The organism is Streptomyces sp. SudanB5_2050, assembly GCF_964272335.1.
Classification (GTDB): domain Bacteria; phylum Actinomycetota; class Actinomycetes; order Streptomycetales; family Streptomycetaceae; genus Streptomyces; species Streptomyces rochei.
This window is the reverse complement of record NZ_OZ186760.1, coordinates 5,610,875-5,668,545: the sequence shown is the minus strand read 5'-3', so window position 1 is coordinate 5,668,545 and position 57,671 is coordinate 5,610,875. Positions and strand designations below refer to the sequence as shown.

General features: G+C 72.5%; 44 protein-coding genes (2 of these 44 running past the window's edge). 12 read left to right on the top strand and 32 right to left on the bottom strand.

Going from position 1 to position 57,671, the window contains the following annotated elements; all coding sequences use genetic code 11:
- The 5 genes from ACFZP7_RS25365 to rimP all read right to left on the bottom strand — a co-directional run.
- Nucleotides 1-203, bottom strand: partial view of a DUF503 domain-containing protein gene (locus ACFZP7_RS25365; RefSeq protein ID WP_019330973.1) — the 5' portion only. Its footprint begins 91 nt before the window's first position; the window shows 203 of its 294 coding nt (coding positions 1-203); the start codon lies at nucleotides 201-203; the stop codon falls past the left edge of the window.
- Nucleotides 204-355: 152 nt separating this feature from the next.
- Nucleotides 356-3,418, bottom strand: coding sequence for a translation initiation factor IF-2 (infB, locus tag ACFZP7_RS25360; protein WP_078912196.1), 3,063 nt, complete (start codon nucleotides 3,416-3,418; stop codon nucleotides 356-358).
- Between the two features lie 174 nt (nucleotides 3,419-3,592).
- Nucleotides 3,593-3,874, bottom strand: coding sequence for a YlxR family protein (locus tag ACFZP7_RS25355; RefSeq protein WP_078495261.1), 282 nt, complete (start codon nucleotides 3,872-3,874; stop codon nucleotides 3,593-3,595).
- A 135-nt stretch (nucleotides 3,875-4,009) separates the two neighbouring features.
- Entirely contained in the window at nucleotides 4,010-5,020 is a 1,011-nt protein-coding gene (nusA, locus tag ACFZP7_RS25350; RefSeq protein WP_031022186.1) for a transcription termination factor NusA, read from the bottom strand.
- A gap of 2 nt (nucleotides 5,021-5,022) precedes the next feature.
- Entirely contained in the window at nucleotides 5,023-5,616 is a 594-nt protein-coding gene (gene rimP, locus ACFZP7_RS25345; protein WP_019330970.1) for a ribosome maturation factor RimP, read from the bottom strand.
- Between the two features lie 349 nt (nucleotides 5,617-5,965).
- Here rimP and ACFZP7_RS25340 point away from each other — a divergent pair, with 349 nt between their 5' ends.
- The 3 genes from ACFZP7_RS25340 to ACFZP7_RS25330 are packed head-to-tail and all read left to right on the top strand — an operon-like array spanning nucleotide 5,966 to nucleotide 7,905.
- Nucleotides 5,966-6,514, top strand: coding sequence for a hypothetical protein (locus ACFZP7_RS25340; protein WP_019330969.1), 549 nt, complete (start codon nucleotides 5,966-5,968; stop codon nucleotides 6,512-6,514).
- Complete coding sequence (locus ACFZP7_RS25335) at nucleotides 6,511-6,963, top strand: DUF4439 domain-containing protein (protein ID WP_385635889.1); 453 nt, start codon at nucleotides 6,511-6,513, stop codon at nucleotides 6,961-6,963. The genes ACFZP7_RS25340 and ACFZP7_RS25335 overlap by 4 nt, the downstream gene beginning before the upstream one ends.
- A 39-nt stretch (nucleotides 6,964-7,002) precedes the next feature.
- Nucleotides 7,003-7,905, top strand: a complete 903-nt coding sequence (locus ACFZP7_RS25330) for an aminoglycoside phosphotransferase family protein (protein WP_062130450.1) — start codon at nucleotides 7,003-7,005, stop codon at nucleotides 7,903-7,905.
- A 579-nt stretch (nucleotides 7,906-8,484) separates the two neighbouring features.
- On the opposite strand, the gene ACFZP7_RS25325 is transcribed toward ACFZP7_RS25330, so the two are convergent.
- From ACFZP7_RS25325 to ACFZP7_RS25295, 7 genes are all read right to left on the bottom strand, one after another.
- Nucleotides 8,485-10,188, bottom strand: coding sequence for a proline--tRNA ligase (locus ACFZP7_RS25325; protein WP_385635886.1), 1,704 nt, complete (start codon nucleotides 10,186-10,188; stop codon nucleotides 8,485-8,487).
- Nucleotides 10,189-10,261: 73 nt separating this feature from the next.
- Entirely contained in the window at nucleotides 10,262-10,792 is a 531-nt protein-coding gene (locus ACFZP7_RS25320; RefSeq protein WP_019331203.1) for a GNAT family N-acetyltransferase, read from the bottom strand.
- 55 nt (nucleotides 10,793-10,847) lie between these two features.
- On the bottom strand, nucleotides 10,848-11,696 hold the full coding sequence (locus tag ACFZP7_RS25315; RefSeq protein WP_031022196.1) for a GNAT family N-acetyltransferase: 849 nt from the start codon (nucleotides 11,694-11,696) through the stop codon (nucleotides 10,848-10,850).
- Between the two features lie 100 nt (nucleotides 11,697-11,796).
- Nucleotides 11,797-12,954, bottom strand: coding sequence for a flavodoxin-dependent (E)-4-hydroxy-3-methylbut-2-enyl-diphosphate synthase (gene ispG / locus ACFZP7_RS25310; protein WP_046249503.1), 1,158 nt, complete (start codon nucleotides 12,952-12,954; stop codon nucleotides 11,797-11,799).
- A gap of 224 nt (nucleotides 12,955-13,178) precedes the next feature.
- Nucleotides 13,179-14,471, bottom strand: coding sequence for an RIP metalloprotease (locus ACFZP7_RS25305; protein WP_078855297.1), 1,293 nt, complete (start codon nucleotides 14,469-14,471; stop codon nucleotides 13,179-13,181).
- An 8-nt stretch (nucleotides 14,472-14,479) separates the two neighbouring features.
- Nucleotides 14,480-15,736 (bottom strand): 1-deoxy-D-xylulose-5-phosphate reductoisomerase, encoded by a 1,257-nt coding sequence (gene dxr, locus ACFZP7_RS25300; protein ID WP_031019281.1) that lies wholly within the window; start codon nucleotides 15,734-15,736, stop codon nucleotides 14,480-14,482.
- A 142-nt stretch (nucleotides 15,737-15,878) separates the two neighbouring features.
- Nucleotides 15,879-17,843: an acyl-CoA dehydrogenase family protein gene (locus ACFZP7_RS25295; RefSeq protein WP_385638520.1), complete on the bottom strand. Its 1,965-nt coding sequence runs from the start codon at nucleotides 17,841-17,843 to the stop codon at nucleotides 15,879-15,881.
- A gap of 335 nt (nucleotides 17,844-18,178) precedes the next feature.
- Between ACFZP7_RS25295 and ACFZP7_RS25290 the strand changes: the two genes are divergently transcribed.
- Together ACFZP7_RS25290 and ACFZP7_RS25285 are read left to right on the top strand one after the other, a co-directional pair.
- Nucleotides 18,179-19,192, top strand: a complete 1,014-nt coding sequence (locus ACFZP7_RS25290; RefSeq protein ID WP_046249502.1) for a LacI family DNA-binding transcriptional regulator — start codon at nucleotides 18,179-18,181, stop codon at nucleotides 19,190-19,192.
- Nucleotides 19,193-19,288: 96 nt separating this feature from the next.
- Nucleotides 19,289-21,331, top strand: a complete 2,043-nt coding sequence (locus ACFZP7_RS25285) for a TIM-barrel domain-containing protein (RefSeq protein WP_385635883.1) — start codon at nucleotides 19,289-19,291, stop codon at nucleotides 21,329-21,331.
- A gap of 63 nt (nucleotides 21,332-21,394) precedes the next feature.
- Here ACFZP7_RS25285 and ACFZP7_RS25280 read toward each other — a convergent pair whose 3' ends face one another.
- The 6 genes from ACFZP7_RS25280 to ACFZP7_RS25255 all read right to left on the bottom strand — a co-directional run bounded on the left by ACFZP7_RS25280 (nucleotide 21,395) and on the right by ACFZP7_RS25255 (nucleotide 30,371).
- A complete protein-coding gene (locus ACFZP7_RS25280; RefSeq protein ID WP_385635881.1) occupies nucleotides 21,395-22,114 on the bottom strand; it encodes a GH12 family glycosyl hydrolase domain-containing protein in 720 nt (239 codons plus the stop codon).
- Nucleotides 22,115-22,150: 36 nt separating this feature from the next.
- Nucleotides 22,151-24,595: a glycosyl hydrolase family 95 catalytic domain-containing protein gene (locus tag ACFZP7_RS25275; protein WP_385635878.1), complete on the bottom strand. Its 2,445-nt coding sequence runs from the start codon at nucleotides 24,593-24,595 to the stop codon at nucleotides 22,151-22,153.
- Nucleotides 24,592-26,568: a beta-galactosidase gene (locus ACFZP7_RS25270; RefSeq protein WP_385635875.1), complete on the bottom strand. Its 1,977-nt coding sequence runs from the start codon at nucleotides 26,566-26,568 to the stop codon at nucleotides 24,592-24,594. The genes ACFZP7_RS25275 and ACFZP7_RS25270 overlap by 4 nt, the downstream gene beginning before the upstream one ends.
- Before the next feature lie 85 nt (nucleotides 26,569-26,653).
- Entirely contained in the window at nucleotides 26,654-27,625 is a 972-nt protein-coding gene (locus ACFZP7_RS25265) for a carbohydrate ABC transporter permease (RefSeq protein WP_385635872.1), read from the bottom strand.
- Nucleotides 27,622-28,656, bottom strand: coding sequence for an ABC transporter permease (locus ACFZP7_RS25260; RefSeq protein ID WP_385635870.1), 1,035 nt, complete (start codon nucleotides 28,654-28,656; stop codon nucleotides 27,622-27,624). The genes ACFZP7_RS25265 and ACFZP7_RS25260 overlap by 4 nt, the downstream gene beginning before the upstream one ends.
- 26 nt (nucleotides 28,657-28,682) lie before the next feature.
- Nucleotides 28,683-30,371 (bottom strand): extracellular solute-binding protein, encoded by a 1,689-nt coding sequence (locus ACFZP7_RS25255; RefSeq protein ID WP_385635867.1) that lies wholly within the window; start codon nucleotides 30,369-30,371, stop codon nucleotides 28,683-28,685.
- Nucleotides 30,372-30,760: 389 nt separating this feature from the next.
- Here ACFZP7_RS25255 and ACFZP7_RS25250 point away from each other — a divergent pair, with 389 nt between their 5' ends.
- Nucleotides 30,761-33,604 (top strand): glycoside hydrolase family 3 C-terminal domain-containing protein, encoded by a 2,844-nt coding sequence (locus ACFZP7_RS25250; protein WP_385635865.1) that lies wholly within the window; start codon nucleotides 30,761-30,763, stop codon nucleotides 33,602-33,604.
- 102 nt (nucleotides 33,605-33,706) lie between these two features.
- Here ACFZP7_RS25250 and ACFZP7_RS25245 read toward each other — a convergent pair whose 3' ends face one another.
- Nucleotides 33,707-34,564, bottom strand: a complete 858-nt coding sequence (locus ACFZP7_RS25245) for a class I SAM-dependent methyltransferase (RefSeq protein ID WP_385635862.1) — start codon at nucleotides 34,562-34,564, stop codon at nucleotides 33,707-33,709.
- A 136-nt stretch (nucleotides 34,565-34,700) separates the two neighbouring features.
- Between ACFZP7_RS25245 and ACFZP7_RS25240 the strand changes: the two genes are divergently transcribed.
- A complete protein-coding gene (locus tag ACFZP7_RS25240; RefSeq protein ID WP_031019259.1) occupies nucleotides 34,701-35,285 on the top strand; it encodes a TetR/AcrR family transcriptional regulator in 585 nt (194 codons plus the stop codon).
- Nucleotides 35,286-35,367: 82 nt separating this feature from the next.
- On the opposite strand, the gene ACFZP7_RS25235 is transcribed toward ACFZP7_RS25240, so the two are convergent.
- The 3 genes from ACFZP7_RS25235 to ACFZP7_RS25225 all read right to left on the bottom strand — a co-directional run bounded on the left by ACFZP7_RS25235 (nucleotide 35,368) and on the right by ACFZP7_RS25225 (nucleotide 40,986).
- Nucleotides 35,368-36,813, bottom strand: a complete 1,446-nt coding sequence (locus ACFZP7_RS25235) for an aldehyde dehydrogenase family protein (protein WP_031019257.1) — start codon at nucleotides 36,811-36,813, stop codon at nucleotides 35,368-35,370.
- 197 nt (nucleotides 36,814-37,010) lie between these two features.
- Nucleotides 37,011-38,696, bottom strand: coding sequence for a PucR family transcriptional regulator (locus ACFZP7_RS25230; RefSeq protein ID WP_385635860.1), 1,686 nt, complete (start codon nucleotides 38,694-38,696; stop codon nucleotides 37,011-37,013).
- Nucleotides 38,697-38,847: 151 nt separating this feature from the next.
- Complete coding sequence (locus tag ACFZP7_RS25225) at nucleotides 38,848-40,986, bottom strand: ATP-binding protein (RefSeq protein WP_385635857.1); 2,139 nt, start codon at nucleotides 40,984-40,986, stop codon at nucleotides 38,848-38,850.
- A 266-nt stretch (nucleotides 40,987-41,252) separates the two neighbouring features.
- On the opposite strand from ACFZP7_RS25225, the gene gabT reads away from it, so the two are divergent.
- Nucleotides 41,253-42,587, top strand: a complete 1,335-nt coding sequence (gene gabT, locus ACFZP7_RS25220; protein WP_109202832.1) for a 4-aminobutyrate--2-oxoglutarate transaminase — start codon at nucleotides 41,253-41,255, stop codon at nucleotides 42,585-42,587.
- A gap of 444 nt (nucleotides 42,588-43,031) precedes the next feature.
- Here gabT and ACFZP7_RS25215 read toward each other — a convergent pair whose 3' ends face one another.
- Entirely contained in the window at nucleotides 43,032-43,658 is a 627-nt protein-coding gene (locus ACFZP7_RS25215) for a hypothetical protein (RefSeq protein ID WP_385635854.1), read from the bottom strand.
- A 232-nt stretch (nucleotides 43,659-43,890) separates the two neighbouring features.
- Between ACFZP7_RS25215 and ACFZP7_RS25210 the strand changes: the two genes are divergently transcribed.
- Nucleotides 43,891-44,577, top strand: coding sequence for a phosphatase PAP2 family protein (locus tag ACFZP7_RS25210; protein ID WP_385635851.1), 687 nt, complete (start codon nucleotides 43,891-43,893; stop codon nucleotides 44,575-44,577).
- Here the strand turns inward: ACFZP7_RS25210 and ACFZP7_RS25205 are convergent.
- The 8 genes from ACFZP7_RS25205 to ACFZP7_RS25170 form a co-directional block, all read right to left on the bottom strand.
- Nucleotides 44,516-46,327, bottom strand: a complete 1,812-nt coding sequence (locus tag ACFZP7_RS25205) for a chitinase (protein ID WP_385635848.1) — start codon at nucleotides 46,325-46,327, stop codon at nucleotides 44,516-44,518. The genes ACFZP7_RS25210 and ACFZP7_RS25205 overlap by 62 nt on opposite strands.
- A gap of 87 nt (nucleotides 46,328-46,414) precedes the next feature.
- On the bottom strand, nucleotides 46,415-46,873 hold the full coding sequence (locus tag ACFZP7_RS25200) for a hypothetical protein (RefSeq protein ID WP_019328908.1): 459 nt from the start codon (nucleotides 46,871-46,873) through the stop codon (nucleotides 46,415-46,417).
- Nucleotides 46,874-46,997: 124 nt separating this feature from the next.
- Nucleotides 46,998-48,425 carry an FAD-binding oxidoreductase gene (locus ACFZP7_RS25195; RefSeq protein WP_086876965.1) on the bottom strand — a complete coding sequence of 476 codons (1,428 nt, stop codon included), beginning with the start codon at nucleotides 48,423-48,425 and terminating at the stop codon, nucleotides 46,998-47,000.
- A 47-nt stretch (nucleotides 48,426-48,472) separates the two neighbouring features.
- Entirely contained in the window at nucleotides 48,473-49,273 is an 801-nt protein-coding gene (locus ACFZP7_RS25190) for an ABC transporter permease (RefSeq protein ID WP_210901957.1), read from the bottom strand.
- Nucleotides 49,274-50,203, bottom strand: a complete 930-nt coding sequence (locus ACFZP7_RS25185; RefSeq protein WP_019328905.1) for an ABC transporter permease — start codon at nucleotides 50,201-50,203, stop codon at nucleotides 49,274-49,276.
- Complete coding sequence (locus ACFZP7_RS25180) at nucleotides 50,203-51,390, bottom strand: ABC transporter ATP-binding protein (RefSeq protein WP_030971662.1); 1,188 nt, start codon at nucleotides 51,388-51,390, stop codon at nucleotides 50,203-50,205. Before ACFZP7_RS25180 ends, ACFZP7_RS25185 begins: the two co-directional genes overlap by 1 nt.
- 5 nt (nucleotides 51,391-51,395) lie before the next feature.
- Complete coding sequence (locus ACFZP7_RS25175) at nucleotides 51,396-52,643, bottom strand: spermidine/putrescine ABC transporter substrate-binding protein (protein ID WP_019328903.1); 1,248 nt, start codon at nucleotides 52,641-52,643, stop codon at nucleotides 51,396-51,398.
- A gap of 56 nt (nucleotides 52,644-52,699) precedes the next feature.
- Entirely contained in the window at nucleotides 52,700-54,235 is a 1,536-nt protein-coding gene (locus tag ACFZP7_RS25170) for a gamma-aminobutyraldehyde dehydrogenase (protein ID WP_125769714.1), read from the bottom strand.
- A gap of 202 nt (nucleotides 54,236-54,437) precedes the next feature.
- On the opposite strand from ACFZP7_RS25170, the gene ACFZP7_RS25165 reads away from it, so the two are divergent.
- Nucleotides 54,438-55,049: an NADAR family protein gene (locus ACFZP7_RS25165; RefSeq protein ID WP_185927673.1), complete on the top strand. Its 612-nt coding sequence runs from the start codon at nucleotides 54,438-54,440 to the stop codon at nucleotides 55,047-55,049.
- 86 nt (nucleotides 55,050-55,135) lie between these two features.
- On the opposite strand, the gene ACFZP7_RS25160 is transcribed toward ACFZP7_RS25165, so the two are convergent.
- Nucleotides 55,136-55,831 (bottom strand): DUF4190 domain-containing protein, encoded by a 696-nt coding sequence (locus ACFZP7_RS25160; protein WP_385635843.1) that lies wholly within the window; start codon nucleotides 55,829-55,831, stop codon nucleotides 55,136-55,138.
- Nucleotides 55,832-55,988: 157 nt separating this feature from the next.
- Here ACFZP7_RS25160 and ACFZP7_RS25155 point away from each other — a divergent pair, with 157 nt between their 5' ends.
- The gene (locus ACFZP7_RS25155; RefSeq protein WP_371848141.1) at nucleotides 55,989-57,050 is read left to right on the top strand and encodes an adenosine deaminase; all 1,062 of its coding nucleotides are present in this window, start codon (nucleotides 55,989-55,991) and stop codon (nucleotides 57,048-57,050) included.
- A gap of 13 nt (nucleotides 57,051-57,063) precedes the next feature.
- Nucleotides 57,064-57,671 carry the 5' portion of a glycerophosphodiester phosphodiesterase gene (locus ACFZP7_RS25150; protein WP_046249486.1) on the top strand. The gene runs 139 nt beyond the window's last position, so only the first 608 of its 747 coding nucleotides appear in the window; its start codon is at nucleotides 57,064-57,066; the stop codon falls past the right edge of the window.

Sequence of the window (57,671 nt, the reverse complement as noted above, 5' to 3'; positions counted from 1 at the left end):
TCACTGAGGTGCCCCGCGTCGCCGGACACCATGGCCAGGCCGATGACGGCCCGGCGGTGGAGGTTCATGTGATCCACCTCCGCCGCGCTCACCGCGTACTTCCGCTGGAGTTCGGCGACGATCGGGCGGACGACGGAGCGCTTCTCCTTCAGCGAATGTACGTCGCCGAGGAGGAGGTCGAAGGACAGCGTCCCCACATACATGTGCAACCGGTTCACCCGCCGGTCCGGGATCGATGGCCCCGCCATCCACGGGCGGGGACATCAGAACCGTACAACGAACGGCCGGGGCCGATCGACGGATATTGCTCTCCGCCGACCGGCCCCGGACCGCACCGTCTTCGAAGTCGAGGGTGTTACACCCGCGGCTTCTCGCGCATCTCGTACGTCGCGATGACGTCGTCGACCTTGATGTCGTTGAAGTTTCCGAGGTTGATACCGCCCTCGAAGCCTTCGCGGATCTCGGTGACGTCGTCCTTGAAGCGACGCAGACCCTCGATGTTGAGGTTCTCCGCGATGACCTTGCCATCGCGCAGGAGGCGCGCCTTGGTGTTGCGCTTGACCTCGCCGGAGCGGATGAGAACACCCGCGATGTTGCCCAGCTTGGACGAGCGGAAGACCTCGCGGATCTCCGCCGTGCCCAGCTCGACCTCTTCGTACTCCGGCTTGAGCATGCCCTTGAGGGCCGCCTCGATCTCCTCGATCGCCTGGTAGATGACCGAGTAGTACCGGACGTCCACACCCTCGCGCTCGGCCATCTGCTGTGCCCGCCCGGCGGCGCGCACGTTGAAGCCGATCACGATGGCGTCGGAGCCCATCGCCAGGTCGATGTCGGACTCCGTGACCGCACCGACACCGCGGTGCAGGACGCGGATGTCGACCTCTTCGCCGACGTCCAGCTGGAGCAGCGAGGACTCGAGGGCCTCGACCGAACCGGAGGCGTCACCCTTGATGATCAGGTTCAGCTGCTGGACCTCGCCGGCCTTGAGCACCTTGTCCAGGTCCTCCAGCGACACGCGGCGCGTGCGCTTGGCGAACGCGGCGTTGCGCTCACGGGCGGCGCGCTTCTCCGCGATCTGGCGGGCCGTACGGTCCTCCTCGACCACGATGAAGTTGTCACCGGCGCCCGGGACGTTGGTCAGGCCGAGGACCTGGACCGGCGTCGAGGGACCGGCCTCGGCGACGTTGTTGCCGTTGTCGTCGAGCATGGCGCGGACGCGGCCGTAGGCGTCGCCCACCACCATCGTGTCGCCGACCCGCAGGGTGCCTCGCTGGACGAGGACCGTCGCCACGGCACCGCGGCCGCGGTCGAGACGGGACTCGATCGAGATGCCCTGCGCGTCCTGGTGCGGGTTGGCACGCAGGTCGAGCGAGGCGTCCGCGGTGAGGACCACGGCCTCCAGCAGGGAGTCGATGTGCAGACCCTGCTTGGCGGAGATGTCGACGAACATGGTGTCGCCGCCGTACTCCTCGGCCACCAGGCCGTACTCGGTCAGCTGACCGCGCACCTTGGTCGGGTCGGCACCCTCGACGTCGATCTTGTTGACCGCGACGACGATCGGGACCTCGGCCGCCTTGGCGTGGTTGAGCGCCTCGACCGTCTGCGGCATGACGCCGTCGTTGGCCGCGACGACCAGGATCGCGATGTCGGTCGACCGGGCACCACGGGCACGCATGGCGGTGAACGCCTCGTGACCCGGGGTGTCGATGAAGGTGATCTTGCGCTCTTCGTCGTTGACCTCGGTCGCGACCTGGTAGGCACCGATGTGCTGGGTGATGCCGCCGGCCTCGCCCGCGATGACGTTCGTCTTGCGGATGGCGTCGAGCAGTCGGGTCTTACCGTGGTCGACGTGACCCATGACGGTCACGACCGGCGGACGGACGACCAGGTCCTCCTCGGAGCCCTCGTCCTCGCCGAACTCCAGGTCGAAGGACTCGAGCAGCTCGCGGTCCTCCTCCTCCGGGCTGACGATCTGAACCGTGTAGTTCATCTCGTCGGCGAGGAGCTGGAGCGTCTCGTCGGAGACGGACTGGGTCGCGGTGACCATCTCGCCGAGGTTCATCATGACCGCGACGAGCGACGCCGGGTTGGCGTTGATCTTCTCCGCGAAGTCGGTGAGCGAGGCACCGCGCGACAGGCGAATGGTCTCGCCGTTGCCGCGAGGCAGCATCACGCCGCCGACCGACGGGGCCTGCATGGCCTCGTACTCCTGGCGCCTCTGCCGCTTCGACTTGCGGCCACGACGCGCGGGACCGCCGGGACGGCCGAAGGCGCCCTGCGTGCCACCACGGCCGCCGGGACCGCCGGGACGGCCACCGAAGCCGGGACGGCCACCGCCGCCGCCGAAGCCGCCGCCACCACCGGGACGACCGGCGAAACCGCCGCCGCCACCGGGACGACCGCCGCCACCGCCGCCGGGACGACCGGCGAAGCCGCCGCCGCCCGGACGACCGGCACCGCCGGGACGACCGGCACCGCCGGGACCGCGACCGCCGCCACCGGGGCCGGGACGCGGGCCGGCAGCGGGACGCTGCGGCATCATGCCCGGGTTCGGGCGCGGACCGCCGGGACGGGGACCGCCCTGGCCGCCCTGCGGACGCGGCATCGAGCCCGGGGTCGGGCGGTTGCCGCCCGGAGCCTGGGGACGAGGGCCGCCGCCCTGGCCGGGAGCCTGCGGACGGGGACCGGCGCCGGGGGCACCGGGGCCACCGGGGCGCGGGCCGCCCTGCGGACGGGGCGCCTGCGGGCGCGCCATGCCGGCGTTGCCGCCGGAGGTGAAGGGGTTGTTGCCCGGACGCGGGCCGCCGGGGCGGCCGCCGGGACGCTGACCCGGGGCACCGGGACGCTGGCCACCGGGACGGCCCTGGCCGCCCTGCTGGCCGCGGTCCTGACCCGGACCGGCCGGACGGGCGCCACCGGGCTTGGGGGCGCCGGGACGCGCGCCACCGGGCTTCGGGCCGGCCGGAGCCGGGGACGAAGCGGCCGGGGCCGACGGCGGAGCGGTGAACTCCGGGGCGGCCGGGGCCGGACGCGGCGCGGGCTTCGGGCCCGGCGTCGGACGCGGACCCTGGGAGGGCGCCGGCGCGGGGGCCGACGGAGCCGCGGGCTGCTGGGCGGCCGGGGGCTTGGGGGCGGCCGGAGCCGCCGGACCCGGACGGGGCGCAGCCGGGCGGGCCGCCTGCGCCGGGGACGGCGCCGACGGCCTGGGGGCAGCCTTCTTCGGGGCCGCGGGACGACCGGCGGACCGGCCGTTTCCGCCACCCTGCTGGAAGGCGTCTGTCAGCTTGCGTACTACGGGCGCTTCGATCGTCGAAGACGCCGAACGGACGAATTCACCGAGTTCCTGGAGCTTGGCCATGACGACCTTGCTCTCGACACCGAACTCCTTGGCGAGTTCGTAGACCCGGACCTTAGCCACTTCGCTCCTCTGAGGTCCGGGTTGCGTCCGGACCGTCGCTAGTTCATGGGCGTACTCATCGCGTACTCATCGAGTGCTCATCGCAATCTCGACCTGCTTTCGACTCGCGAGGTACCAGGCCGCACGGGGTTCCGTGCGGCACGTCTTCCTTAGCACGTCGCCGACATGCTGCTGTCAGCAACCTTGTGCCTGCTCGACGTAGTGGCGCAACGCCTTTACGTCGAGCGGTCCCGGGACGCGGAGCGCCCGTGGGAACGCCTTGCGGCGCACTGCCTGGTCGACACAGACCGGTGCGGGGTGCACGTACGCACCCCGGCCGGGCAGCGTACCGCGTGGATCGGGGGCGCATTCGCCCTCGACCGCCACGGTGCGCAGCAGCTCGCTCTTGACCGCTCGCTCCCGGCACCCCACGCAGGTGCGCTCGGGGCGTGCTCGGGTACGTGTCCGGCCAGACACTCCTAAGTCTACCTCCCCGGACCGACCTCACCCCTTTGGGGCAAGAATCGAACACACGCCGCACGCCAGACTGTCGTGATCTCAGCGCCGCGCGGCTTGGATCTATTCCCCCACTACCCGCCGGAAGGCCCGGTTCTACTCCCGGTTCCCGCCGGAGGGCTGGTCGGAGGGCTGCTCGGTGTCCGGACGGATGTCGATCCGCCAGCCGGTCAGCCGGGCCGCGAGGCGGGCGTTCTGGCCCTCCTTGCCGATGGCCAGCGACAGCTGGTAGTCCGGCACGATCACCCGGGCGGAGCGGGCCGCCAGGTCCACGATCTCCACCTTGGAGACGCGGGCCGGGGAGAGCGCGTTCGCCACCATCTCGGCCGGGTCGTCCGACCAGTCGACGATGTCGATCTTCTCACCGTTCAGCTCGCCCATGACGTTGCGCACCCGGCCGCCCATGGGACCGATGCAGGCGCCCTTGGCGTTCAGACCCGAGCGGGTGGAGCGCACCGCGATCTTGGTGCGGTGGCCGGCCTCACGGGCGATCGCGGAGATCTCGACCGACCCGTCGGCGATCTCCGGGACCTCCAGGGCGAAGAGCTTCTTCACCAGATTGGGGTGGGTGCGGGAGAGCGTCACGGAGGGGCCGCGCACGCCCTTGGCCACCCGGACGACGTACGACCGCAGGCGGGTGCCGTGCGGGTAGGACTCGCCGGGGACCTGCTCCTGCACCGGCAGGATGGCCTCCAGCTTGCCGATGTCGACCAGTACGTTCTTCGGGTCGCGGCCCTGCTGGACCACGCCGGTGACGATGTCGCCCTCACGGCCGGCGTACTCGCCGAGCGTCGCGTCGTCCTCGGCGTCGCGCAGCCGCTGCAGGATGACCTGCTTGGCGGTGGTGGCCGCGATGCGGCCGAAGTCGGACGGGGTGTCGTCGAACTCGCGGGGCGCCTGGCCCTCCTCGAGGTCGTCGGGGTCCTCCTTCGCCCACACGGTCACGTGCCCGGTCTCCCGGTTGAGCTCCACGCGCGCGTGCCGGCGGCTTCCCTCGGTGCGGTGGTAGGCGATGAGGAGGGCCGACTCGATCGCCTCGACCAGCAGGTCGAAGGAGATCTCCTTCTCCCGGACCAAACCCCGCAGGGCGCTCATGTCGATGTCCACGGCTACGCCTCCTCCTCTTCCGTCGTGTTCACGCTGTTGTTCTCGGTGTCGTGCTCAGGGTCATGCTGGGTGTCGTGCTCGGTGCTCTCGGAAGGCTTGGGGGCCTTGGCGCCGCCGTCGTCCTTGCGGTTGAACTCGACCTGGACGCGGGCCTTGTCGATCTCGCCGAAGGCGATCCTGCGGGTGGTGGCCTTGCGGCCCTTGACCCCGGGGACCTCCAGGTCGAGGCCGTCGTCGTCGACGCCGAGGATGCGGGCGACCAGTTCGCCGCCCTCGTGGAGCTGGAACCGCACCAGGCGGTCCGTGGCGCGCACGAAGTGGCGGTGCTCGGTGAGGGAGCGCTCGGCGCCCGGGGTGCCGACCTCCAGGGTGTACTCCGCGTCGCCCATCGCGTCGGTCTCGTCGAGCTTCGCCGAGAGCGCGCGGCTCACATCGGCGATCCGGTCCAGGTCGGCGCCGGTGTCGGAGTCGACGACCACCCGCAGCACACGCTTGCGGCCGACCGAGTCCACCGCGATCTCCTCGAGGTCCAGTCCCTGGGAGGCGACGAGCGGCTCAAGCAGCTCTCGCAGCCTCTCGCTCTGGGTGGTGCTCATCCGGGTGACTCCTCGGCCGCGTGTGCTGTTGTGGGATGGGTCGCGTGTCTGGTCAAAGGGTATCCGGTCCCGGGGGGTGTTGCCGTCCACCCCCGGCTCGGCGGCGCACGACGGGGGCGGTGGGGCGGGCGGGATCGGCGGTGCCGAAGGGGGGTGCCGAAAGGTGGTGTCCGGGCTGGGCCCGGGTACCGTGATCACGGGCGGGCCGCAGCGTGGGCAGCGGTGTGCGCCGTCCGTCGTTCCGTCGTCGTCTGTCGTCGTTCCGTTGTTCCGTCGTTCCGTCGTTCCGTCGTCGTTTCGCCTCCGCTGTGCCCTCCGCTTCCGTACGAGCCCGTCGAGGACGTCTGCCGTGTCGCTTCCCGCATCGCCGCGCCTGCCCTCGGGGCCGCGCAGAAGGAGCCTGCTCGCGTCGGCCGCCGGGGCCGCGCTGCTCGTCGGCTGTTCCGGCGGGTCCGACTCCGGTGACCCGGACGGCGGTCCGTCCGCCACCGAGCGGGCCCGCGCGCGTGCGGCCCGGGACAGCGAGGTGCTGGCCGGGCGGTACACGGCGGTGATCGCGGCGCACCCGGGGCTGGCGGAGCGGCTGCGGCCGCTGCGGGAGGACGTCCTGCGGCACGCGGAGGCGTTCGGAGCCGTACGGGCCCCCTCGCCCGAGGCGTCGCCCTCGGTGTCCGCGCGGGCCGCGGGGCCGCAGGACGGCTCCGAAACGGTTCCCCCGTCCGGCGTTCCCGCCCGGGAGAAGGACGCGTTGGCGCTCCTCGCCGACGCCGAGCGGGAACTGGCGGGCCGGCGGACCGGGGTCCTGGCGGAGGTGCCGGGCGAGCTGGCACGGCTGCTGGCCTCGGTGGCGGCGGCCGGGGCGGCGCACGTGTATCTGCTGACGGAGGGTGACGGGTGAGCGAGGCGGAGGACCGGGAGCTGGACGCCCTCCAGGCGGCGTTGGCGGCGGAGCACGCGGCCGTGTACGGCTACGGGGTCGTCGGCGGGCGGGTCGGCGAGGAACGGCGCACCGAGGCGCGTGCGGCGCACGACGCGCATCGGGCGCGGCGGGACGCGCTGGCGCGCGACGTGCGCGATCTGGGGGCGCGGCCGGTGGCGTCGGCGGCCGGGTACGCGTTGCCCTTCGAGGTGCCGGACGCGGCGTCCGCGGTACGGCTGGCGGCCGAGCTGGAGGAGCGGGTGGCCGGTGTCTACTCGGACCTGGTGCGGGCGGTCGGCGGCGATCGGCGGACGGCGGCGGCCGGGGCGTTGCGCGAGGCGGCGGTCCGTGCGGCGCGCTGGCGGGGCGGGAGCGTAGCCTTCCCTGGGCTCGCCGAGCGGGCCGGGTCGGCGACTCCGACCGCGTGACACGTACGGCTGCCCGTACGGGAAGGGAACGGCTCGCGCATGGCTTTCGAACCGCCGCGGCGTCTGGTCAGGGCGCTCGGTGAGACGGCACCGGACGGTGACGACTGGTTGGAGAGGCTGCCCGAGGCGGCCGAGCGGGCCGTGCGGGCGCGTGATCTGACCGTGGAGCGGGTGCAGGTGCCCGGCGGGCGCAGCAGCCTGGTCGTCCTGGTGCGCAGGGCCGACGGGACGCCGGCGGTGTTGAAGCTGGCCCCGCGTCGGGCGCGTCCGGAGAGTGAGCGGGCGGCGCTGGCGCACTGGGGTGGCCGGGGAGCCGTGCAGTTGGCCGAGGACGCGGACACCACGGAGGGGGTGCTGCTGCTGGAGCGGCTGCATCCGGACGTGTCGGTGCGGTCGCTGCCGGAGTCGAAGGCGCTGCTGGAGGCCGCGGGAGCGCTGCGCCGGCTGTGGGTTCAGCCGCCCGCGGATCATCCCTTCGAGACCGTGGCGCAGCGGACCGGGCGGCAGGCCGAGGCCATGCGGGCGGGCGCGGTGGCCGACCCGGAGGTGGCGCCGTTGGTCGACGCGGCGCTCGGGGTGCGCGGGGAGTTGCTGGCCGGGGCTCCTGAGGAGCGGCTGCTGCACGGTACGTTCCGGCAGAGCAAGGTGCTCGCCGGGGAACGGATGCCGTGGCTGGCCGTGGGGCCCGATCCGGTGGTCGGCGAGAGCGCCTTCGATCTGGCGCGGCTGGTGCGGGACCGGGTGGAGGACCTCGTGGCCCAGCCCTCGGGGGCGTCGACCACTCGGCGCCGGATCAAACGGCTCGCGGAGTCGCTCGAGGTGGACCAGGAGCGGCTGCGGGGGTGGACGCTGTTCCGGGCTGTGGAGTCGGGGGTGCGGGCCCGCCGGGTGGGGCGTGAGCAGGACGCGGAGCTGTTGCTGGAGTTCGCGGGCTGGCTGTGACGGTGCCTGCGGCGGTGGTGCGGGTGCCTCCGGCGGCGGTGCGGGTGCCTCCGGCGGCGGTGCGGGTACCTCCGGCGGCGGTGCGGGTGGGTGCCTGCGGCGGCCTGTGCGGGTGTGTGGGTGGGATGCCTGCGGCGCCTGTGCGGGTTCGGTGGGGGTGCGCGTAGCGCGTGCGGTTGTCTGTGGGTCGGGGCCGCGCCGGGGGGTGTCCGTCCTCGGAACGGCGCGAAATCGGTCGGCCACAGATCTGGACGGCGCGGACGCGCCAACCGCTGCGGGCGGACACCCCCCGACACGTCCCCTTCCCGCCGTACGCGGCTACCCGTACGCGCGGGGCGCGCACGGCGCGCGGTGGCCGCCGCCCTGCCGCGCCACCCCGCCGCAGCAGCCGCAGCAGCCGCAGCTGCGGGCAGTCATCCACCCAGCTGCGGGCAGTCGTGCCGCTGGGGCGGCACGGGTGGGCGCAGCGGCACCCCGTAGCGCCGGGCCGCGCATACCCACCCCCGGCCCACACCCACGCCGGGTGACCGTGAACACCGGGTCGCTGTACCCGCCCCCACGGTCACGCCGTCCGCGGCGTCAGTTGGTGAGGCGGGCGAGGGCCTCCTCGACCGTCACTTCCTCGCGCTCGCCGGTGCGGCGGTCCTTGAGCTCGACCACGCCCTCGGCGGAGCGGCGGCCGGCGACAAGGATCTGCGGGACGCCGATGAGTTCGGCGTCGGTGAACTTGACGCCCGGGGAGACACCCGCGCGGTCGTCCACCAGGACGCGGACACCCGCCGCGGCCAGCTTGTCGGAGACCTCCAGGGCCAGCTCGGTCTGCAGGGCCTTGCCGGCGGCGACGACGTGGACGTCGGCCGGGGCGACCTCCTTGGACCAGACGAGGCCCTTCTCGTCGGCGTGCTGCTCCGCGAGGGCCGCCACCGCGCGGGAGACGCCGATGCCGTAGGAGCCCATGGTGACGCGGGCCGGCTTGCCGTTCTGGCCGAGCACGTCGAGCTTGAGGGCGTCGGTGTACTTGCGACCGAGCTGGAAGATGTGGCCGATCTCGATGGCGCGGTCGAGCTTGAGGCCGGTGCCGCACTTCGGGCAGGGGTCGCCCTCCCGGACGACGACCACGTCCACGTACGCGTCGACCTCGAAGTCGCGGCCCGCGACGACGTTCTTCGCGTGCGTGTGCTCCTTGTTGGCGCCCGTGATCCACGCGGTGCCGGGCGCGACGCGGGGGTCGGCGATGTACTTGACCTTCTCGCCCAGTCCCTGCGGGCCGACGTAGCCGCGGACCAGGTCGGGGCGGCCGACGAAGTCCTCGGCGGTGACCAGCTCGACGGCGGCCGGGGCGAAGTGCGCCTCGACCTTGTCCATGTCGACCTCGCGGTCGCCGGGGACGCCCACCGCGACGATCTCGCCGTCCACCTTGACGAGGAGGTTCTTGAGGGTGGCGGAGGCCGGGACGCCGAGGGAGGCGGCCAGCGTCTCGATGGTGGGGGTGTCGGGGGTGGGGATGTCCTCGGCGGCGGGGACGCCGGTCGCGTCCACGGGCGTCAGCGCGTAGGTGATCGCCTCGGTGTTGGCGGCGAAGTCGCAGTTCGGGCAGTCGGCGAAGGTGTCCTCGCCCGCCTCGGCGGGGGCCAGGAACTCCTCGGACTTGGAGCCGCCCATCGCGCCGGCGGTCGCGGCGCAGATGCGGTAGTCGAGGCCAAGGCGCTCGAAGATGCGCTGGTAGGCGGCGCGGTGCAGGGCGTAGGACTCGGCCAGGCCCTCGTCGGCGACGTCGAAGGAGTAGGAGTCCTTCATCAGGAACTCGCGGCCGCGCAGGATGCCGGCCCGGGGGCGGGCCTCGTCGCGGTACTTGTTCTGGATCTGGTAGAGGATGACCGGCAGGTCCTTGTAGGAGGACGCCTGGTCCTTGACGAGGAGGGTGAAGATCTCCTCGTGGGTGGGGCCGAGGAGGTAGTCGCCGCCCTTGCGGTCCTGGAGGCGGAAGAGTTCGGGGCCGTACTCCTCCCAGCGGCCGGTGGCCTCGTACGGTTCGCGCGGCAGCAGGGCGGGGAGCTGGACCTCCTGGGCGCCGATGGCGTCCATCTCCTCGCGGACGATGCGCTCGATGTTGCCGAGGACCTTCTTGCCGAGCGGCAGCCAGCTCCACAGGCCGGCGGCGGTGCGGCGCACGTACCCGGCGCGGACCAGCAGCTTGTGGCTGAGGACCTCGGCGTCCGCCGGGTCGTCGCGCAGCGTCTTCGCCATCAACTTCGACATGCGCTGGACCTGTGCGTTGGCCATGGTTCTCGTGTCTCCTGCTGCGTAAGGGTGGTGCTAGGAGGTTAGCCGGGTGGTCCGGCGCGGTGGAAATCGGTTAGCGCCTGCGCAGCGGCAGCGGGGCGCCCATCACGGCGTACGGCTTGGGGGCGCTCGGGAAGAGGACCTGGCGGGCGAGGTCCTGGTAGCCGAGGGAGCGGTAGAGGCCGCGGGCGGGGCTGTCCCGGTCGATGGCGGAGAGGATCGACCGGGGTTCGGTGGCCGCGTCGGTGATCGTGGTGATCAGGGAGCGGCCCAGGCCGCGGTTCTGGTGGGCGGGGTGGACGTGGAGTTCGGTGATGACGAAGGAGTCGTCGAGCCAGGCGTCGTTGTCCCGGGCGCGGAGGTAGGGCTCGACGACGGTGGACCACCAGTGGGCGCGGTCGTTGGGCATGCCGTAGACGAAGCCGACGAGGTCGCCGCCGACGGTGGCGCCGAGGGCGCGGGCACCGCGGTAGGTCATGTGGCGCTGGACGATCTGGCGGCGGACGGCCACCTCGTCGGGGCCGAGGCCGAACGCGGCGGCCTGGACGGCCAGGGCCTCGTCGACGTGGGCGGAGAGGTCCAGAGGGCCGATCACGACGTCCATGTGCGGGAGCCTACAGGGGGCTTCCGGTGGTGTGCCGGGAGCTGCCCGGGCGGCTTCAGAACAGCACGCTCATGAACGCGCCGACCTCCTGGAAGCCCACGCGCCGGTAGGTCCGCCGGGCCGCCGTGTTGAAGTCGTTGACGTAGAGGCTCACCACCGGGGCGACGTCCGCGAGGGCGTAGCGGAGGACCGCCGCCATGCCGGGGGCCGCGAGGCCCCTGCCCCGGTACTCGGGGGCCACCCATACGCCCTGGATCTGACAGGCGCGGTCGGTGGCGGCGCCGATCTCGGCCTTGAAGACGACCTTGCCGTCGGCGTCGAAGCGGGCGAAGGAGCGGCCGGAGCCGACCAGTTCGGCGACCCGGGCCTGGTAGAGCAGGCCGCCGTCGCCGGCCAGCGGGGAGATGCCGACCTCCTCCGTGAACATCGCCACGCAGGCCGGCATGATCCGCTCCATCTCGTCCTTGCGGACGCGGCGGACGTACGGGTCGGGGGCGATGTCGTCGGGGAGGTGGTCGGTGACCATGAGGGGCTGGCGGGCACGGACCTCACGGGCGGGGCCCCAGCCCGGTTCGAGCAGGCGCCAGAGCTGGGCGGTGGTGTCGGCGGGGCCCACGATGGAGGAGCAGCGGCGGCCGGCCCGGCGGGCGCGGTCGGCGAAGGCGCGCACGGCGCGCGGGGTGGCGCAGATGGGGACGAGGTTGGCGCCCGCGTAGCACAGGGACGTCAGCATGCCGTGCTCGTACCAGCCCCACATCTCGCCGCCGAGGCGCCAGGGGTCGAGGCCGGCGACCTGCACGCGGGCGGTCACGAAGGCGTTCGTTACCGGCTCGCGGTCGAGGACGGCGAGCGCGGCGTCCAGGTCGCTCGGTTCGAGCACGCGGGAGGTGGTCTGCGTCAACACGTGCGGGGGCCTCACCCTGAGATCTGCTGGTCTCCGCACTGTACCTGCCGCGAAAATGCCGCGCCGCCTCCCGGGGCGACGCGGCAGGAGCGGGGGTGGGTCAGCCGGCGACCGAGACCGAGGGCTCGCCGGAGGTCACACCGTCGGCCTCCATCTGCTCGGCGATCTTCATCGCCTCCTCGATGAGGGTCTCCACGATCTTGGACTCGGGGACGGTCTTGATGACCTCGCCCTTGACGAAGATCTGGCCCTTGCCGTTGCCGGAGGCGACGCCGAGGTCGGCCTCGCGGGCCTCGCCCGGACCGTTGACGACACAGCCCATGACGGCGACGCGCAGCGGCACCTCCATGCCGGTGAGGCCGGCGGTGACCTCCTCGGCGAGCTTGTAGACGTCGACCTGGGCGCGGCCGCAGGACGGGCACGAGACGATCTCCAGGCCGCGCTGACGCAGGTTCAGCGACTCCAGGATCTGGATGCCGACCTTGATCTCCTCCACCGGCGGGGCGGAGAGGGAGACGCGGATGGTGTCGCCGATGCCCTGCGAGAGCAGCGCGCCGAAGGCGACGGCCGACTTGATGGTGCCCTGGAAGGCGGGGCCGGCCTCGGTGACGCCGAGGTGGAGGGGGTAGTCGCACTGGGCGGCGAGCTGGCGGTACGCCTCGACCATGACGACCGGGTCGTTGTGCTTGACGGAGATCTTGATGTCGCGGAAGTCGTGCTCCTCGAAGAGCGACGCCTCCCACAGCGCGGACTCGGCGAGGGCCTCGGGGGTCGCCTTGCCGTACTTCTGGAGCAGGCGGCGGTCCAGGGAGCCCGCGTTGACGCCGATGCGGATCGGCGTGCCGTGGTCCTTGGCGGCCTTGGCGATCTCCTTGACCTGGTCGTCGAACTTCTTGATGTTGCCCGGGTTGACGCGGACCGCGGCGCAGCCGGCCTCGATCGCGGCGAAGACGTACTTGGGCTGGAAGTGGATGTCGGCGATCACCGGGATCTGCGACTTCTTCGCGATCACCGGGAGGGCGTCGGCGTCGTCCTGGGTGGGGCAGGCCACGCGCACGATCTGGCAGCCGGACGCCGTCAGCTCGGCGATCTGCTGGAGGGTCGCGCCGATGTCGGACGTACGGGTGGTGGTCATGGACTGCACGGACACGGGCGCGTCGCCGCCCACCGCCACGGTCCCGACCTGGATCTGCCGGCTCTTGCGGCGCTCCGCGAGCCTGGTCGGAACGTCCGGCATGCCGAGAGAAATCGCAGTCATCTGCTGTGCAACCCCAAGTCGTGGATCAAGGTCCGGTCCCGTCAGCGGCGGGCTCCGGCATTCGAGATTACGGCACGGACGTGAACGCCCGGCACACGGCGTACGGGAGATGCATCCTTTGGCGTCCATCTGCCGTACGGGCGGCGTGAGCCCGGCCCGGGAGGACATGCTCTCCGGATCGGGCCTCACGCCGGATCACCAGCGAGGTCCGGTTCGTACGGGTGTCAGCTGATCCGTACCGGATTGACCACGTCGGCCACCAGGACGAGCAGCGTGAAGCAGACGAAGATGCCCGCCACCACGTAGGCCACCGGCATCAGCTTCGCCACGTCGAACGGTCCCGGGTCCGGGCGGCGCAGCACCTTGGCCGCGTTCCGGCGCAGCGACTCCCACAGGGCGCCCGCGATGTGTCCGCCGTCGAGCGGCAGCAGCGGGAGCATGTTGAAGAGGAACAGGGAGAGGTTGAAGCCGGCCACCAGCATGACGAACATCGCGAGCTGCTGGGTGGGCGGGATGTCGAGGGTGGCGATCTCGCCGCCGACGCGGGCGGCGCCGACGACGCCCATCGGGGAGTCGGCCTCGCGGGGCCCGTCGCCGAAGGCCGCGTCCCACAGGGCGGGGATCTTGGACGGCAGGGCGGCCAGGGAGTCGACGGCGTCGCCCACCCGGTCGCCCATCCAGGTCACGGACTGGCCGAAGTCCTGTTTCACCACGCCGGTGGCGGCGCTGAAGCCGAGGAAGCCGGCGGTGACGTACTCGCCCTCGACGATCTGTCCGTTGGAGTCCTTCTTGGCGACCTTGTTGGTGGCGATGGTCGCCTGGAGGGTGACCTCCCGGCCGTCCCGCTCGACCACGACCGGCACCTTCTCGCCGGGGTTGGCGCGGATCAGGTTGGACAGCCGGTCCCAGTCGTCGGTCCGTACGCCGTCGAAGGCGACGATCTTGTCGCCCGCGCGCAGGCCGGCCGCGGCGGCCGGGGAGGCCGGGTCGGACTTGGTGCAGTCGTCCCGGTTCTCGCTCTGCGAGATGACGCACTTCGAGACGGAGCTGACGGTGGTGGTCTGCTGGGAGATGCCGAAGCCCATCAGGACGGTCAGGAAGAGCACGACCGCGAGGACGAGGTTCATGAACGGGCCGGCGAACATGACGATGACGCGCTTCCACGGCTTGCGCGTGTAGAACAGGCGCTTCTCGTCACCCGGCTGGAGTTCCTCGAAGGCGGCCGAGCGGGCGTCCTCGATCATCCCGCGCCAGGGCGAGGTGGAGCGGGCCTCCAGCTTGCCGTCGGCGCCGGGCGGGAACATGCCGATCATGCGGATGTAGCCGCCGAAGGGGATGGCCTTGACGCCGTACTCGGTCTCGCCCTTCTTCCGTGAGAAGAGGGTCGGTCCGAACCCGACCATGTACTGCGGCACGCGGATGCCGAACATCTTGGCCGTGGACAGGTGCCCCAGCTCGTGCCAGGCGATCGAGAACAGCAGGCCGACCGCGAAGACGACTATGCCGAGGATGAACATCAGGGTCGTCATGCACGGGCCTCCGCCGTCTGTGCCGCCAGTTGCCGGGCCCGGGCGCGCGCCCAGGTCTCCGCTTCGAGGACGTCCGGGACGGTGAGCGAGGTTCCCGCACGGGGGGTGCCGTGTTCCTCGACCACGCGCGTGACGGTCTCCATGATCCCGAGGAACGGCAGCGCGCCGGAGCGGAACGCCTCGACGCACTCCTCGTTGGCGGCATTGAACACCGCCGGGGCCGTGCCCGCGAGCTGCCCGACGTGCCGGGCCAGGTTCACCGACGGGAAGGCCTCGTCGTCGAGGGGGAAGAACTCCCAGGTCGACGCCTTGCTCCAGTCGAAGGCGGGCGCGGCGTCCGGGACGCGTTCGGGCCAGCCGAGGCCCACGGCGATGGGCCCGCCCATGTCGGGGGGCGTGGCGTGGGCCAGTGTCGATCCGTCCGTGTACTCGACCATCGAGTGGACATACGACTGCGGGTGCACGACCACCTCGATGCGGTCGAAGGGAATGTCGTAGAGGAGGTGCGCCTCGATCACCTCCAGGCCCTTGTTGACGAGGGTGGCGGAGTTGATCGTGATCACCGGGCCCATGGCCCAGGTGGGGTGGGCGAGGGCGTCCTCGACGGTGACGCTCGCCAGCTGCTCCCGGGTCCGTCCCCGGAAGGGGCCGCCGGAGGCGGTGACGACCAGCTTGCGCACGTCGGCGCGGGTGCCGGCGGCCAGCGCCTGGAAGAGGGCGGCGTGCTCGGAGTCGACCGGGATGATCTGCCCCGGCTTGGCGAGGGCCTTGACCAGGGGGCCGCCCACGATGAGCGATTCCTTGTTGGCGAGCGCGAGGGTGCGGCCCGCCTCCAGGGCGGCCAGGGTCGGGGCGAGCCCGATGGAGCCCGTGATGCCGTTGAGGACGGTGTGGCAGTCGGAGGCGGCGACCTGGGTGGCCGCCTCCGGTCCCGCGAGGATCTCGGGCAGCGGCTCCCCGCCGCCGTACCGCGCCCGCAGGGCCTCCCGCAGCGCCGGTACGACGTCCTCGCGGGCGACGGCGACGGTCCGCGCCTTCAGTCGGTACGCCTGCTCGGCGAGGAGGGCGACCCGGCCGCCGTTGGCGGACAGGGCGGTGACCCGGAAGCGGTCCGGGTTGCGCAGCACGAGGTCGATGGCCTGGGTCCCGATCGACCCGGTGGACCCGAGGATCACCACGTCCTTCGGGCCGTCGCCCGCCACCGGGTCGTACACGAGGTGGGGGTCGGCGAGGGGGGCTGGACTGTCGCTCATTCCCCCATTGTGGCCGCAACGGCCCTCCGCGAGGACAGCGCGTCCCTCGCACGGGTGTCGCGGTACCGCGGGAAGGGGGCGCGGCCCCCGTCCGCCCGGGTCGGCGCGGGCGGGCGGGGCCGTGTCGGCGGACCGTCGGCGCTCAGCCGATGGGGCGGCGGACGTTCTCCCTGGTGCTCGGGCCCGGTGTGGCGTCCGCGATCCACGGGCCGTCGCCCGACGGGTCGACGACCCCCTCCTCCAGCCACTCGTACGCGCCGCCCAGCACGCCCTTGACCACCTTGCGGTCGAGGTCGTCGGTGTTGGTCCACAGGCGGCCGAAGAGTTCCTCGACGCGGATGCGGGCCTGGTGGCAGAAGGCGTCGGCGAGTTGGTACGCCTCGCGGCCGTGGTCGCCCTCGGCGCGCAGGTGTTCGGCGCGGACGCAGGCGGCGCTCATGGCGAACAGCTCGGCGCCGATGTCGACGATCCGGCCCAGGAAGCCCTGCTTGGTCTCCATCCGGCCCTGCCAGCGGGACATGGCGTAGAAGGTGGAGCGGGCGAGTTTGCGGGCCGCGCGTTCGACGTAGCGCAGATGGCCGGAGAGGTCCCGGTGGCCGGTCGGGTGGAAGTCGGCGTAGGAGCGCGGGAGCTGTCCGGGGCCGGCGACCAGCTTCGGCAGCCACTTGGCGTAGAAGACGCCGGCCTGCGCACCCGCCCTCGCCTTGTCGGAGAGGCTCTTGTCGGGGTCGATCAGGTCCCCCGCGACCGAGAGGTGGGCGTCGACGGCCTCGCGTGCGATCAGCAGGTGCATGATCTCGGTGGAGCCCTCGAAGATGCGGTTGATGCGCAGGTCGCGCAGGAGTTGCTCGGCGGGGACCGCGCGCTCGCCGCGGGCTTCGAGGGAGGCCGCGGTCTCGAAGCCGCGGCCACCGCGGATCTGGACCAGCTCGTCGGCCATCAGGCAGGCCATCTCCGAGCCGTAGAGCTTGGCGAGGGCGGCCTCGATGCGGATGTCGTTGCGGTCCTCGTCGGCCATCTGGGAGGAGAGGTCGAGGACGGCTTCGAGGGCGAAGGTGGTCGCCGCGATGAAGGAGATCTTGGAGCCGACCGCCTCGTGCAGGGCGACCGGCTTGCCCCATTGCTCGCGTACCGCCGACCACTCGCGGGCGATCTTCAGGCACCACTTGCCGGCGCCGACGCACATGGCGGGCAGGGAGAGGCGGCCGGTGTTGAGGGTGGTGAGGGCGATCTTGAGGCCGGCGCCCTCCGGGCCGATGCGGTGGGCGGCGGGCACGCGCACCCGGTGGAAGCGGGTGACGCCGTTCTCCAGGCCGCGCAGGCCCATGAAGGCGTTGCGGTTCTCGACGGTGATGCCCTCGGAGGCGGCCTCCACGACGAAGGCGGTGATGCCGCCCCTGGCGTCCGGGCCGCCCTCGCCGTCGGCGGGCTTCGGGACGCGGGCCATGACGACGAGCAGGTCGGCGACGACGCCGTTGGTGGTCCACAGCTTCACGCCGTCGAGGACGTAGTCGTCGCCGTCCCGGACGGCCGTGGTGGCCAGGCGCGCGGGGTCGGAGCCGACGTCCGGTTCGGTGAGCAGGAAGGCCGAGATGTCGGTACGGGCGCAGCGCGGCAGGAAGGTGTCCTTCTGCTCCTGGGTGCCGAACATCTTCAGCGGTTGCGGCACCCCGATCGACTGGTGCGCGGAGAGCAGCGCGCCGATCGCCGGGTTCGCCGATCCGACCAGGGCGAGGGCCTTGTTGTAGTAGACCTGGGTGAGGCCGAGACCGCCGTACTTGGTGTCGATCTTCATGCCGAAGGCGCCCAGCTCCTTCAGCCCGGTGATCACGTCGTCCGGGATGCGGGCGTCGCGCTCGATCACCGCCCCGTCGATCTTCGTCTCGCAGAAGTCACGCAGCTTGGCCAGGAACTCCTCGCCGCGCTGGACGTCCTCGTCGGCGGGGAGCGGGTGGGGGTGGACGAGGTCGAGGCGGAAGCGGCCGAGGAAGAGTTCCTTGGCGAAGCTCGGCTTGCGCCAGTGCTGTTCGCGGGCCGCCTCGGCGACCTGGCGGGCCTCACGTTCGGTGACGGTGGGTCGGGAGGAGGGGGTGGTGGGGGCGGACATGAGGCTCACCTCGCCGCGTATCGGCATCGGGGGACGGTACGTCCGTGGAGCTCACCGCGGTCCGCCGTACGCGGGTCGCCGTACGCGGACTTGGGGACGTACGTTACTTCTCGGTGCTACCCGATCGTATGTACCCGATCCCGGAGGACCCCACCACCCCTCGTGCGGCCGTTCGGCCCCAAGACGGCGGGGAGGGACGCCGGAGGAAGAAGCTGTCGAAGCGCTTCGACGCCCTATGGACACCTACTCCCGGCACGGCTACTGTCGAACCACCCTCACCCGCTAGTGTCCGCCCCCTGCGCAGTCGAAGCGCTTCACACGTCTTGGAGAGCTGGATGGTCACCCTCGCCGAGGTCGCCCAGCACGCCGGAGTCTCGGCGAGCACGGTGAGCTATGTCCTCAGCGGCAAGCGGTCCATCTCCACCACCACCCGCCGGCGGGTCGAGGAGAGCATCAGGAAGCTCGGCTACCACCCGAACGCCGGCGCGCGTGCCCTGGCCAGCAGCCGGTCCAACATCATCGCGCTGATGATCCCGCTGCGCACGGACATGTACGTACCGGTGATGATGGAGATCGCCGTCGCCGTCGCGACCACCGCGCGCACCCACGGGTACGACATCCTGCTGCTCACCGGCGAGGAGGGCCCCGACGCGGTGCGCCGCGTCACCGGCAGCGGACTCGCCGACGCGATGATCCTGATGGACGTCGAGCTGGACGACGAGCGGCTGCCGCTGCTGCGGGGCACGGACCAGCCGTCCGTGCTGATCGGTCTGCCCGCCGACACCACCGGGCTGACCTGCGTGGACCTCGACTTCCGGGCCACCGGCGCACTGTGCGTGGAGCACCTGGCCGACCTCGGGCACCGCGACATCACCGTCATCGGTGAGGCGCCGGCGGTCTACGAACGGCACACCGGCTTCGCCGAGCGCACGCTCGACGGGCTGCGCACCCGCGCGCGGGAACTGGGCCTCCGGCTGCTGCACCGGCCGTGCGAGGGCGGGTACGACGCGATGGCCGCCACCCTCGCCCGGGTCTTCGACGAACGCCCGGACACCACCGGGTTCGTCGTGCAGAACGAGTCGGCGGTCGAACCGCTGCTCGCCCTGTTGCGCCAGCAGGGCCGGGCGGTGCCCGAGGACGTGTCGGTCGTCGCGGTCTGCCCCGAACAGGTGGCCACCCAGGCGTCGGTGCGGCTCACCTCCGTCGCCCTGCCCGCCCACGAGATGGGACGGCGCGCCGTGGAGCAGTTGGTCGCCAAGCTCGACGGGCACGGCGGCGACGAGGTCGTGCTGCTCGCGCCGGAGCTGACGGTGCGGGCCAGCTCGGGGCCGGCGCCCGTCCGGCCGTAGCGCTCTTCGTCGCACGGGCGGCGCGTACGGACGCCCCGCGGCGCGGCGCCCGCAGGACCTCTTCCCTCCGCAGGAACTCCCCCAGGAGCGTGCCTCGTGACCCAGCCTGCCCAGACACCGCCCAAGGTCAGCCTCGCCCAGTCCTCCCCCACCGTCGGCACGTTGCGCGAGCGGGACGGGGCGCTGGAGTGGAGCGGCCGACAGGAGACCGTGCGGATCGAGCCGTGGGGCCCGGACGCGGTCCGGGTGCGGGCCCGGCTCGGCGGCCCGGTGCTGGACGACCTTCCGGGCGCCCTGCTGCCGGACCCCCCGGGGACCGGGAGCACCGTCAAGATCGAGGACGGCGCGGGCTCGCTGACCGTCGGCGCGCTGACCGTGGAGGTCGACGCCGAGGGACTGGTCCGTTACGTGCGGACGGCCGACGGCGTGGAGCTGCTGGCCGAGGAGCGCGCCCACTTCTGGTGGCCCGGACCGCGCCTGTACACGGCCGTCGGCAACGGGTACCACCGGCTGGAGCAGCGGTTCGCCGCCCACGACGACGAGAAGCTGTACGGCCTCGGCCAGCACCAGCACGGCCGGCTCGACCAGAAGGGCCTGGTCGTGGACCTGGTCCAGCGCAACGCCGAGGTGTCCATACCGGTCCTCACCTCCAGCCGCGGCTACACGCTGCTGTGGAACAACCCGGCGATCGGCCGCGTGGAGCTGGCCCGCAACGGCACCCGCTGGGTCGCCGACTCGGCCCGCCAGATCGACTACTGGATCACCGCCGGCGCCCCGGCCGACACCCAGCGCCGCTACAGCGCGGTGACCGGCCGCACGCCGATGCTGCCCGCCTGGGCGGCCGGTTTCTGGCAGTGCAAGCTGCGCTACCGCACCCAGGACGAACTCCTCGCCGTGGCCCGGGAGTACAAGCGGCGCGGGCTGCCGATCGACGCGATCGTCTGTGACTTCTTCCACTGGACGCACCTGGGCGAGTGGAAGTTCGACCCGGCCGAGTGGCCGGACCCGGCGGCCATGGTCCGGGAACTGGAGGAGCTGGGCATCAAGCTGGTGGTCAGCGTCTGGCCGTCGGTGTCCCCGCTGAGCGAGAACCACCCGGTGATGGAGCAGCGCGGCTACTTCATCGGCACCCAGTACGGCCCGATGGCGCACGCCGACTGGCCGGACAAGGAGGTGGCGTCGACGGTCCAGGTGGCCTTCTACGACGCGACCAATCCCGAGGCCCGTGATTTCGTGTGGTCGCGGGTCAAGGAGAACTACCTCGATCCCTACGGCATCACCGCCTTCTGGCTGGACGCCTGCGAGCCCGAGCTGAAGCCCGGCTTCCCGGAGAACCTGCGCTACTGGGCGGGCCCGGGCCTGGAGGTCGGCAACCTGTACCCGGCCGAGAACGCCCGCGCCTTCGACGAGGGGCTGCGCGCCAGTGGCGTGGACGAGGTGATCACCCTCAACCGCTCGGCGTGGGCCGGCAGCCAGCGCCACGGAGCCGCGCTGTGGTCCGGCGACATCGGCACCGACTTCGCCACCCTGCGCCGCCAGATCGCCGCCGGCCTGAACACCGCGCTGTCCGGCATCCCCTGGTGGAACACGGACATCGGCGGGTTCCACGGCGGCGACCCGGACGACCCGGCCTACCGCGAGGTGCTGGTGCGCTGGTTCCAGTTCGGCGCGCTGTCCCCGCTGATGCGCCTGCACGGTTTCCGCGACCCGGGCATGCCGCTGGGCCCCGACATGACCGGCGGGCCGAACGAGGTCTGGTCCTACGGGCCGGAGGCGTACCCGATCCTGGAGAAGTACCTGCGCCTGCGCGAACGGCTGAAGCCCTACGTCCTGGACGTCATGCGGGAGGCGCACGAGGAGGGGCTTCCGGTGATGCGGCCGCTGTTCCTGGAGTTCCCCGGGGACGAGGCCGCCTGGGACGTCGACGACGCCTACCTCCTCGGCCGCGACCTGCTGGTGGCGCCGGTGCTGACGGCCGGGGCCACGGTGCGCTCGGCCTACCTTCCGTCGGGCGCGCGCTGGACGGACGCGTGGACGGGCGAGACGTACGAGGGCGGGGCGGTGGTCACGGTGGACGCGCCGCTGGACCGCATCCCGCTGTTCCTGCGGGACGGTGCGCGGCTGCCGGTCGCGCGGTAGGGCGGACGCGGCACGAGGGGCCGGCCCCGGCGGGACCGGCCCCTCGGCCGTGGTGCGGCGGGGTCAGCCGCCGCTGACCGTCAGGCTGTGGGTGCGGAAGTCGAGGCCCCCGGCGGACGAGGTGATCTCGTAGCCGAACTGCACGTCGCCGATGGTCTCGTTGCCCATCCAGCCCTTGGTGTCCTTGATCCACTTCAGGATCGGCAGGATGTCCACGGTGCCGGTGTTCGAGTCCGAGGTGCGCAGGAACGAGAAGACCTCGTTGGCGCCGTTGTCGCCCTTGTAGACGTTCCAGGAGTGGCCGCCGAGCGTGACCGAGCCCTGGGGGCTGCCGAGCGGGCCGACGGCCCCGTGGTGGTTGACCCAGAGCATGATCTCGTAGTCGTGGTCCGTGTCCCAGATGTCGTACGACGTGTTGTAGGCGCCGGACGACGGGACGGTGACGTCGTAGCTGCTGCGGAGCGAGCCGAGGGAGACGATCGGCTTGTTGATCACCTTCTTGGCGTTCGGGTAGGACTTGATGCCGCCCGTGTTCGGGTGGTCGGCCCAGACGCCCCAGTCGGTGCCGGAGTTGGCCCAGACGCACTGACTGCCGGCGCCGGAGCCCCAGATGTTGTTGTAGAGGGTGTAGCCGTTCAGGGTGGTGTTGCCCCACTGGTCGCAGGTGTTCCAGACGGCGGCCTGGGCGGGGGCGGAGGCGAGCCCGAGGGTGGCCGTGAGGGCCAGGGCCGGGGGCAGCAGGGCGGTCAGGGCGCGGGTGCGGGGGCGGGTGCGTGGTGCCATGGCGTTCCTTCCACGGGTGGGGGGAATCGGGTGGCGCTACCGCGTCGCGAGGCTGATGACGCGGTCCTCCCCGGCGACCAGGTCGAGCGGTTCGGCGCCGGAGGGAGTCCTGAGTTCGATGCGGTGCGCGCGAGCGGGGCGCAGCACGGCCGTCGCGCTGCCGTCGGCCTTCCAGGCGAGGTCGATCTCCGCTCCGAAGCGGGTGCGTACGCCCTTCAGCTCGCCCTCGCGACAGGTGTCCGGGAGGGCGGGGAGCAGGACCAGCCGGTCCGGGGTGGACTGCACCAGCATCTCGACGATCACGGCCGGGAGGGCGTGCGCGGCGTCCGCGTTGTAGACGTCGCGGCGGGGGTAGTGCGCGCTCATCAGGGACGGGTGGAAGAAGTCACCGCCGAGCACCCGGCCCAGGGCGTGGGCGACCCGTTCGCCGTCCCGCAGACGGGCCGCGACGAGGGCGTGGTGCAGGTGGCCGTGGGCGGAGTCGTTCTCGGCGCCGCGCAGTTCGAGGGCGCGGTGGGCGGCGGCGGCGAGCCGGGGGGTGTCGTACGGGTTGATCTCGTCGAGCGGCCAGACGCCGTAGAGGTGGCTGAGGTGACGGTGGTCGTAGGTGTCCGCCAGGCCGGGCAGGGCCCATTCGGCGAGGGCTCCGTCGGTGTTGACGCGGTGCGGCGGGAGACGGTCGGCGAGGGCGCGCCAGCGGTCGGCGTGCTCGGGGTGGCGGTCGGCGGCGGTCAGCAGGGCGTGCCGGGCGGCGGAGAGGTCCATGGCCGCGTTGACGGTGCCCCAGCCCGCGTTGGCCGGGCGGTTCTCCGGTGAGTAGGAGGGGACGACGACCACCTGGCCCCGGTCGTCGGTGCGGGTGAGGAAGTCCTCGTAGAACAGGGCGACTTCGGCGAGCGCGGCGGTGGTGCGGGGATCGCGGGTGCCGTACGTCTCGTCGTGGTCGACGAGTGGTTTGAGCAGCCAGTCGGCGCCCGCCGTCCACAGGTGCAGCGGGTATTCGCGGCTGAAGTGGTAGGTGTGGCCGCTCTCGCCGTCGGTGTGGGAGGGGGCGACGACGCCCCGGGTGCCGAAGATCGCGCGGGCGTTGTCCCGCCAGTCGGCCAGCTGCCGGTGGACGAGGGCCGCGTGGGCCTCGGTCACCTCGGGCAGCGCGGCAGCGGCGGCGGAGGCGGTCTGGAGGTTGAGGTTGGCGTTGGTGGTGAACGCTCCCGACCAGGCCGTGTCCCAGTCGCCGGTCCACAGGCCGGTCAGGCGGGGCGGGAGCATCCCGCCGGCGGAGAGCAGGTGGTAGCGGCCGGCCGCGAAGAGGCGTTCCAGCAGGGCCGTGCTGTGCGGGCGCTCCAGCAGCGCGGAGCCGGGGAGGGCGCGTTCGGCCGGGTCGGCCGCGAGGTCGAGGGTGACCCGGCGGTAGGCGGTGCGGTGCGCTTCGAGGTGGCGGGCGAGGAGGGCGTCGTACTCCGTCCCGTCGAGCAGGTCGCGCAGGGCGCGGCCCTCGGCGACCACGTCCAGCTCGCCGGTGTGCCGGCGCACCCGGGTGAGGAGCAGGACCTCCGTGGCTCCCTCGACGAGGACGCCGGGCGGGACCAGCTTCGTGGTGCCGCCGGTGACGGCGACCAGGGTGACGCCGGTGTACGCCACGTCGCTGCCCGGGTAGCGGGCGCGCAGGCTGAGCAGGGCGCCCTCGGGGGTGAGCACGGCTCCGTGGCCGATGCCGAGACCGGCGGGGGCGCCGGGGAGGCGGGGGTCGAGGGACAGGTCGAGGGTGAGGTGCGGGTCGGTGACGCGCTGGACGATCACGTCGTCGGCGCGGGAGACGAAGACCCGGCTGGTCCAGGTGGAGCGGGTGGCGGTGACCTCGCCGGTGGTGAAGTCGACGTCGCGGCGGTAGGCGGCGCGGGGGTCGCCGGGGGGCCGGTTCAGGCGGAGCTGGAAGGCCGGGTGGAAGGGGCGTACCCAGCGCAGCGGGCGGCCGTCGGTGAAGGTCTCGGCGGCGGTGGTGTCGCCGGAGAGCAGGCGGTCCTGGAGGGCGGGGAGTTCGGCGGCCAGACGGGGTGGGCGGCGGTCCTCGTCGTCGCCGCCCGGGCGGACCAGGGTGTGATGGGTGACGATGACCCGGTCGGCGTCCGGATCCCCGAACACCATGGCTCCGTGGCGGCCGTTGCCGCTCAGGAAGGCGTCCTCCCAGCGGGCGGCCGGGGCGGGCTCCCAGGTGCCGTGCACGGGGCGGTCGGTTCCGGTGGGGGACGGGCCGCCGGCCACGGGGGCGGTCGCGTGGGCGGGGGCGGTCGCGCGGGCGCCGGGAGCCGGGGCTCCGGGCGTGACGGGGGCGGTCGCGCGGGCGCCGGGAGCCGGGGCTCCGGGCGTGACGGGGGCGGTCGCGCGGGCGCCGGGAGCCGGGGCTCCGGGCGTGGCGGGGCCGGGCGCATCGGGCGTGGCGGGGCCGGGCGCACCCGGCGTCGGCGTGGGCGTGGGCCTCATGAGGGACGCTCCGTGAGGACCGCGACGCCGTGGCGGGCGAGGGTGACGCGGTCGGTGACGGTCTCGCCGGTCAGCAGGTCGCGGTGGGTGCCGGGGAGGTCGACGGTGACCGTGTCGCGGCCGTGGTGGAGGAGGAACAGCAGGTCTCCGCGGCGTACGGCCTCCACGCCGGCCGGGAGGCCGTCGAGCACCGGCCGGACGCCGGCCTCCGCGCAGACGCGGGCCAGCAGGTCGCGCAGCGCGGCCGGTTCCGGGAGGGTCGAGAGGTACCAGGCCCGCCCCTTGCGCAGGACGGCCGGGAGCCCGTCGAGTTCACCGCCCCGGTAGGGGACGGTCTCCGCGGCGGTGCCGTCCGGTTCGATCTCCTCCGACCACAGGGTGCCCCGGAAGCCTTCGCAGGCGGCCGTCTCGTCCGCCTCCAGCGGCCACCACTCGTGCAGGGTGCGGATGCCGAACAGCGCGCGCAGCCGCGCGTCCATGCCGCCGGGCCTGACCCGGTCGTCCTGGTCGGCGACGCCGGTGAGGAAGCCGCAGACGAGGGTCCCGCCGCGGCGGACGTGGGCGAGGAGGTTGTCGACCGCGGCGTCCGTGAGGGCGTAGAGCTGGGGGACCACGACCACCCGGTAGGAGGTGAGGTCGTGCTCGGGGTGGGCGAAGTCGGTGGTGAGCCGGCCCTCCCACAGCGCCCGGTGCCAGGCGTGCAGGACGTCCGGGTAGCCGAAGCGGGTGGAGGGGCGGGCCTCCTGGTCGCCGGCCCACCAGGAGTGCCAGTCGTGCAGCACGGCGACGTCCGCGGCGGTGCGGGTGCCCGCCACGTGCGGCCCGAGCCCGGCCAGGTCGGCACCGAGCCGCTTGACCTCCTGGTACGTGCGGCCCTCCTCCCCCGCGTGGCCGACCATGCCGGAGTGGAACTTCTCCGCGCCCTGCCGCGACTGGCGCCACTGGAAGTAGCAGACGGCGTCCGCGCCGCGGGCCACCGCCTGCAGCGACCACAGGCGGTTGAGGCCGCGCGGCTTGGGGTGGTTCGCCCCGCGCCAGTTGACGGGGCCGGCCGCCTGTTCCATGAGCATCCACGGTCCGCGCGCCTGGGAGCGGGTCATGTCCTGCACCAGGGCGCCGTGCTGGGCGCCGAGCGGGTCGCGCGGGTCCGGGTAGAGGTCGACGGAGACGACGTCCTCCTCCTCGGCCCAGCGCCAGGCGTCCTGACCGTGCCACAGCGGCATGAAGTTGGTGGTCACCGGCAGGTGCGGGGTGTGGCGGCGGACGATGTCGCGTTCCGCGGTGAAGCACTCCAGGAGCATGTCGGAGGTGAAGCGCCGGAAGTCCAGCACCTGGGTGGGGTTCTTCAGGTAGTGGGTGCGGCGGGCCGGCAGGATCTCGTCCCAGTCGCCGTACCCCTGGCTCCAGAAGGCGGTCCCCCAGGCCGTGTTGAGGGCGTCGAGGGTGCCGTACCGGTCCCGGAGCCAGCGCCGGAAGCGGACGGCGGCCTCGTCGCCGTGGTCGAAGGTGCAGTACTCGTTGTTGACGTGCCACATGGTGAGCGCGGGGTGGCCCGCGTACCGGGCGGCCAGGGCCTCGGTGATGGCGGCGGCGTGCCGGCGGTAGGTGCCGCTGGAGTGCGAGAAGTGCTGGCGGCCGCCCCACCGCTCGGTGCGGCCGTCCTCGTCCACGGGCAGCGTGTCCGGGTGGAGCCGGCCCAGCCAGGGCGGCGGCGAGGCGGTGGGGGTGGCCAGGACGACGCCGATGCCGCCGGCGTGCATCAGGTCCATGAGCCGGTCCAGCCAGCCGAAGTCGTGCACCCCGGGCCGGGGTTCGAGCCGCGACCAGGAGAAGACGCCGAGGGTGACGGAGTTGACCCCGGCGGCCCGCATCAGGCGCACGTCCTCGGGCCAGGTCTCCTCGGGCCACTGCTCCGGGTTGTAGTCGCCGCCGAAGAGGATGCGGTCGCGGGTCGTGTCGGTGAGGCTCGGCATGGCGTGGGCGCTCCGTACGGGGACGTGGGGGTACGAGGAGGACTCGAAGGGCGCGGGGGCACCGTGCGCCCCGGCCGCGCGGGCGTCACCCCTTCACCGCACCGGTCAGCATCCCCTTCTTGAAGTGGCGCTGGACGAAGGGCGACAGGACGGCGACGGGCAGCAGGGCCATGACCATGACGGCCATCTGCACGGCCAGGCCGGACAGTTCCCCGGTCTTGATCGCCTGGCCGAGACCGACCGGCGCCTCCTGCTTCTGGACGAGCTGGATCATCACGTTCTGCAGCGGCAGCATGTCCTGGTCGTTCAGGTACAGGGAGGCGTTGAACCAGGCGCTCCAGTAGCCGACGGCGTAGAACAGGGTGATCACCGCGACGACCGCGCGGGACAGCGGCAGGACGATCCGCCACAGGATGCGCACGTCCCCGGCTCCGTCGATGCGGGCGCTGTCGATCAGTTCCTGGGAGATGCCCATGAAGAAGCCGCGCAGCACCAGGATGTTGAAGACGCTGATCGCGCTGGGCAGGATCAGCGCGAGGTAGCTGTCGGTCAGGCCCAGGGACTGGACCAGCAGGTAGGTGGGGATGAGGCCGGCGCTGAAGAACATGGTGGCCAGCAGCACCATGAGGATCCAGCGGTGGCCCAGTGAGCCGCTGCGGGACAGCCCGTAGGCGCACAGCACCGACACCGCCATCGAGAACAGGGTGCCGACCAGGGTGACGCCGATGCTGACGAGCGCGGCCCGGGTGACCTGGCCGCCGCTGAGCAGTTCCTGGTAGGCGACGAAGGTGATGTCCGTCGGGACCATCACCAGGCCGCCGGCCTCGTCGATGGCCTTGCGGGAGGAGAGGCTGGTGACGACGACGATCCACAGCGGGAACAGGATGCCCAGGCAGGCCAGGAGCAGGACCAGTCCCTTGCCGGCGAGTCCGGCCCGGCTGGGCTTCTCCTCCCACACCGGGCGGGGCGGGGCCGCCCACCGGCTCGGCCGGCGCGCGGGGCCCCCGGTCGCGGCGGGCGCTTGCCGGGCGGCGGTCGTTTCGCGTACGGCGGTCACTTCTTGTACACCCCCTGCTCGCCCATGAGGTGGGCCACCTTGTTCGCTATCAGGACCAGGCCGAGACTGATCACGCCCTTCACCAGCCCCGCGGCGGCGGCGTAGCCGAAGTCCTGGTTGCGCACGCCGTTCCACCACACGAAGGTGTCCAGGACTTCGGCGGCCCCTGGTCCGACGGCGTCGCGTTGCAGCAGGATCTGCTCGAAGCCGACCGTCAGGGCGTCGCCGACGCGCAGCACCAGCAGCAGGGCGATCACCGGGCGCAGCGCGGGCAGGGTGACGTGCCATATGCGGCGCCAGCGGTTGGCGCCGTCCATCGCGGCGGCCTCGTACAGGTCGGGGCTGACCGAGGCGAGCGCGGCGAGGAAGACGATGATCCCCCAGCCGGCGTCCTTCCACACGCTCTGCGCGGTGACCAGGAACTTGAAGGTGTCCGGGTCGGTCATGAGGCTGAGCCCGTCGTACCCGTGGTCGCGCAGCAGCTGGGAGAGGAGTCCCGCGCCGCCGAGGAGCTGCTGGAAGACGGCGATCACCAGCACCCAGGAGAAGAAGTGCGGCAGGTAGAGGACGGCCTGCGCGATGGCCCGGACCCGGGGCCGGACCACGCTGTTGATGAGCAGCGCGAGCAAGATGGGGACGGGGAAGTACAGGACGAGCTGGAGCACGAAGAGCACCAGCGTGTTCCGCACCGAGTTCCAGAAGGCGGAGTCCTCGAAGATCCGCTGGAAGTTCTCCAGCCCCACCCAGGGGCTGTGCAGGATGGAGACGACCCCGTTGTCGCTGAGGTAGGGGTCGTACTCCTGGAAGGCGACGACGTTGCCGAGGATCGGTACGTAGTTGAAGAGCAGTACCAGCAGGACGGCCGGCAGCGTCATCAGCAGCAGTGCGCGGTCGCGCCGGAACCTCAGTCGCAGGCTGGGCTTCCCCGTGCTCGGCCCGCCCTTCCGGGGGCCGGTGGCGTCGCCGGACGCCACCGGGGTCTTCTTCGTCTCGGCCTCGGCGCTGGTCCGAGGCACCGTGCTGTTCGACACGGCCGTTCTCCTCGCCTCGGTACCGGTCAGCCCGCCGCCGTGCCGTTCTCGTCGAGCAGCTTCTTGTACCAGTCGCGCAGCTTGTCGCCGCCCTTGCTCCGCCAGTCGGAGACGGCCTGCTGCATGTCGCCGATCTTCTTGCGGCCGCGGACGACGTCGTCCTCCAACTGCTCGAAGTCGTTGGAGAGGTTGGTCCAGCGGGCGGGCTCGACGATCTGCATGCCGTAGAAGGTGGACTTCTTGGTGTGGGCGCCCATCCGCTGCTGCCACTCCACCTGCCCCCTGGCGACCTCGGGGAAGTCCGGGTGGGCGATGGTCGGAGCCGGGCTCGCGATCATCACGTAGGCGTTCATCACGTCGATGTTGCCCTGCTCGGTCTTGGTGGGCACGCCGTCCTCGACGGTGTAGTGGGTGCCCTCGACGCCGTAGTTGGTGGCCATGTACTCCTTGGTCCCGTACGGCGCCGCGGTGACGTTGGCGACGGCCAGCACGTCGCGGATCACGGACTCCGAGGCGTCCTTGTTGACGAAGGCGAAGATGCCGGCCGGGTTCTGCGCCCACAGCGTGGGGGCGCCGCCGTCGTGTCCCCAGATGTCCATGCCCCAGATCTTGAACTCGGGGTTCTGGACGGCCTGTTCGGCGGTGCGGCTCCACCACTGGGAGAAGTCCTGGTTGTAGACGAGGAACTCGCCGGCGGCGAACTTCGGCCCGGGGTCGGCGGCGTTGGACTTGCCGAGTCTGGCGTCGGGGTGCACGACACCGGCGGCGAACAGCTTGCGCGTCCACTCCAGGGCCTCGAGGTACTCCTCGGTCTCGATGCGGTGGACCAGCTTGCCGTCGACCTCGTTCCAGCCGAGCGACTTCTCGTTGCCGGAGAGCACACCGAAGGCGTTGAAGGCGGTCCACTTCATGTCCAGGCAGGCCCAGCGCTTGGCCTTCGCGTTGGTGGCCTCCTTGGCGAACGTCATGAACTCGTCGCAGGAGCGCGGGACTTCGTAGCCCTCCTTCTCGAAGACGTCCTGCCGGTACAGCGGCACGATGCCGGTGACGTACGAGGCGGGCATCGGCAGACCGCGCAGCTTGCCGCCGAAGATGGAACGCTGCCAGGCGTCGGTGGGGATCGCCGCGAGGTTGGGGTACTCCTTGACCGCGTCGCCGGACAGGTAGGGGCCGAGGTCGGCGAACTTGCCGATGATGGCGCTGGGGATCTTGCCGGTCATGTTCCAGCCGGGCACGACCACCACGTCGGGCACCTCGCTGGAGGCGAGGACCGCGCCGAGCTTCTGGTCGTAGGTGTTGCCGTCCTGGTTCTGCCAGACCACGTCGACGCCGATGAGGTCGTTCATCGCCTTGTAGTAGGCGTTGCCGTCCTTGGGCGGGGAGCCCCAGAACGGCGACATGACGGTGACCTTGCCGCCCTTGCCGAGCTTCTTCGGCACCGAGGTCTTCAGGTCCGCGAGGTCGAGCTTGCTCGTGAAGCCGACGGCGGAGCCGTTCTTGCTGGGGATGTCGGGGGTGACCACGTTGCCGGCCACGTACGCCGGCAGCAGCTCCTTGGCGTCCTTGCCCGACGTGGTGCCGTCGCGCGAGCCGCCGTCCGATCCCCCGCCGCAGGCGGAGAGCAGCGGCACCCCTCCCGCCACCGCTGCGGTGACGGCCGCGGTGGAGGCGAGGAAGTTTCTCCGGCTGGGACCGGAGGCGGCGTTCGGCGTCATTGCGTCAACCCTTCATGGCGCACCAGGACACCCGGCGGTGGCCGTCGGCTGCGGTGTCTTCACTGGAACTGGCTGAGCTGAAGCGGTCGTCGAAGGAATGCGCGGTTCCGGATGGACCTCTGACGCGTCCTCGGTTCACCGCTTCCAGAGTCGAAGCGCTTCGATGTTGGTGCGAGGTTAGGTGAACGCCTGAGGGCACACAAGGGTCGCTTCCAGAATTCCTCCGATGCGTCCGGGCTCTACGGCGGTCGGCGACACTCCTGGGGGCCTTGCCCCGCGAGGTGCAACAGGAGTTGGTGCGTGCCTACCGCTTGACACCCACCCTTGGCCCGACTGAGCATCGAAGCGCTTCGAAAGCGCATGTCGCTCCATCCCAAGGGGAACCTCACGTGACCGCACCCACGCCGCCCACGCCGCCTTTCCGCGATCCGCGGCTGCCGCTCGAAAAGCGCGTCGACGACCTGCTGTCGCGGCTCACCCTCGACGAGAAGACGGCGTTCCTGCACCAGTTCGCGCCGGCCGTCGAGCGGCTCGGCGTCGCCGCGTTCCGCACCGGTCAGGAGGCACTGCACGGGGTGGCCTGGATGGGCCCGGCGACCGTGTTCCCGCAGGCCGTGGGGCTCGGCGCGACCTGGAACGAGGACCTGGTGCGCCGTGTCGGCGAGGCGGTCTCCAAGGAGGCGCGGGCGATGCGCACCCGTGACGAGCGCGTCGGACTCAACGTGTGGTCCCCCACCGTCAACCTGCTGCGCCACCCCCTGTGGGGCCGGAACGAGGAGGGCTACTCCGAGGACCCTAGGCTCACCTCGGCCATCGCGACCGCCTACACCCGCGGCCTGCGCGGTGACCACCCGGTGTACTGGCGCACCGCGCCCGTCCTCAAGCACTGGCTCGCGCACAACAACGAGGCCGACCGGGACACCTCGTCGTCGTCCGTCCGTCCGCGGGTCCTGCACGAGTACGACCTGCGGGCCTTCCGCGAGACGGTCGAGGCGGGCGCGGTGGCCGGGGTGATGCCGGCCTACAACCTGGTCAACGGCCGCCCCAACCACGTCTCCCCGTACCTCGCGGAACACCTGCGCGCCTGGACGCGGGAGGACCTGCTGGTCTGCTCGGACGCCGGCGCGCCCTCCAACCTGGTCGACTCGGAGCACTACTTCGACACCCACGAGGAGGCGACGGCCGCGGCGCTGCGGGCCGGGGTCGACAGCTTCACCGACCACGGCACGGACTCGACGAAGATCGTCGCGCGGGTCCGGGGCGCCCTGGAGCGGGGGCTGCTGACCGAGACCGACGTCGACACCGCGGTGCGCCGGCAGCTGTCGGTCCGCTTCCGGCTCGGCGAGTTCGACCCGGATCCGGCCCCGTACGCGGGCACCGCCGACTTCGACACGCCCGAACACCGGGAGCTGGCGCGCGAGGCGGCCGAGCAGGCGGTGGTCCTGCTCGGGAACGACGGAGTGCTGCCGCTGGCCCCCGACGCCCGGATCGCGGTCGTCGGCCTGCTCGCCGACGAGTGCAAGCTCGACTGGTACAGCGGCACGCTCATCCACCGGTCCACACCGCTGGAGGGCCTGTACGAGCGGTTCGGCGCCGCACGCGTGAGCTTCGCGGAAGGCGTGGACCGGGTCCGGCTGCGGACCGGCGACGGCCGGTTCCTGCACGTGCCGCCGTCGGACGGCTCCGCCTCCGGCGCCCGGGCCGCCGAGGGGGCGCTCGACCCGGCGCTGCTCGCCGGCCGCACCGACCTGCCGCCCCTGACCGCCGGCGCCGACGGCACCGAACTCGCGCTGGCCGACTGGGGCGAGGGCGTCCTCACCCTGCGCGCACCGGACGGCCGGTACCTGTCCGTCGCCGAGGACGGCTTCGTGCGCGCCTCCGCCGACCAGCCCGGCGGCTGGATCGTGCAGGAGACCTTCCGGCTGGAACCCCACGGGAACGGCCACCTCCTGAGGCACTTGGGAACGGGTCGCCCCGTCCGAGTCGCCGCCGACGGCGTGAAGGTTGCCGCGGACGACGCGGATGCCGAGATCTTCGAGCCGGTCGTCACCGAGCGCGGCGAGGACGCGGTGGCGCGGGTGGCGGCCGGGGCGGACGTGGTCGTGGTGGTGGCGGGCAACGACCCGCACATCAACGGCCGGGAGACCGAGGACCGTACGACGCTGCGGCTCCCCGCCCACCAGGAACGGCTGCTGCGCGCGGCCCGCGCCGCGGGCGGGCGCACGGTGCTGGCGCTGGTGTCGGCCTACCCGTACGCGGTGGACGCCGACGCGTTCTCGGCGGTGCTGTGGACCGCGCACGGCGGCCAGGCGGCCGGCACCGCGCTGGCGCGGGTCCTGGCCGGTGACGTCTCCCCCGCCGGGCGGCTCCCGCAGACCTGGTACGCCGACGACGGCGACCTGCCGGACCTGCTCGACTACGACGTGATCGGCGGCCGCCAGACCTACCTGTACTTCGAGGGGACGCCGCTGTTCCCGTTCGGGCACGGCCTGTCGTACGCGTCCTTCGGGTACGCGGACCTCTCCGCCCGGGTCGGGGACGGCTCGGTGCGCGTCTCCTTCACCGTCACCAACACCGGGGACGTGACCGCGGACGAGGTGGCCCAGCTCTACGGCCGCGCCGAGGAGCCCTCGGTCCCGCGTCCCCGCCGGGAGCTGCTGGCCCATCGCCGGCTCACCCTCGCCCCGGGGGCCACGGCGGAGGTGGTCTTCGAGGTCCCGCTGTCCGCGCTGGCGTTCTGGGACGTGGCGCACGGCCGGTGGCGGCTGGAGCCCGGTCCGTACGCGCTGCTGGTCGGCGCCTCCAGCGAGGACGTGCGGCTGTCGGCGACCGTGACGCTCGACGGGGAGCCGCCCGCTCCCCGACCGGTGCGCGAACGCGGTCTCGCCGCGGCCGACTTCGACGAGCAGAGCGGCACGGAGATCGTCGACCGGACGAGGACGGCGGGCGACGCGGTGACGCCGGTGGCGGGCGCCACGGGCGAACTGCTCTACCGCGCCTGCGACTTCGGCCCGGGCGTCACGGGGGTGACGCTGACGGTGGCGGGCGAGGGCAGCGCGGAGATCGCCCTCGACGGCGCCCCGGCGGCGGCACTGGCCACCGACGCTCCGACGCCGGGTCCGTACGACTACGTGGAGATCGGCGCTCCCCTGGCCGCCGCCGAGGGCGTGCGCGATCTCCGCATCAGGCTGCGCGGCACACTGCGGCTCGCGCACGTCGGCTTCTCCGGTTGAGGGTCCGGAGCAGGCCGGCACGGGGAAGGGGCCCGGCACCGGTGCGCATCGGTGCCGGGCCCCGGACTCCGCGCCCGCGCGGGCGGGCCCCTGGGAGCACCCCTACGGTGCGGCGACCGGGCGGTCGGCCGTCACCAGCCATGACGTGCTGCGCAGCCGGACCGTGCCGTCGGCCGCCTCGTGGCCGCGCAGACGGTCGGTGAGCGCACGGCGGGCGTGGATCGCCGCGGCCTCGTCGACCTGGGACAGGACGTGCCGGCCGGGTCCGGTGTCCAGCAGGAACCCGGCCGCGTCGTCGGCTCCCCGCCCCCATGCCCCGTACGCCTCGACCCGGTCGGCGGTCACCCCCCGGAATCCCGCGGCGGTGAGGACGTCCCGGACGCGGTCGGGGGAGGCCAGGGAGAACATGCCGGGCCGGCCGGGGGCGTCGAAGTCTCCGAGCGGGACGATGGCGCGCAGTGCCGTCAGGGCGGTGACCCAGTCGTTGCGCGCGGGTTCGGCCGGGCAGACGAACGCCAGCCGCCCGCCGGGGCGCAGCGCCCGGCCGATGTTGCGGAAGGCCGCTTCGGGGTCGCTGAAGAACATGATCCCGTAGCGGCTGATCGCCGCGTCGAAGGCTCCCGGCGCGAAGGGGTGCGCCTGCGCGTCGCCCTGCGTGAAGGTGACGTTGGTGAGCCCCTCGCTCGCCGCCCGGGACCGCGCCTCGGCCAGCATGGGGCCGGACAGATCGAGCCCCGTGGCGCTGCCGTGCGGCGCCCGGCGGGCGGCGAGGCGCGTGGTCTGCCCGGCACCGCAGCCCAGGTCGAGGGTCCGGTGGCTCCCGGTGAGTGCGGCGGCGTCGAGCAGCGGCTCGTTGAAGCCCTCGTTCACGGCGTTCCAGCGGTCCTGACGGCGGGCCCAGTGGACGCCTTCCGGACCGTTCCACGCGTGCGCCTGCTCGGTGTTGACGATCTGTGACACGGGTGCCTCCCGTTTGCGGAACGAGGAATGGGCGTGCGCCCAAACAGTATGGGCGTGCGCCCAGACTGGCAATCCCCTTACGATCGGGGGCGGTCGCGCCGCAGATGGCGCGGGACGCCGAGAGGGAGCGAGGCCCATGTCACCCCGTGGAGTGGCGACGCCGGACGTGCGCGAGCGGCTCTTCGCGGCCGCCGAGCGGATCGTGGAGCGGGACGGGCCGGGCGCGCTCACCAGCCGGTCCGTCACCACGGAGGCGGGCTGCGCCAAGGGGCTGCTGCACGCGCACTTCGCGGGACTCGACGAGTTCGTGGCCGAGCTGTGCCTCGACCGGTTCGCCCGGACCGCGGCCCGGGCCCGGGCCATGGCGCGGCTCGCCGGGCAGGGCACGGTGTCGGGAAATCTGGAGGCCGTCGCCCTCTCGCTCTTCGAGCGGGGCGGCCCGGCCCTGTCGGGTCTGGCCCTGACGCGTCCGGCGGCCACCGCACGGGTCCGCGAGGCCATGCGGGACGGCGGCCCCGGATTCTCCGCCGTCCAGGAGGCGATAGCCGGCTATCTGGAGGCCGAGCGGGCCCTCGGCCGGCTGCCGGCCACCGTCGACCCGGACACGGTGGCCCTCGCCGTCGTCGGCACCGCACACCATCTGCTGATGACCGGCCACCCGGACGGCCCCGACCCGCGGCCGGCCATGAACCGGCTCGTGGGCGCACTGGTGGGCGCATAGGAACCGCGCCGGCGCCGCCGGGTACGCCGACGGCCCGAGCCCCCGCACAGTGGGCTCGGGCCGTCGGCCTTCTCGGGGTGGGTCAGAGGGCGAGGCCCGTCAGGACCAGCACCCGCTCGTAGGTGTAGTCGTCCATCGCGTACTTGACGCCCTCGCGGCCCACGCCGGACTGCTTGGCGCCGCCGTACGGCATCTGGTCGGCACGGTAGGAGGGGACGTCCCCGATGACGACGCCGCCGACCTCGAGGGCGCGGTGGGCGCGGAAGGCGGTCTCCAGGTCGTGGGTGAACACGCCCGCCTGGAGGCCGTACTTGGAGTCGTTGACGGCCGCGAACGCCTCGGCCTCGCCGTTCACCTTCTGCACGCTGAGGACCGGGCCGAAGACCTCCTCGCAGGCCAGCGTGGTGCCGGCCGGGAGGTCGGTGAGGACGGTCGGCGCGTAGGAGGCACCGTCGCGCTTGCCGCCGGTGTGGAGGGTGGCGCCCGCGGCGACGGCCTCGTCGACCCAGGACTCCACGCGCTCGGCGGCGGCCTCGCTGACCAGCGGGCCGACGTCGGTGGCGTCGTCGTTCGGGTCGCCGGTGACCTGGGCCTCGACGGCGGCGACGATGCGCGGCAGCAGCCGGTCGTAGACGGCGGCGTCGGCGATCACCCGCTGCACGGAGATGCAGGACTGGCCGCCCTGGTAGTTGGAGAAGGTCGCGATGCGCTGCGCGGCCCGGTCCAGGTCCTCGTCGCTCGCCCAGTCGGCGAGGACGACGGCCGCGCCGTTCCCGCCCAGCTCCAGGGTGCAGTGCTTGCGCGGCACCGAGTCCATGATCGCGTAGCCGACGGTCTCGGAACCGGTGAAGGAGATGACCGGCAGGCGCTCGTCCTGGACCAGGGCGGGCATCTTGTCGTTGGGCACCGGCAGGATGCTCCAGGAGCCGGCGGGCAGCTCGGTCTCGGCGAGCAGTTCGCCGAGGATCAGGCCGGAAAGGGGCGTGGCGGGAGCCGGCTTGAGGATGATCGGCGCGCCGGCGGCGATCGCGGGGGCGACCTTGTGGGCGCACAGGTTGAGCGGGAAGTTGAACGGCGCGATGCCGAGGACGACGCCCTTGGGGAAGCGGCGGGTGAGGGCGAGGCGGCCCTGGCCGCCGGCGTCGGTGTCCAGGCGCTGGGCCTCGCCGCCGTTGAAGCGGCGGGCCTCCTCGGCCGCGAAGCGGAAGACCGACACGGCGCGGCCGACCTCGCCGCGGGCCCACTTGATCGGCTTGCCGTTCTCGGCCGAGATCAGGCGGGCGATCTCCTCGGTGCGCTCGGCCAGCCGGCGGCTGACGTGGTCCAGGGCGGCGGCGCGGACGTGGGCGGGGGTGGCGGCGAACTCGTCCCGTACGGCGTACGCGGCGGCCACGGCCTCCTCGACCTGGGCGTCGGTCGGCAGGCTCACGGAGCCCACGTGGCTGCCGTCCCAGGGGGACGTGACGTCGAAGGCGGCGTCGCCGGTGGCCTGGCGGCCGGCGAGCCAGAAGGCGTGGGTGGAAGTCATTGTGGAGTCCCGGCCCTTCCGCGTTGGGGGTGTGTACGGGGTGCGTGTCCTGCGGGTCCACGGTAGGGCGGGGGACGGTGCCGGGTGTTTGTCCGGCATGTAGTGGTGCGGGCCGCTTGTTCGACGGTGTGGCGAACGTGGGGTGGGCGGAGGTGGCGCGTGGCTCGTGGCCGGTGGGGGTCGAACGCCGGACGGGCTCACTCGGGCGATGTCGCCTTCAGGGCGAGCCACAGCTCCATCCGTACGTCCGGGTCGTCCAGGGAGCGGCCGAGGATCTCCTCGACCCTCCGCATGCGGTAGCGCAGGGTGTGGCGGTGGACGCCGAGGTCGGCGGCGGCCGCGTCCCACTGGCCGTGGCGGGAGAGCCAGGCGCGCAGGGAGGCCACGAGGTCGCCGCGGCCGGTCGCGTCGTGGTCGCGCAGGGCGCGCAGCAGGCCGTCGGCGAAGGCGCGTACGGCGTCGTCGGCGAGGAGCGGGAGGACCGAGCCGGCCGCCAGGTGTTCGTGTTCCACGCAGACGCGTCCGCGCCGGCGGGCCACCGACAGGGCCTGTTCGGCCTGTTTGTAGGCGGCGGACGCGGCGATCGGCCCGGACGGCGCGGACAGACCGACGACCAGGCCGTCGACGTCCCCGTTCGGCATCGGTTCGGGTGCCGGGCGGGCGGTCTCCAGCGCCGTCGCGTACTCGGCGCAGGCGGCGACGGCCGTGCCCCCGTCCGTGGCCAGCACCACCAGCCGCTCGCCCTCGGGGACGACCAGCACCGCCTCGCCGGAGCGGGCCGCCGCGGACTCCACGACCTCGGCGAGCGCGCCCAGCGGGTCGCCGTCGGTGTCGGCGGCGGCCAGCGCGGCGGCGGAGGGCTTCGCGGCGGGGGCGGGCACCCGCGCGTGCGGACCGGCGTGGGCCCGCGCGGCGGACGCCGAGGCCGACTCGGCGACGATGATCCGGAAGGGCGCGTCCAGCAGGCCCCCGTAGAGGTCCCCGGCCACCGTGCGGGCGTGGTCCGGTTCGCCGGCCAGCAGCATGCGCAGTACGGCGGCGTCGATGCGCTGCCCGGCCTCGTGCAGGGAGCGGGACCGCTCGGTGGTGAGGGTCAGCAGGGCGATCGCCGAGTGGACGGCGTACCGCTCGGCGGTGCCGGGGGCGGCGGCGGTGCCGACCGCGAGCGCGGAGCGGGGCCGGCGGGAGGTGCCGAGGGAGTGGAGTTCGACGCGGTCGGTGTTCTCGGGGTGGTCCGGGTGTTCGCCACCGCCGACGACGGAGGAGGCGGGGGCCGGGCGCTCCCTCAGGCGCTGCACGTCCGCCGTGAGGCGTGCGGCCCGGCGGCCGGCCCACTCCGGGGCCGCGGCGACCACGGCGCCCGAGGCGTCGTACAGCGCCGCCCAGCCGTCGACCTGCGCGGCGAGCGCGGCGAGCAGCCCCTCCGGGCCGTCGGTGAGCGCCTTCCTGGTCAGCTCCCGCTGGGCCGCGAAGCCCGCCGTGACCGCCCGGTACTGGTCGGCGGCGATCGCGGCGGAGACGGCCTTGCTGATGGCGAGGAAGGGGGTGCGGCGGGGCACCTCCAGCAGCGGCAGCCCCTCCTTGCGGGCCGCCTCGACCAGCGCCTCGGGGATCTCGTCGTAGTTGACGCCGACGGCGAAGCCGAGCCCCACCACCCCGGCGCCGGCCAGCCGCTTCACGTACCGGTGCATCGCCTCGGGGTCCCCGGCGTCCAGCTTGAGCGCGGTGATCAGCAGCAGCTCCCCGCCCTCCATGTAGGGCACGGGGTCGGCCAGCTCGCTGACGTGCGCCCAGCGCACCGGCACGTCGAGGCGGTCCTCGCCCGCGCGCACGGTCAGCTTGAGCGCGGAGTGGTGGACGAGCGAGGCGAGCGTGGGGGGCATGAGTGCCTGGACCTTCGGGTCTGCGTCGGTGCGGTGGGCGGGGCGGGGTGGGCGTGCGGTGAGACGTCTGTGATCTTTTGGCCGTCGCGTATGAACGACCTGTGTCGATTCTGCCTCACTGTACGGTCCCCCGGCGCCCGTCCCGGGCCGGTCACCCGCGCAGATCCACCAGGAGCGGCGGTGCGTGCTCCCCCTTGACGCTGGTCAGCGACAGCACGGCGTGGCCCGCCGGCACCGCGTGCGCCAGCTCGGACGCCGACCAGCGCTCCCGCTCGACCTGCCGCACGGTGACGGCGCGCGCGGTGGGCGCCTTCCCGGTGATCACCCGGCGGAGCATGTGGACGGCCTTGCCCGCCGGGGTCTCGGCGATGATCTGCCGGTCGGTGACGTCCCGGGCCTCGGTCCACTCCTTGCCCCAGACCTCGGCGAAGTCCTGCCCGTCCCAGGGGGTGAGCCCGGACAGCGCCATCCGGCAGCCGATGGCCCCGAGCAGCGGGCCGCGCAGGGGGCGGGGCACGTCGTCCAGGGTGCGCAGCGTCAGGACGACACCGGCGCCCGCGGAACGCAGCCGCTGCACGCCCCGCACCGCCTCCGGCGTCACCACGCCGCTCGCGTCGTCGAGCACCAGGCAGGCGAAGAGCGACCGGTCCTCGCGCACCGGGACACTCGCCGTGAACTGGGCGAGGACGAGCCGGGCCAGCATCCGGGAGGCGTCGGCGTGGCCGCGTTCCGGCAGGTCGATGCGGACCCGGACGGGGTGGTCGAGGGCCTTGAGCGAGAAGGGGCGGGTCCGGCCCGAGGTGTCGAAGAACGGGGCGAAGGCGGGCCGGTCCAGCAGTGCCACCCGGTCCGCCAGTACGCCGCCCACGTCCCCGGGCCGGCCCAGCTGCCGCTCGCGGGCGTCCAGCTCGCGCAGCAGCGAGTCCTGTCCGGCCGACCGCAGCTTCTGACGCAGTTCGGCCAGTGGTCCGGGGCTGCCGTCGAGCAGCTGCCGCAGTTCCGGGATGCCCGGGAAGCGTCCGTGCACCGCGTGGAAGGGGCCGAGGAGCTGGGAGAGGACGGTGGCGGAGCGGCGGGTGTCGCCGCCGGTGTGCGGGTCGGCGAGGTCGCCGACCAGGGCCTCGGCGAGGACGACGGCGGCCTCGTCCGGGTCGGTGGTGCCGCCGTACAGGTCGAGGTCGTACACGGAGTCCGGGTTGCCGATCCGTACGACGACGTCGTAGGCGTCGGCCGGGCCGAGGTCCGCGCCCGCGGCGCCGACCACGACGACCGCGGCGCGCCCGGCGAGCGCGTGCAGGCACAGCGACTCGGTGAGCGGCCGCACCAGGCTGCCGGTCTTGCCCGAGCCGGCCGGCCCGACGGCCAGCAGGGAGGTGCCCAGCAGGTCGGGCCCGAGGGCGAGGCCGGCGCCTCGGTAGGCGTAGGGGTTGCGGGCGTCGTCGGCGGCGGTGCCGATGCGGACCTGCCCGGTGACCAGGTCGTGCCGGGCCTGCCGGACGGGCAGGTCGCGGGCGCCGGAGGGGTGCGGGCAGGCGCCCGACCCGTGGGTGAGCACCGCGTCGGTGAAGGTGGCGAGGCTGTGGCGTCCGCTGCGCACGCCCTGCCAGGCACGGGTGATACGGGCGTGGTCGACGTCCCGCATCAGTCCCTGGCGCGCTTCCGCCGTGAGCCGCTCGGCGGCGTCGTGGGCGCCGGCGGCGCGCAGGGCGGGCCAGGTGACGGGGTCCTCCTCCGGGGCGGGCGGCGGGGCCTGGGTGTCCCGGGCGGTGGTGCGCCAGGCGGGCGGGCCGTAGCGCCGCCAGACCTCGGCCCACCGGCCGAGCCGGGCGACGCCGAGCATGATGGCGAGGGCGATCACCGTGTAGTAGCTGTACCAGAGGATCGCGTTCCCGACCCGGTCGTTGTTCTCGCGCCAGGAGTCAGGGGTGAAGAGTTCGAGCGGTACGACCCACCAGCCGCCCAGGTAGCCGTTCCACAGCAGCGACCAGATCAGCCAGCCCACCAGGAAGGCGATCAGCGCGCCGCTGAGCAGCTGCCGGCCCGGGATCCGTTCCGGTTCCTCGTCCGGCCGGGGCCGGTGCCCGAACCGCCAGACGCCGGGCAGCGCCTCGGGGCGGGCGGTGCGCAGCCAGGCCACGAACGCGGAACCGTCCGGCAGGGGCGGCGCGCCCGGGGGCGCCGCGGGACGCGGTGGCGTCGAGGGCGCCGCCGGCACCTCGGGTGGCCCCGCCGGGCGCGGCACAGGATTCGCATGCGTACCCCGCGCGTCCCGCATCCCGTCGCTGTCCATCGCCCGTGCCCCCTGACCAGCCGCTCCGTCCACCATCAGCGAGCCAATCTAACGCCCCTGCAGGGGGAGTTCACCGCTTACGCGGCCGGGCCCGCGCCGACGTGTCCACAGGCCGCCGTATCCACCACCTGTCCACCACGGACAACGGACACCGCGGACAACGCCCACATGGAGCATGCCCGCTCCCCCGTCCCGGTCCTAGCCTGCGAGAAAAGAAGCCAAGCGTCCGTCAGATCCCACAGATCGCGCAAGACCCAGGAGCCCTCATGACCGCACTTGAGCAGGAGCGCCGCGTCGTCACCGCCATCCCCGGCCCGAAGTCGCAGGAGCTGCAGGCCCGCCGCACGGCCGTGGTGGCGCAGGGTGTGGGCTCCACACTGCCGGTCTTCGTCACGCGCGCCGGCGGCGGCGTCATCGAGGACGTCGACGGCAACCGCCTGATCGACTTCGGTTCCGGCATCGCCGTGACCTCCGTCGGCGCCTCCGCGGAGGCCGTGGTGCGCAAGGCGTCCGCGCAGCTCGCGGACTTCACCCACACCTGTTTCATGGTCACGCCCTACGAGGGGTACGTCGCCGTCGCCGAGGCGCTGGCCGAGCTGACCCCGGGCGACCACGCCAAGAAGTCGGCGCTGTTCAACAGCGGCGCCGAGGCGGTCGAGAACGCCGTCAAGATCGCGCGTGCGTACACCAAGCGGCAGGCCGTCGTGGTGTTCGACCACGGCTACCACGGCCGCACCAACCTCACCATGGCGCTGACCGCGAAGAACATGCCGTACAAGCACGGCTTCGGTCCCTTCGCCCCCGAGGTGTACCGCGTGCCGGTCGCCTACGGCTACCGCTGGCCGACCGGCGCGGAGAACGCCGGTCCGGAGGCCGCCGCCCAGGCGATCGAGCAGATCACCAAGCAGGTCGGCGCCGAGAACGTGGCCGCGATCATCATCGAGCCGGTGCTCGGCGAGGGCGGCTTCATCGAGCCGGCCAAGGGCTTCCTGCCCGCGATCAGCGAGTTCGCCAAGGACAACGGCATCGTCTTCGTCGCCGACGAGATCCAGTCCGGCTTCTGCCGTACCGGCCAGTGGTTCGCCTGCGAGGACGAGGGCATCGTCCCGGACCTGATCACCACGGCGAAGGGCATCGCGGGCGGTCTGCCGCTCGCCGCCGTCACCGGCCGCGCCGAGATCATGGACGCCGCGCACGCGGGCGGCCTCGGCGGCACCTACGGCGGCAACCCGGTGGCCTGCGCCGGCGCGCTCGGCGCCATCGAGACGATGAAGGAGCTGGACCTCAACGCCAAGGCGAAGAACATCGAGGCGATCATGAAGTCCCGCCTCACCGCCATGGCCGAGAAGTTCGACGCCATCGGCGACGTCCGGGGCCGCGGCGCGATGATCGCCATCGAGCTGGTCAAGGACCGCGCCACCAAGGAGCCGAACCCGGAGGCGACCGCCGCCCTCGCCAAGGCCTGCCACGCCGAGGGTCTGCTGGTCCTGACCTGTGGCACCTACGGCAACGTGCTGCGCTTCCTGCCCCCGCTGGTGATCGGCGAGGACCTGCTGAACGAGGGCCTCGACATCATCGAGCAGGCGTTCGCCCGCGTCTGAGCGCGCACCCGCGGACGGCCCCCGCGCGAGCAGGTGCGCGAGGGGCCGAACGCGCATCTGAGCTGCGTTTCGCACGCCTGGCGCGGCGACCCGCAGAGCGTGTGAAGAACGTGTGCGGGGTGGATGGCAGGACGCCGATGACCCTGTCCTCGGCCCACCCCCTGTCGTAGGTTCTACGCAGATGAGAGATACACCCCGCCCACAGGGGACTGTGGGCGGCTCTCAGGCCGGAGCCTCCCCAGCTTCGACCTGGTCGTGCCTCGCGCACACAACCGGAACCCGTGGGTTCCGGGTCTCCTCACCGATCGGACGGTCGCCCGCCCCAAACCCCCCGGGGCGCGCGGCGTTCCGGTCAGACGGCCGCCCCGGCATCCGGGACGGCGGTTCCCCGAAGGGCCGGCACACTCCCCCCCTTGTGCCGGCCCTTCGGTGCGTCCGGCCGCCTCAGCCGAAGGGGTGCTCCCCGGTGACGCGGGCCAGCAGGTCGCGCACCTCGCGGGTGCGGGGGTGGGCCGGATGCAGCTGCCGCTCGCAGTCGGTCAGCGCCCGGCGGGCCGCCGCCTCCGCCTCGCCGAGCCGCCCCAGGCCGAGCTGGGCCGCACCGGTGAACAGGTCCACCAGTCCGCTGTCCGCGCGCTGCGGGGGCGGGGCGAACCGCCGCGCCACGGCCAGTGTCTCCTCGTACCTGCCCTGTCCGTTCAGCGCGCGCATGAGCACGGCGTACAAGGGGACGGCGGAGCGCTCGTCCGCGCGGGGCAGGTTCCCGCGGGCGATCTCCTCCGCCTCCTCGTGGCGGGCCTGCCCGCACAGGGCCCGGCCCAGGTTGCCGAGGACCCGCAGTTCGAGCCGCAGCAGCGGGGTGAGGTGGGCGAGCCGGGGCACGGCCCGCAGTATGTCCAGGGACTCGGCCTCCGCCTCCTCGTGCCGTTCCTGACCGATCAGGACCACCGTGCGGTTGGCCCGGACGACGAGCTGCAGTACGTGCGTGTCGGCGTCGACCGGCTCCAGCTGGGCGATCAGGGTCTCCAGTTCGGCCAGCACCTCGTCCCCGCGCCCGTGCGCGACGGCCACCCCGGTGCCAGGGTCCTCGCCTGCCGCTCCCACCGCGCGACGGGCCGGAGCCGGTCGCGCCACGAGGTGGCCGCGAGCGCCTGGGCACCGGCCTCGACCTCCTCGTAACGACCTTCCCTGTACAGGCGTTCGAGTCGGGCGAAGGTCCGCTGCCGCTCACGCTCCCGCGCCGTTCGTGTGATCCTCACGGGCGGTGAGGCTACCCTCCGGCGGGCCTGCGAAGCTGGGCGTCATGCCGGTCTCCCCGCCTCGTGCGCTGCCCGCCCTCCTGGCACTGCCCGTCCTCCTGTTCGCGCTGATCACCTGGCAGGTCCTCGCCGACGGTCCGCTGGTCGGCGTGGACGAGCGGGCGAGCGGGGCGCTCGTCCACCCCGACAGGCTCTCCGAGGTGCTGTCCGACCTCGGCAACGTGCCGGTGGCCGTGCCCGTCCTGGCCCTGGCCCTGGTGTACGTCGCGTGGCACGGGCGCGCCCACGGCGCGGACCGCTGGTGGCTGCCGCCGCTGGCCGGGGCCGCGGCGATGGCCCTGGTGCCGGCGCTGGTCGCCCCGCTGAAGGCGTGGACCGACCGCCCCGGCACCCCGGCGGTGCCGCCGGCCGTCGGCTACTACCCCTCGGGCCACACCGCGACCGCCGTGGTCGCCTACGGCGCGGCGACGCTGCTGCTCCTGCCGCTGCTGCGCTCGCCGGCCGTCCGCCGCGGGCTGGTCCTCCTGTGCGTCCTCCTCGTCCTCGGCGCGTCCTACGGGCTGGTGCGGCGCGGCTACCACTGGCCGCTGGACGTGGTGGCGAGCTGGTGTCTGGGCGCGGTGCTGCTGGCCGGGGTCGCGTCGGCGGCCGGCCGCACCGCGCCGGCGGTCACCCGAAGTACGCGTCGAAGTTCTTCTGGAACTCCCAGTTCGAGTAGCGGTCCCAGTTGATCGACCAGGTCATCAGGCCGCGCAGGGCGGGCCAGGTGCCGTGGGTCGTGTACGAGCCGCAGTCGGTCTTCTCGGTCAGGCAGTTCAGGGCCTTGTTCACCTCGGCCGGGGGGACGTGGCCGTTGCCCGCGTTGGTGGAGGCGGGCATGCCGATCGCGACCTGGTCCGGGCGCAGCGGCGGGAAGACCCTGGTCGCGTCGCCGGCGACCGGGAAACCGGTGAGCAGCATGTCCGTCATGGCGATGTGGAAGTCGGCGCCGCCCATGGAGTGGTACTGGTTGTCCAGCCCCATGATCGGGCCCGAGTTGTAGTCCTGGACGTGCAGCAGGGTCAGGTCGTCGCGCAGGGCGTGGATCACGGGCAGGTAGGCCCCCGCCCTCGGGTCCTGGCCGCCCCACTTGCCGGTGCCGTAGTACTGGTAGCCGAGCTGGACGAAGAAGGTCTCCGGGGCCATCGTCAGCACGAAGTCGTCGCCGTACTTCGCCTTCAGGGTCTTCAGGGCCGAGATGAGGTTGACGATCACCGGGGTCTTCGGGTTCCTGAAGTCGGTGTCGTCGGCGTTCAGGGACAGCGAGTGGCCCTCGAAGTCGATGTCGAGGCCGTCGAGGCCGTACTCGTCGATGATCTTCGAGACGGACGAGACGAACGTGTCGCGGGCGGCGGTGGTGGTGAGTTGCACCTGGCCGTTCTGGCCGCCGATGGAGATCAGCACCTTCTTGCCGGCCGCCTGCTTGGCCTTGATCGCCGCCTTGAACTCGGCGTCGGACTCCACGTTCGGGCATTCGGTGACGGGGCAGCGCTCGAAGCGGATGTCGCCGGAGGTGACCGAGGTGGGCTCGCCGAAGGCCAGGTCGATGACGTCCCAGCTGTCGGGGACGTCGGCGAGGCGCGTGTATCCGGAGCCGTTGGCGAAGCTCGCGTGCAGATAGCCGACGAGCGCGTGGGCCGGGAGGTCGGAGCCGCCGCCGTCCGGCTGCTCGGCGGTGGTCGCGGTGACCGTGGCCGAGCGGGCGGACTCCCCGGCGTCGTTGAGGGCCGTGACCTGGAAGGCGTACGCCGTCGAGGGGGCCAGGCCGGTGACGGTGGTGGAGGTGCCGGTGACCGTGCGGACCTTGGCGCCGTCGCGGTAGACGGCGTAGCCGGTCGCGCCCGGGACCGGTGACCAGGACAGGGCGACGCTGGAGGAGGTGGCGGAGCCCGCCGTCAGACCGGCCGGGGGCGCCGGTGGCTGACCGGTCTCGCCGCCGGGGCCGGTGAGCGAGACGTCGTCGGCGTGGTAGGCGCCGGTGCCGTACCAGCCGTGCGTGTAGATCGTGACCCGGGTGGTGGAGGGGCCGGTGCGGAAGGTGGTCGACAGCCGCTGCCAGTCCGGGGCGGACTGGGCCCAGGTGGAGACGTCGGTGGTGCCGGTGCCGCTCGCACCGAGGTAGACGTAGGTGCCGCGCACATGGCCGGTCAGCGTGTACTGCGAGTCAGGTTTCACCGCCACTGTCTGGGAGCAGCGGGCGTTGTCGGCGCCGGCCGGGGTGGCCTCCAGGGCCCCGGTGCCGCTGCGGACGGGCGAGGTCACCGCCTTGCCCGCCGTGCAGGTCCAGCCGTCGAGGCCGGATTCGAAGCCGCCGTTCGCGGCGAGGTCCGCGTCGGCCGCACGGGCGGCCGACGAGAGCGCGGTCATGCCGGACGCGGCGAGCGCCGCGGCGGTGAGCAGCGTGACGAGGGGGCGACGCGCGAGCCGTCTGGAGCGTTCCACAAGTGCCTCCGGACATGGGGGAGATGGGGAGGGTGGAGCGCGCCCAACTTGGTCCAGACCAATTCTGTTGTCAACCCCTCGCGCGTCTCACCCCCCGCCGTCCTCCACCGCGAGAGCCGCCGCCGCCTCGTGCATGGCCAGTTCGAGGAGGGCCGGATCGGTGAGGGTGCCGGCCCCGTCGGGCGGGACCAGCCAGCGGATGCCGCCCGACGACGGACCTCCCGGGTGCGGCACCACGATCCAGGTGCCGAGTCCCGCCGTCCGGACCCCCGTGCCCAGCCAGCGGGCCGCCGTGCCGGCCGGCACGAAGAAGCCCGTGCGCGCGTCGCCGAAGTCGACGAGCACCGGGCCCGGTCGGTCCAGCACGCGGGAGAGCACGTCCAGGGTGGGATAGCCGAGCCTGCTCGGCAGGATGAGCACGTCCCAGGCCTTGCCGGCGGGCAGCAGCGCGACCCCCAGGGGGTTGCGCTCCCACTCCCGCCGGCAGGACTCGGGATCCGGTGCGACGGATGCCAGCCACGCGACCGCCGTCTTCGCACCAGGCATGTGGAGACCTCCCTTTCACTCGTCGACGCGGGGTGCGTCACGAGGGAGAGGGAGGTCTCCCGTCCGCATTACGCGGGTCGGGGCAACTCGTTGGAGTGAGCCGGGTCACCCCGGGCGGCGGCCGCTAGCTGTCGAAGCCCAGCCCCAGCCTGTCCATGGTGCGCAGCCACAGGTTGCGCCGCCCCCCGTGCGCGTCCGCGCGGGCCAGCGACCACTTGGTCAGCGCGATGCCGGTCCAGGCGAAGGGCTCGGGCGGGAACGGCAGCGGCTTCCTGCGGACCATCTCCAGCTCCGTGCGCTCGGTGCGCTCCCCCGCCAGCAGGTCCAGCATCACCTCGGCGCCGAAGCGGGTGGCGCCCACCCCGAGGCCGGTGTACCCGGCCGCGTACGCCACCTTCCCCTGGTGGGCGGTGCCGAAGAACGCCGAGAAGCGGGAGCAGGTGTCGATCGCGCCGCCCCAGGCGTGGGTGAAGCGGACGCCCTCCAACTGCGGGAAGCAGGTGAAGAAGTGCCCCGCGAGCTTGGCGTAGGTCTCGGGTCGGTCGTCGTACTCGGCGCGCACCCGGCCGCCGTAGGGATAGACGGCGTCGTAGCCGCCCCACAGGACGCGGTTGTCGGCGGAGAGGCGGAAGTAGTGGAACTGGTTGGCGCTGTCGCCGAGGCCCTGCCGGTTCTTCCAGCCGACCGAGGCCAGTTGCCCGGCGGTGAGCGGCTCGGTCATCAGGGCGTAGTCGTAGACCGGGACGGTGTACGGGCGGACCCGCTTGACCAGGTTCGGGAAGACGTTGGTGCCGAGCGCGACCCCTCGGGCCCGGACGCCTCCGTACGGGGTGCGCACGGCCATGCCGGCGCCGTAGGGCCGCAGGGTGAGGGCCGGGGTGTGCTCGTAGACGCGGACGCCGAGGTCGAGGCAGGCGCGCTTGAGGCCCCAGGCGAGCTTGGCGGGGTTGACCATGGCCACGCCCCGGCGGTCCCACAGACCGGCGCGGAAGGTCGGGGAGTCGACCTGTTCCCGTACCGCCTCGGCGTCCAGGTACTCGACACCGTCGGCGAGCCCCTTGGCGCCGATCTCCTCGTGCCACTCCTTCAGCTCCCGGGCCTGGTACTCCTCGGTCGCCACGTCGATCTCGCCGCTGCGCTCGAACTCGCAGTCCAGACGGTGGCGGACGACCGCCTCCTCGATGGCGTCGAGGTTGCGGGCGCCCAGCTCCTCCAGCTTGTGGATCTCGCCGGGCCAGCGGGTGAGGCCGTTGGAGAGGCCGTGGGTGAGGGAGGCGGCGCAGAATCCGCCGTTGCGGCCGGAGGCGGCCCAGCCCACCTCGCGGCCCTCCAGCAGCACCACGTCCCGCCCCGGGTCGCGCTCCTTGGCGATCAGCGCGGTCCACAGTCCGCTGTAGCCGCCGCCGACGACCAGCAGATCGCAGGTCTCCGGTCCGGTGAGGGCGGGCTGCGGGCGGGGGCGGCCGGGGTCGTCCAGCCAGTACGGGACCGGCTGGGCGTCGGAAAGGGATTTCGTCCAGTCGTTGCTGCGGCTCATGGCGCTCGGGGCCATGATTTCAACTCCCTACGCATTCACTGATGTGCTGTGTGCCGTGCGGCTCACGCCTTGCGGCGATTCCGGCGGTTGCCGATGACCATGGAGGCCAGGACGAACAGTACGGCGATGACGAACATGGCCGTACCGATGACGTTGATCTGGACGGGCGTACCGCGCTGGGCCGATCCCCAGACGAACATGGGGAAAGTGACGGTGGAGCCCGCGTTGAAATTGGTGATGATGAAATCGTCGAAGGAGAGCGCGAAGGCGAGCAGCGCGCCGGCGGCGATTCCGGGGGCGGCGATCGGCAGGGTGACCCGGACGAAGGTCTGGAAGGGACCGGCGTACAGGTCCTGCGCCGCCTGCTCCAGCCGCGGGTCCATCGACATCACGCGCGCCTTGACGGCCGTCACCACGAAGCTGAGGCAGAACATGATGTGGGCGATCAGGATCGTCCAGAAGCCCAGCTGGGCGCCCATGTTGAGGAAGAGGGTGAGCAGCGAGGCGGCCATCACCACCTCGGGCATCGCCATCGGCAGGAAGATCAGCGAGTTGATCGCCCCGCGCGCCCGGAAGCGGTAGCGGACCAGCGCGAAGGCGATCGCCGTGCCGAGCGCGGTGGCGCCCAGCGTCGCCCAGAAGGCGATCTGGAGACTGAGCGAAAGGGAACCGCAGAGCCCGGAGACGCCGCAGGGGTCCTTCCAGGCGTCCGTGGAGAATTGCTGCCATTCGTAGTTGAAGCGCCCGTTCGGTTTGTTGAACGAGAACACCGTGACGATGATGTTGGGCAGCAGGAGATAGGCGAGGGTGAGCAGTCCGGCGATGACGACCAGATTGCGCTTGAGCCAGTTGACGAAGGTCATTTAAACCAGATCCTCCGTGCCGGACTTGCGGATGTAGAAGGTGACCATGACGAGGATCGCGGCCATCAGGACGAAGGAAAGTGCCGCCGCCGTCGGATAGTCCAGTACCCGCAGGAATTGCGACTGGATCACGTTTCCGATCATTCCGGTGTCCGCCGAGCCCAGCAGGGAGGCGTTGACGTAGTCGCCGGTGGCGGGGATGAAGGTCAGCAGCGTCCCGGAGACGACGCCGGGCATGGACAGCGGGAAGGTGACCTTGCGGAAGACGGTGGAGGGCTTGGCGTACAGGTCGCCCGCCGCCTCGTGCAGCCGCCCGTCGATGCGCTCCAGCGAGGTGTACAGCGGCAGGATCATGAAGGGCAGGAAGTTGTACGTCAGTCCGCAGACCACCGCGAGCGGCGTGGCCAGCACGCGGTCGCCGGAGGTCCAGCCGAGCCAGCCGGTGACGTCCAGGACGTGCAGCGTGTTCAGGACGCCGACGACCGGGCCGCCGTCCGCGAGGATCGTCTTCCAGGCCAGGGTGCGGATCAGGAAGCTGGTGAAGAACGGCGCGATCACCAGGATCATGATCAGGTTCCGCCAGCGGCCGGCGCGGAAGGCGATCAGATAGGCGAGCGGATAACCGAGCAGCAGGCACAGCACGGTCGCGGAGGCCGCGTAGGCGACCGAGCGCAGGAACTGCGGCCAGTACTCGGACACCGCCTCCCAGTAGGTCACGAAGTGCCAGGTGACCTTGTAGCCCTCCTCCAGCGAGCCCGTCTGCACGGAGGTGGAGGCCTGGTAGACCATCGGCGCCGCGAAGAAGACGAGCAGCCACAGGATGCCGGGCAGCAGCAGCCAGTACGGCGTCCAGCGGCCCCTGGTGCGCGGGGGCTTCTTCTCGGGCGCGGCCGGCGTGAGCGGCGGCGGCGCCTCGGTGAGGGTGGACATCAGACGGTCTCCCCCTCGGCGACTCCGGCGTCGCCCGTCGTCCCGGCGAGCAGGGACTGGTCGGCGTCGAGGCCGAAGGTGTGCGCCGGGTTCCAGTGCAGGACGACGTCGGCTCCGGGGGCGAGGCGGGCGTCGCGGTCGATGTTCTGGGCGTAGACCTCGAACTCGGGGCAGGCCGCGCAGTCGACCACGTACTGGGTGGAGACACCGATGAAACTGGTGTTGCTGATCTTGCCGGTGATGCGGTTGCGGCCCTCGGGGATGGAGCCGGCCTCGTCGGCGTGGGTGATGCTGATCTTCTCGGGGCGCACGCCGACCAGGACCTTGCCGCCCGCCCGGGCCGGCGCGGCGCAGCGGGCGACGGGCAGGACCAGCTTGTCGCCGGCCGCCTTCACCACGACCTCGTCGGCGCCGCGGGTGTCGACCTCGGCCTCGATGAGGTTGGAGGTGCCCAGGAAGTTGGCGACGAAGGTGGTCCGAGGGTTCTCGTACAGGTCGGCGGGGGCGCCCAGTTGCTCGACCCGGCCCCCGTTCATCACGGCGACCTGGTCGGCCATGGTCATGGCCTCCTCCTGGTCGTGCGTGACGTGCACGAAGGTGATGCCGACCTCGGTCTGGATGCGCTTGAGCTCCAGCTGCATCTGGCGGCGCAGCTTGAGGTCGAGGGCGCCGAGGGGTTCGTCCAGGAGCAGCACCTTGGGGTGGTTGATCAGGGCGCGGGCCACCGCGACGCGCTGCTGCTGGCCGCCGGAGAGCTGGTGCGGCTTCTTGCGGGCCTGCTCGCCGAGCTGGACCAGGTCCAGCATCTCCCCGACCTGCTTCTTCACGCTCTTGATGCCGCGCCGGCGCAGGCCGAAGGCGACGTTCTCGAAGATGTCGAGGTGCGGGAAGAGGGCGTAGGACTGGAAGACCGTGTTGACCGGCCGTTTGTACGGGGGGAGCGCGGTCACGTCCTGGTCACCGAGGTGGACGGTGCCGCTGCTGGGCTCCTCCAGCCCGGCGATCATGCGCAGGGTGGTGGTCTTCCCGCAGCCGGAGGCGCCGAGCAGGGCGAAGAAGGAGCCCTGCGGCACGGTCAGGTCGAGCGGGTGCACGGCGGTGAAGGTGCCGTAGGTCTTGCTGATGCCGGAGAGGCGGACGTCACCGCTGTGCTCCGTAGCGTCTGTCTGCGTCTTCGTCGTCGCCATCGTCGTCACGCCCCAGTGAGCTTCGCGAACTTCTCTTCGTAGGCCGTCTCTTCCTTCGCGCTCAGTGAGCGGAAGGCACGGGAGAGGGCCTGCATGGCCTTGTCGGGAATGATCAGCGGGTTGTTCGCCGCGTCCTCGTCGATCTTCGCAAGCTCGTCCTTCACGCCGTCCACGGGACAGACGAAGTTGATGTAGGCGGCGAGCTGCGCGGCCGGCCCCGGCTCGTAGTAGTAGTCCATGAGCCGCTCGGCGTTCGTCTTGTGCCGCGCCTTGTTGGGGACCAGCATGTTGTCGCTGGACGTGATGTATCCGCTGTCCGGGATGACGAAGTCGACGTCCGGGTTGTCCGCCTTGAGCTGGACGACGTCACCGGCCCAGGCCAGACAGGCCGCGAAGTCGCCCTTGCTGATGTCGGCGGTGTAGTCGTTGCCGGTGAAGCGGCGGATCTGGCCCCGGTCGACGCCCTTCTGGAGCCGGGCGATCGCCGCGTCGTAGTCGTCGTCGGTGAAGCGGGCCGGGTCCTTGCCCATGTCGAGCAGGACCATGCCGACGGTGTCGCGCATCTCGGTGAGGAAGCCGACGCGCCCCTTGAGCTTCGGGTTGTCGAGCAGGTCGGAGACCGTCTTCACCTCGACGCCGTCCAGCGCCTTCTTGTTGTAGGCGATGACGGTGGAGATGCCCTGCCAGGGGTACGAGTAGGCGCGGCCCGGGTCCCAGTCGGGGTCGCGGAACTGCGGCGACAGGTTGGCGAAGGCGTGCGGGAGGTGGGCCGGGTCCAGTTTCTGGACCCAGCCGAGGCGGATCAGCCGGGCGGCCAGCCAGTCGGTGAGCACGATGATGTCGCGCCCGGTCTCCTGGCCGGCGGAGAGCTGCGGCTGGATCTTGCCGAAGAACTCGCTGTTGTCGTTGATGTCCTCGGTGTACTTGACCTTGATGCCGCTGCGCCGGGTGAACGCCTCCAGCGTCGGGTGCCGCCGGCCGCTCTCGTCGATGTCCATGTACTCGGTCCAGTTGGAGAAGGAGACCTCCTTCTCCTCCTTCGACCGGTCCTCGGACGACACGCCGCCCTCGGTCTTGCCGGCCGGCGGGATGCCGCAGGCGCTCAGCGTCCCGAGTCCGCCGACCGCCAGCGCGCCGCCCGCGGAGGCGCGCAGCAGTGAGCGGCGGGTGAGGGCGGCCCTGCCGTGGGTGAAACTGCGCCGCATGGCGGCCACTTGGGCCGGGGACAGGCGGTCGGGCTCGTACTGCTCCATGCGCGTGGTTGCCCTTTCGGGTGTCTCGGCCGTGGTCGGCGGCCTCTCGGTCGTGACTATCGGTCCCCGAAGACGGTGCGGTGCCAGTCCTTGGCCGCCACCGCGGTGTTGTCGAACATGACGTGCTTGACCTGCGTGTACTCCTCGAAGGAGTAGGCGGACATGTCCTTGCCGAAGCCGGACGCCTTGTATCCGCCGTGCGGCATCTCGCTGATGATCGGGATGTGGTCGTTGACCCAGACGCAGCCCGCCTTGATCTCGCGGGTGGCGCGGCCCGCCCGGTACACGTCGCGGCTCCAGGCGGAGGCGGCGAGACCGTACGGTGTGTCGTTGGCCAGCCGGATGCCCTCGTCGTCGGTGTCGAAGGGCAGGACGACCAGGACCGGCCCGAAGATCTCGGACTGGACGACCTCGCTGTCCTGCGCGGCGTCGGCGATGAGGGTCGGCCGGTAGTAGGCGCCGTCCTTCAGGTCGCCCCGCGGTGCCTCGCCGCCGGTCACCACGCGGGCGTAGGAGCGGGCGCGGTCGACGAAACCGGCGACGCGGTCCCGCTGGACGTGGCTGACCAGCGGACCGAGATCGGTGCCCGGGGCGAAGGGGTCGCCGACGCGGACGGTGTCCATGAGGGCGGCGGTCTTCTCGACGAACGCCTCGTACAGGGGCCGCTGCACATACGCGCGGGTGGCCGCCGTGCAGTCCTGGCCGGTGTTGATGAGCGCGCCCGCGACCGCGCCGTGGACGGCGGCATCGAGGTCGGCGTCGTCGAAGACGAGGAAGGGCGCCTTGCCGCCCAGCTCCAGGTGGAGGCGCTTGACGGTCGCGGTGGCGACCTCGGCGACGCGCTTGCCGACGGCGGTGGAGCCGGTGAAGGAGGTCATCGCCACGTCCGGGTGGCCGACCAGGTGCTCACCGGCCTCCTTCCCGGTGCCGGTGACGATGTTGATCACTCCGTCGGGGATGCCGGCCTCGGTGGCGGCCTGGGCGAACATCAGGGAGGTCAGCGGGGTGATCTCGGCGGGCTTCAGCACGATGGTGTTGCCCGCGGCGATCGCCGGGAGGATCTTCCAGGCGGCCATCTGGAGGGGGTAGTTCCAGGGCGCGATGGACCCGACGACACCGATCGGCTCGCGGCGCACGTACGAGGTGTGGTCGCCGGAGTACTCCCCGGCCGACTGGCCCTGGAGGTGCCGGGCGGCGCCGGCGAAGAAGGCCGCGTTGTCGACCGTGCCCGGCACGTCGAACTCGCGGGTCAGCTTGAGGGGCTTGCCGCACTGGAGCGACTCGGCGCGGGCGAAGTCCTCGGCGCGCTCGGCGAGCACGGCGGCGAACCGGTGCAGGGCGTCGGAGCGCTCGCCGGGGGTGGCGCCGGCCCAGCCGGGGAAGGCCGCCCGCGCGGCGGCGACGGCCGCGTCGACGTCGTCGGGGCCTGCGAGTTCGTAGGTCAGGACCTCCTCGCCGGTCGCCGGGTCGACGACGGTGTGGGTGCGTCCGGAGGTGCCCTTCGTGAGGCGTCCCGCGATGTACTGGGCCCCGTCCGCGAAGCGGTCCTGGGCCGGGAATCGGTCCGGGGTGGCGTTGCCCGGGTTGTGCATGTCGGCTCTCCTCGGTCTCCCCATGACGGGGGCCGGCGTGGCTCAGGCTCGATGTGAGTGCCGATCCTGACAGAGCACTAGACCACCAACAAGTGATTCCGTTGTTGCCATTTGGTTACGCGACGGAATCTGTCGACCAGGTGTCGAGTCGCCACGGAAAAGGACGGACGGAGTGTCAGTGGCGCGTGCCACACTCGCGTGCATGGAAAGGATCACGGGGGCGGTCGGGGGAACGGAAGGGCACATGTCGGCGCGGGAAGTCATCGACAGTCGGGAGGCGCTGGTCGAGCGGGTGCGGGCCGGCGAGCGGATCAAGTACCTGCTCTTCTGGGGGCACCGGCCTCGCCCGGACGGCCGGATCGGGCCGAGCTGTCTGAGCCAGTGGTGGCCGTCGCCGTTCACCGTGGCCGGGGTGGAGTACGCGACGGCGGAGCACTGGATGATGGCGGGCAAGGCCCGGCTCTTCGGGGACGCGGAGGCCGAGCGGCGGGTGCTGGCCGCGGCGCACCCGGCCGAGGCCAAGAAGGCGGGGCGGCTGGTGCGCGGCTTCGACGAGGCGGTGTGGGAGCGGGAGCGCTTCCCGATCGTCGTCGAGGGCAGCGTCCACAAGTTCGCCTCGGACCCCGCGCTGCGGGAGTTCCTGGTGCACACGGGCGACCGGGTGCTGGTCGAGGCGAGCCCCGTGGACCGGGTGTGGGGCATCGGCCTGGCCGCGGACGACGAGGCGGCGAGCGACCCGCGGCGGTGGCGGGGGCCGAATCTGCTCGGGTTCGCGCTGATGGTGGCGCGGGAGCGACTGCGCGAAGGCGGCTGACGCCGGGAGCGGCTGCGCGAAGGCGGCTGACGCCCGCGGACCGATCCCGCGGGCGTCAGCCGCCTGGGCTTGCTCTGTCCGGCCGCTCAGCCGTGCGCGGGTGCGGCCGCCACGGAGACCGCCGCCGGCCGCGGGGCGCCGTAGTAGGGGTCGTCGTAGTCCGAGTCGTCGTTGATCGCGGCGATGATCCCGACGGCGAGCAGGGCCATCACGGCGATGCCGAGGACGATGCCGATGATCCCCATGATGAAGCCCGCCTGGGCCTGCCCGTGGTTGTTCGCCTCGCCGCGCTCGGCCTTGCGGCGTCCCTTGATACCGAAGACCACGGCGAGGATGCCGAGCACCAGCGAGACGATGCCGTACGCGCAGAACATGCAGCAGGCCAGGATGCCGAGCACCATCGCCGCGGTGCCCATGCCGTTCTGCGGGGGCAGCGGGGCGCCGCCCCAGCCGTAGCCGCCCTGGGGGTAGGCGGGGTAGCCGTATCCGCCCGGGACCGCCGGGCCGCCGGGCGCGATCGGCGGTGGCGGCACCGCGGACTGGGGCGGCGGGAAGCCGGCGGCGGGCATCGAGACGACCGTGGCCTGGTCGTGCACGGACGGCGGCTGCGCGGACGGCGGCGGCTGCCAGGGCGGCACGTCACCGGCGGCGGGCGGGGCCGGCTGCTGCGGCACTCCCGGCGCGGCGTCCCGGTTCTTCTCCAGCGACGGCCCGCTCTCCGGGGGCGCCCAAGGATCGTTGGCGTTGTTGGAGTCCCCGCCCGGCCGTGTCGCGTCCGTCATCTTCCGTCCCCCTGGGTCGATCGTGCCCGTCATGCTACGGGCCCCGCCCGTCCGGCGTGAGACCGGCCTACGATGATCCCCGGACCACCGATCAGCCGATCACCCGCGTCCCGTCGCCGCCCGCGCGGCCCGTGGACGCCGCCCTGGGGAGGAACCCTTGACCGAGCACCTCGTCGACCCCGCCGTCCCCCGCGATCTGCACGCCTTCATCGCCGGACTGCCCAAGGCCGAACTGCACGTCCACCACGTCGGCTCCGCCTCCCCGCGCATCGTCTCGGAACTGGCCGCGCGCCACCCCGACTCCAAGGTCCCCACCGATCCCGAGGCCCTGGTCGACTACTTCACCTTCACGGACTTCGCGCACTTCATCGAGGTGTACCTGTCCGTCGTCGACCTGATCCGCACCCCCGAGGACGTCCGGCTGCTGACGTACGAGGTGGCCCGTGACATGGCCCGGCAGCAGGTGCGGTACGCCGAGTTGACCATCACCCCGTTCTCCTCCACCCGGCGCGGCATCGACGAGGGCGCCTTCATGGCCGCGATCGAGGACGCCCGCAAGGCGGCGGAGGCCGATTTCGGGACCGTGCTGCGCTGGTGCTTCGACATTCCGGGCGAGGCCGGTCTGGAGTCCGCCGAGGAGACGACGCGGCTCGCCACCGACGACCGGCTGCGCCCGGAGGGCCTGGTCTCCTTCGGGCTCGGCGGACCGGAGATCGGGGTCGCCCGCCCGCAGTTCAAGCCGTACTTCGACCGCGCGATCGCCGCCGGGCTGCACTCGGTGCCGCACGCGGGCGAGACCACCGGCCCGCAGACGGTGTGGGACGCGCTCACCGACCTGCGCGCCGAGCGCATCGGGCACGGCACCAGCTCCGCCCAGGACCCCGCGCTGCTGGCCCACCTCGCCGAGCGGCGCATCCCGCTGGAGGTCTGCCCGACCTCGAACATCGCCACCCGCGCGGTGCGCACCCTGGACGAACACCCGATCAAGGAGTTCGTGAACGCCGGGGTGCTGGTGACGGTCAACTCCGACGACCCACCGATGTTCGGCACCGACCTCAACAACGAGTACGCCGTCGCCGCCCGGCTCCTCGGGCTCGACGAGCGCGGTCTCGCCGACCTGGCGAAGAACGCGGTCGAGGCGTCGTTCCTGGACGCGCCGGGCAAGTCCCGGATCAGGGACGAGATCGACACGTACACCGCCGCCTGGCTCGCCTCCTGAGACGGAACCCCTCATGACCCCCGTGCGCGCTGTGACCGCCGTGGCCCACCGCGGCGACCCGTACCGGTACCGCGAGAACACGATCGGCTCGCTGCGTTCCGCGCTCGACCGCGGTGCGGACGCGGTCGAGACCGACGTGCGCCTCACCCGGGACGGCGTACCCGTGCTGCTGCACGACGAGACGCTGAAGCGGCTGTGGCGGCACGACCGGCCGCTGCGGTCCCTGTCGGCCGACGAGGTGCGGGGGCTGACGGCGGGCAGGGTGCCGACGCTGGCCGAGGCGCTGGCCGCGACCGACGGCAGCCGGCTGATGCTGGACCTGCCGGGCGGTCCGGGCGAGCGGGCGGTGCGGCGGATCGTGGACGTGGTCCGCGAATGCGGCGCCCGGGACCGCGTGTACTACACGGCCGGCCCCGCCGCCATGCTCGCGGTGCGCGCCGCCGACCCCGCCGCCGAGATCGCGATGACCTGGACGACGGCGGCGCCGCCGCGGCCCGCGCTGCTCGCGGCGGTGCGGCCGAAGTGGCTCAACTACCGGTTCGGGCTGGTGAACAAGGCCCTGGTCGAACGGGTCCGCGGCGACGGCTGCCTGCTGTCGGTGTGGACCCCCGACACCCGTCG

Bases quoted from the DNA above. Each gene is read 5' to 3' on its own strand.
- ACFZP7_RS25295 (WP_385638520.1), bottom strand. From the start codon at position 17,843: ATGTCCGCCCCCACCACCCCCTCCTCCCGACCCACCGTCACCGAACGT.
- ACFZP7_RS25225 (WP_385635857.1), bottom strand. From the start codon at position 40,986: ATGGACAGCGACGGGATGCGGGACGCGCGGGGTACGCATGCGAATCCT.
- gabT (WP_109202832.1), top strand. From the start codon at position 41,253: ATGACCGCACTTGAGCAGGAGCGCCGCGTCGTCACCGCCATCCCCGGC.
- ACFZP7_RS25170 (WP_125769714.1), bottom strand. From the start codon at position 54,235: ATGCACAACCCGGGCAACGCCACCCCGGACCGATTCCCGGCCCAGGAC.
- ispG (WP_046249503.1), bottom strand. From the start codon at position 12,954: ATGACTGCGATTTCTCTCGGCATGCCGGACGTTCCGACCAGGCTCGCG.
- ACFZP7_RS25180 (WP_030971662.1), bottom strand. From the start codon at position 51,390: ATGGCGACGACGAAGACGCAGACAGACGCTACGGAGCACAGCGGTGAC.
- ACFZP7_RS25185 (WP_019328905.1), bottom strand. From the start codon at position 50,203: ATGTCCACCCTCACCGAGGCGCCGCCGCCGCTCACGCCGGCCGCGCCC.
- rimP (WP_019330970.1), bottom strand. From the start codon at position 5,616: ATGAGCACCACCCAGAGCGAGAGGCTGCGAGAGCTGCTTGAGCCGCTC.
- ACFZP7_RS25240 (WP_031019259.1), top strand. From the start codon at position 34,701: ATGTCACCCCGTGGAGTGGCGACGCCGGACGTGCGCGAGCGGCTCTTC.
- ACFZP7_RS25210 (WP_385635851.1), top strand. From the start codon at position 43,891: ATGCCGGTCTCCCCGCCTCGTGCGCTGCCCGCCCTCCTGGCACTGCCC.
- ACFZP7_RS25195 (WP_086876965.1), bottom strand. From the start codon at position 48,425: ATGGCCCCGAGCGCCATGAGCCGCAGCAACGACTGGACGAAATCCCTT.
- ACFZP7_RS25330 (WP_062130450.1), top strand. From the start codon at position 7,003: ATGGCTTTCGAACCGCCGCGGCGTCTGGTCAGGGCGCTCGGTGAGACG.
- dxr (WP_031019281.1), bottom strand. From the start codon at position 15,736: ATGAGCGACAGTCCAGCCCCCCTCGCCGACCCCCACCTCGTGTACGAC.
- ACFZP7_RS25280 (WP_385635881.1), bottom strand. From the start codon at position 22,114: ATGGCACCACGCACCCGCCCCCGCACCCGCGCCCTGACCGCCCTGCTG.
- ACFZP7_RS25255 (WP_385635867.1), bottom strand. From the start codon at position 30,371: ATGACGCCGAACGCCGCCTCCGGTCCCAGCCGGAGAAACTTCCTCGCC.
- ACFZP7_RS25175 (WP_019328903.1), bottom strand. From the start codon at position 52,643: ATGGAGCAGTACGAGCCCGACCGCCTGTCCCCGGCCCAAGTGGCCGCC.
- ACFZP7_RS25230 (WP_385635860.1), bottom strand. From the start codon at position 38,696: ATGCCCCCCACGCTCGCCTCGCTCGTCCACCACTCCGCGCTCAAGCTG.
- ACFZP7_RS25275 (WP_385635878.1), bottom strand. From the start codon at position 24,595: ATGAGGCCCACGCCCACGCCGACGCCGGGTGCGCCCGGCCCCGCCACG.
- ACFZP7_RS25200 (WP_019328908.1), bottom strand. From the start codon at position 46,873: ATGCCTGGTGCGAAGACGGCGGTCGCGTGGCTGGCATCCGTCGCACCG.
- ACFZP7_RS25290 (WP_046249502.1), top strand. From the start codon at position 18,179: ATGGTCACCCTCGCCGAGGTCGCCCAGCACGCCGGAGTCTCGGCGAGC.
- ACFZP7_RS25160 (WP_385635843.1), bottom strand. From the start codon at position 55,831: ATGACGGACGCGACACGGCCGGGCGGGGACTCCAACAACGCCAACGAT.
- ACFZP7_RS25190 (WP_210901957.1), bottom strand. From the start codon at position 49,273: ATGACCTTCGTCAACTGGCTCAAGCGCAATCTGGTCGTCATCGCCGGA.
- ACFZP7_RS25325 (WP_385635886.1), bottom strand. From the start codon at position 10,188: ATGGCCAACGCACAGGTCCAGCGCATGTCGAAGTTGATGGCGAAGACG.
- ACFZP7_RS25165 (WP_185927673.1), top strand. From the start codon at position 54,438: ATGGAAAGGATCACGGGGGCGGTCGGGGGAACGGAAGGGCACATGTCG.
- ACFZP7_RS25270 (WP_385635875.1), bottom strand. From the start codon at position 26,568: ATGCCGAGCCTCACCGACACGACCCGCGACCGCATCCTCTTCGGCGGC.
- ACFZP7_RS25320 (WP_019331203.1), bottom strand. From the start codon at position 10,792: ATGGACGTCGTGATCGGCCCTCTGGACCTCTCCGCCCACGTCGACGAG.
- ACFZP7_RS25235 (WP_031019257.1), bottom strand. From the start codon at position 36,813: ATGACTTCCACCCACGCCTTCTGGCTCGCCGGCCGCCAGGCCACCGGC.
- ACFZP7_RS25305 (WP_078855297.1), bottom strand. From the start codon at position 14,471: ATGTTCATCCTCGGCATAGTCGTCTTCGCGGTCGGCCTGCTGTTCTCG.